The organism is Corynebacterium sp. HMSC072A02 (assembly GCF_001810085.1).
In the GTDB taxonomy this organism is placed as follows: Bacteria; Actinomycetota; Actinomycetes; order Mycobacteriales; family Mycobacteriaceae; genus Corynebacterium; species Corynebacterium hesseae.
Genome location: NZ_KV799843.1, coordinates 1 through 55,565, shown reverse-complemented (window position 1 = coordinate 55,565; position 55,565 = coordinate 1). Strand labels below are relative to the sequence as shown.

Genomic DNA, 55,565 nt, shown 5'->3' with positions numbered 1-55,565 from the left:
CCCGCGCCGAACGACTTCACGCGCCAGCGCTGAGACCTGTTCCGGAGTGCGCACGGGCGAGCGCCGCGGGCCGATGACCGCACCCGGCAAGTGGAGGGTGCAGTCAATATCGATGGCCACGCGCACGGAACCCTCGAGCAGGCTCAACAGCTCCACGCTATCCACCATGACGGTGATGGACTCGCGCGCCGTGTCATCTGTGGCGAGCTCACGCAGGGCCTTCCGATTAACACTCGGGTAGGCCACCACGATGTCGCGGAAACCCTCCCCGACCAGATGCAGCGCCTCCGGTACGGAATACGCGAGGATGCCTCGGTAGCCCTCATGTTCGAGGGCACGGCGTAGTGCCGCCACGCTGCGTATTGACTTCGAGGCCACGCGGATGGGCAGTCCCCCGGCGCGGGTGGGCATCTGTGCAGCGTTGTAGTCGAATGCATCGAGGTCAATGACGCCTACGGGCGCTGGGCTTTCTCCAGATCTGACGAGCGGCTCAACGGCCGAGCGCACCTGGGCCTGTGGAGTGGTCGCGATGATTGGCATAGCGTCATCCTAACCACAACTAATTTGGTTTGTGAGACAAATCTCGAAAAACTCATAGCACCATCCCATATTTTTGGGACAATAGACCGCATGAAAACCTTCACTCAGACACGCCTGCCCCAGCGAGTGCACAATTTCTTGGATACGGCCCCCGCCCGCGATGTCTGTGGCACGGGTGAGCAGCACCAGGCCCACGCGCCGTTTAGCGGTGACGAGCTCTTTAGCTTCCCCGTCGCCACCGCCGGGGACGTCGAGAAGGCAGTCATCTATGCGCGCGCCGGCGTCGGCCAAGGTGACCGCGCCGCCATTCTGCTGCGCCTACACGACCTCGTCCACGAGAACGAGGAGCTCATCCTCGACCTCATCCAGGCCGAGAATGGCAAATCCCGCTCCCACGCTTATGACGAGCTGATGGATCTGTATAACTGCGCGCGCTTCTATGCCATCAACATCCGCAAAGCTTTCGGAAACGACCGCCACCCCGGCGCGCTTCCCGTGCTGACTAAGACCCGCACCCAGTATTACCCGCTGGGCGTGGTGGGGCTCATCTCCCCGTGGAACTACCCACTGTCCCTGGGTGTGGGCGATGTTCTGGCAGCGCTCTCCGCCGGCAATGCCGTGGTGCACAAGCCGGACTCCCAGACCACGTTGACGGCAATTCTGCTTCGGCGCCTAGCCATTGAGGCGGGCCTTCCGGAGGCCACCTGGCAACTGGTTCCCGGCCGGGGTGCCGAGGTGGGTGACGCCCTGGTTCCTCTGGTGGATGGGCTCTCCTTTACCGGTTCCACCCAGGCTGGCAAGTCGATTGCCACTCAGGCCGCGGGGCACCTCATCCCCACCATGCTGGAGTTGGGCGGCAAGAACCCGATGCTCGTGCTTGACGACGCCCCCCTTAAACCCACCGCCCAAGGTGCCGTACGCACCGCCTTCTCCTCCTCCGGGCAGCTGTGTATGTCGGCTGAGCGCGCCTATGTCCACGAGAGCGTCTTTGAGGAGTTCCTCGCAGAACTCACAAACGCTCTGGACCAACAGGTGCTCGGGGCGGCCTTTTCCGATGCCGCCACCATCGGCTCGCTGACCTCGCAGCGCCAACTCGATGCAGTAGTTGCCCACGTCGAGGACGCCGTCTCCAAGGGCGCCACCGTGGTTTTTGGCGGAAAGGCTCGGCCGGATCTTGGGCCCTTCTTCTATGAGCCCACCGTGCTCACCGGCGTGACCCCAGAGATGGATCTCTATGCCACCGAGACTTTCGGCCCAGTGTTGGCGGTATACCCGGTGAGCTCCGATGCCGAGGCCATCCAGCGCGCCAATGACACCACCTACGGTCTTTCTGCCTCAGTATGGTCCGGTAATTCCCGCCGCGCGTGGAAGGTTGCCTCCCAGCTAGAGGCCGGCATGGTCAACATCAACGAAGGCTTCGCCGCCGCCTACGGTTCTATCGCCGCGCCAGGTGGAGGCGTCAAGGAATCTGGCCTGAACCACCGCCACGGTATTACCGGCATGCGCCTGTGGGCCAACGAGCGCACCGTGGCCGAGCAGCGCCTGCACCCGCTTGCGCCGTCGGAGTACGTCTCACCGGAACGCTTCCGCCAGCTGGTTTCGACGGGCATGCAGCTGATGAAGACCTTCCGGCTCTAATGTAGACAGCCATGAAGGAACTTAACCGCGACGAGCTTCTAGCCCGCCGGCTCATTGCTCAAGGCCTCGCCCCATCGGCCGCGAGGCCATCGCTCGCCTCGGCGCTGGACGTCGCTGAGCATCTCCTCGCTCTGCAGGGGCAGACCTACGATGCCGGCATCACAGCACTAGCCCTTCGCGCCGGCTGCACTGATCAAGAGGTGCTCGGTGAAGTTGGACACTATCGCGTGGTGCGCTGTTGGCCACAGCGCGGCACGCTGCACTTCATGCCGGCTGCCGACGTCCGCTGGATGTCCCGCTTGCTCTATCCGCGCGTGGCCTCCAGCCAGAAATCCCGGCGACCGAGCTTGGGGCTCAGCGAAGACATGATGGCAGCAGCTTCGGAAGCACTACATGGCGCAGCCACCGAGCCTCTCACTCGCACGGAGGTCTACGAGATTTTCGCTGAGGTTGGAGTGGACCCCACAGAAGGCAGGGGCTCCCACCTACTCCGCGCATTCGGCGGTGCCGGTGACTTGGTACAGGGCCCAAAAGCTGGCAACCAAGAGACCTTCCTCCATGTCGACGCGCTGCCTAGCGTCCAGCGCAAGCCAGAGAAGCCACTCTCAGAGCTAGCCCAGCGCTATGTCGAAGGCCACGGCCCCGTATCCGTAGCCGACCTCCAAACATGGTCCAAGCTCAGCAAATCCCAGGCTGCCAAGGCTCTTGCGAGCACGGAGGCCACGACCGTTAGCCATGATGGGCAGACACTGTGGATGGCGGGCTGGCAGGAGGATGTCACCGCGAGCGAAATCGACGGTGCCTTAAAAATCCGGCTCGAACTCCCCGCCTTCGACGAATACCTGCTGGGCTATGCCAACAAGGATTGGATCGTGCCCGATGAGATCCGAGCAAACGTCCTCACTCGAAATGGCCTCAGTTGGCCGTGGGTCATGGAAGGCGGGCGCGGCGTAGCCAGCCTACGGCATCCGTAGGATGCGGCGATGAACCGTTCCTTCGGGCTCGACATGGATAAACACTTCCGCACCGGGAAAAAGCTCATCGATGGCGTCTTCGATGCGGTCGGCGATTGTGTGCGAGTGCAGCACCGTCCACTCGCCGGGAACATCCATGGTGAGGTAAACAAGGCGCTGGCGCCCTGCCGCGACCGTGCGGCGTGAGGTGAAGGAAACATCGTGACGGCCCTCCAGCTCATTGAGCAAAGCATCCAACTTGGCGTGTTCCTCTTTGGGCAGGGACTCCGACAACAGGGAGCTCAAGGATTCCTTGAGCAGCTTATACCCAGTCCACAAGATGTTAATGCCCACTGCCAGCGCAATGACGGGGTCCAACCACAGCCAGCCAGTCAGTGCGACCGCACCAATGCCGAGGAGGACGCCGACGGACGTCCAGACGTCGGTAAGCAAGTGCTTTCCGTCCGCCTGCAAGGTAGCTGAGCGGTGTTGCTTGCCTGCACGCACGAGCAGGAGGCCCACACCCAAGTTCAGCAAGGAGGCGATGAGTGACAGTAAGAGGCCGAGCCCAGGTTGCTCCAGCGGCTGCGGAGCCAGAAATCGGCGGATGGCCGTGTAGATGATCATCGCGGCGGCCACGAAAATCATCGCGCCCTCTACCAACGCGGAAACATACTCGGCCTTGCCGTGGCCGAACTGGTGGTTTGCGTCTGCCGGCTTCGCCGCAATTTTGATAGCCACAAACCCCACGACGGCGGCCACGAGGTTCACACCGGATTCGAGGGCGTCGGAAAGAAAGCCCACCGACCCCGTCACCGCAGCAGCGATGACCTTGAGCGCGATCGTGGCCACTGCGGTGGCAATGGAGAGCTTCATGAAGCGTTCGAGCAGCAGTTGCTCGGTTGGAAGAGACATGTGTGTCCTTCTATATGTCCTTCGCTGAGGGAACTTTCTATTTACCGTGAGTCAGGGTACCAAAGGCGAGTGTGCACGTACTGTTCACGCATTGTTTACCGCGTGTGGTCGTAAAGTACATAAACCGTCGTTAGTTTGTACTTCATGTCCAAAGACATATCTCCCCCAGTTCTCCTCTTCGATTTCGACGGCACCGTTAGCCTGGGCCACGGGCCCGTGCTGGCCTATGCCCGCCACATCGGGGAGGCAACCGGAAACCACTCCATCCCCCACGCCGCCGAGCACATGCTCTCAACGAACGACGCCTCCCTAGTGCACTATCGCGACGGCTACGACCTCGTCCGCAGCCTCGCCGCGGATTGCGATGTCCCGGAGGACTCCTGCCAACAGGCCTACATGGCCTCCCGACTAAACCTTGCGGACACCGGAATCAAAGCGCCTGAAGGCCTCGCCGAGTTTCTAGGCTCGTATCCCGGCCGCGCGGTTCTCGCCACCAACTCCCCCGAAACTGGCCTCGCAGAGGCGCTAAAGGTTTTGGGGCTGAGCAACTCCTTCGACGCCATCTACACGAGGGTGGGCAAGCCCGACGGCTTGACTCGAATCCTCGAATCTGATTTCCCCGATAGCCCCATCATCGCTTTCGGCGATATCTGGGATTTCGATCTCGCTCCCGTGGCTGCCCGTGGCGGGCGCACCGTTTTATTGGAAACACCGTTCGTCACCCCCGCAGACGCCAACCCCACGTGGCGCGCTCAGCGCGTCACCGACATCTTTTCTGAACTATCTTCCACCTTCTAGCACTCCACCCCTCGACACAGAAAGACATTCTCATGCGCCGTTTCACCGTCCTCGCTGCCTCCGCCCTTGCACTGTCGCTCTCCCTGACCGCTTGCTCCTCTGATTCCTCCTCAACCGATGACTCGAACTCCCCCGACAAGCTCACCCTCGCGCTCATCCCGAACGAGAAGGTCAACGATCTCGTCACCACCGCAAAGCCGCTGACTGACTACCTTTCCGAGGAGCTCGGCATCGAGGTCGAGGGGGTCGTGACCAAGGACTACCAGGCCGCCGTCGAGGCCATCGGCTCCGGCCAGGCAGATATCGCCATCGCATCCGCCGCGCAGCTGGCCTCTGCAGAAGACATGTACGGCGCTCACGCCGTACTGCAGGACGAGCGCTTCGGCGCGGATTCCTACGCCGGCCAGTTCGTCACCAACAACCCCGACAAGTACTGCAAGGACGAGCCGGTGGCCTCCACCTATGCTGCCAGCGGTGCCGACTACCTGTACTGCAACGGCACCGCCACCCCGGAGGAGAACAAGGGCCAGGGTCCGAAGGGCCTCGAGGCGCTCAAGAAGATCGATGGGGAGACCACCGTCGCCATGCTGGGTGCTACCTCCCCCGCCGGATACCAGCTGCCGGTCATGGCCATGGAATCCCAGGGCATCGACGTCGACAGCCTCAAAAAGATGCCAGTGACCTCCAACGATGCCTCCATCATGGCGGTCTACAACGGCGATGCCGAGGTGGGCTTCAGCTTCTGGGATGCGCGCTCCACCATCGACGCATCGGAGGCGCCAGATCTGGCTGAGAAGCTCGTGGTCTTCGGCTACACCGACATGTACCCCAACGGTGGCGTCGTGATTTCTGATGAGGTGCCGGAGGATCTGCGCGGCCAGATCACCGACCTCATGGACGGCTTCTCCGAGGTTGACCCGGACACCATGTCCGCCATCTTCGACATCACCGACTGGGTTCCCGCCAAGCAGGAATCCATCGATATGGCGCGCAAGGTCAACGAGCGCTTCGCCCAGTAGCCTGACGCCCCTACTCAGAAAGGCTTCACCCATGACGGAGGAGAAAGCGTGGGGAATCCGCTTCGAGAATGTCTCGGTGCGCTACCCCAACGGAACGCTGGCGCTTGACGATGTCTCCGTGGACATCGCTCCCGGCGAATTCGTCGCCATCGTCGGCCTGTCCGGCTCTGGCAAATCCACGTTCATCCGCAGCATCAACGGCCTCGTGCAACCGACATCCGGCAAGATTTTCGTCGGCGACCACGAGATTTCCGCAGCGAAAGGAGCGCAGCTGCGGAAGCTACGCGGCCGCATCGGCATGATCTTCCAGGAGTTCAACCTAGCCGACCGCGCGAGCGTCTTCTCCAATGTCCTCGTCGGGCGCTTTTCTCACAATCCCAGCTGGCGCACACTGTTGGGAATCTCTACCGCCGAGGACAAAGCAATCATCGCCGAGGCCCTCGACTCCGTAGGGATCCTCGACAAGGCGTGGAATAAGGCCGGCGCCTTGTCGGGCGGCCAAAAGCAGCGCGTGGCCATCGCCCGCGCCCTGTCCCAGAAGCCGGCGATCATGCTGGCCGATGAACCCGTCGCCTCCCTCGACCCGCCCACTGCCCACTCCGTGATGAAGGATCTGCGCCGCATCAATACCGAGCGGGACCTGACCACCCTGGTGAACTTGCACCTGGTGGATCTGGCGCAAGACTACGCCACGCGCATCATCGGCATTCGCCACGGCAAGATAGTTTTCGATGGGCCCGCCGCAGGCTCCACCGTGGAGGATTTCGAAGCCATCTACGGCCGGCGCATCCGCGAGGAAGACCAGCTGGGAAGTCAGGAGAGCCGGGCATGACGGCGGTACTTCCCCCACGGCAGCGCAACTGGCCCGGCATCCTTGGCGGGCTGGCTGCTTTTCTCGCGCTCACCATCGCCACCTGCGTCCCCGCCTGGGGCGGAATCGAGATCGACTTTGGGCAGATCGCTCGCAACTGGCGCAACGGCGCCGACCGCTTGGCCCTAATGTTCAGCCCCGACTGGTCCATCCTCCCGCGCACGTGGGAGCCGATGCTTGAAACCCTCGCCATGGCTGTCGTCGGTGCCGCCATCTCCGCGGTCATCGCTCTGCCCTTATCCCTGTGGGCGGCGCGGCCCACCAACCCATCGACACCGTGGCGCTCGCTAGTGCGCGGCATCGTCAACGTTGTCCGCGCGGTGCCCGACTTGGTCTACGCCACCATCCTCGTGGCCATGCTCGGAGTCGGTGCCCTGCCCGGCATCATCACGCTGGTGCTTTTCGACGTCGGCATCGTGGTCAAGCTCGTCTCCGAAGCCATCGACTCCGCGGATGATTCTTACATGGAGGCCGGCCGCGCCGCCGGCGGCACGCAAACCCAGATCAACCGGGTTACTGCCCTGCCGCAGACCTGGCCGGTCTTTGCCAGCCAGGTGATCTACTCCCTCGAGCTCAACGTCCGCATCTCCGCGGTCCTCGGCCTCGTGGGCGCTGGTGGCATTGGCCTGCTGATCGACGAAGTCCGTGGCTTCTACCGCTATGACGCGCTCTCCGCCATCGTGCTCGAGCTGCTCGTCGTGGTCATCGCCCTGGAGATCGTGTCCGTCAACCTGCGAAAGAGGCTGCGATGAGCACTGCACATGTACTTCCCTCCCGCTCCCGCAGCTGGGGAGTCTTCGCTGCGTGGGCCGGAATCCTTATTATTTTGGCGCTGTCCTTTGGCTACATTCGCGTTGATCTGACGGCTCTTAAAGATTTGCCCTCGAACATCTGGCACTACCTCGTGCTCATGTTCTCCAACCCGGACTGGTCCAAGCTGGGTGAGGCCCTCCTGCAGACCTGGCGCTCCGTGGCCATGGCCTGGATCGGCGCGCTGCTCGGCGTGTTCCTCTCCACTATCCTCGGTGTCCTAGCTGCCAATACGGTCTCCCCGGGGTGGGTATGCCTACCACTGCGCGCGCTGTTTGCCATCATCCGCGCGGTACCGGAGATCATCATCGCCATCATTATCCTCACCGTCACCGGGTTAACCCCGTTTACGGGCGCGCTAGCTCTGGCCATCGGCGGCATCGGCACGCATGCGAAGTGGACCTATGAGGCCATTGAAACCGCGCCGACTGGCCCAGCCGAAGCGGTCAAGGCAGCCGGCGGCAGCCTGGCAGAAATGGTGCGCTGGGGAACCTGGCCCATTGTCCAACCCGAGCTGGCTTCGCTCGCGCTCTACCGTTTTGAGATCAACGTGCGCACCTCCGCGGTCCTCGGCCTCATCGGCGTGGGTGGCATCGGTGACATGCTCACCGGCTATACGCAGTACCGCCAGTGGGACGTCGTCGGCGTCCTGCTCATCGTGGTCATCGTCATCACCATGTCCATCGACGCCATCTCCGGCGCTATCCGCCGCCGCATCGTGGCCGCCAAATTCACCTGATAGTTACCCCTATGACTGATTCCGCCCCGCTCTCCGCGCACATCACCACGCGCATGCCGAGCCTGCAGCCCATCGAACAACGCGTGGCCCAGGCAATCCTCGAAGACATGGACTTCGTCCTGCACACCACTGCGGACCAGCTGGCGACCAAGGTAGGCACGTCCCGTACCTCCGTCATCCGCACCGCGAAGGCGCTGGGCTACGACGGGTACCAGCAGTTGCGTGTGGCGCTCACGCAGGAGATTGCGCAGCGCCCCACCCCGCCGGCGGGTGCCGATTCCACCCACGTCGGCCGCATGAGTGCCGAGATTGCCTCCTTCAGCAACTACCTGCATGGGCTTACTGCCCTGCTCAACGAGGATGAGCTAGCCGCGACAGTGGAGGCAGTAGCGCAGGCCAAGCGGGTTCTCCTCGTGGGCAATGGCCTCTCTGCTCCCTTGGCGCAGACCATGGCGCTGCGCCTCACAAGCATCGGGCGCCCAGCCGAGTTCGTGGCGGAGGCCATGGGCCAGCACATCGCGGCGACGCAACTAGACGCAGAGTGCGTGTGCCTCGTCGTTTCCGGTTCAGGGTCGACCACGCTCACGCTCAAAGCCGCGACCGCAGCCTTCGAGGCGGGCGCGAAGCTCATCGCGCTGACCTCGTTTACCTCCTCGCCCTTGGCGGAGCTCGCCTCCTACACGCTGGTCATCCCCTCCCCGGATGGGACATTTCGTGCAGAGCTGCAGGATGCCTCGCGCGTTGCTTTTCTGCTGGTGCTTGAAGCACTCGTGACGCTGGTGGATTCCCACCTCGATGATTCCGCGGCACGGCGCACGGTGCTCTCCGTGCTCCAATCGGCGATGGAAGATTAATTTCCCAGGTAGGCGTAGGCCGCGGCGATGAGCGCCTGCGTCGCGGTGCTGAGCGTCGGCTGCAACTCCGGAGCAAAACGCGGGTTGTGGTTAGGAATGGACGCGCCATCAGTACGCCCGCCAAAACCCCAGAAGCAATACGGAGTACCAAAGGCATCGGGGATCCTCGAGAAATCCTCCGATGCGGTCCACGGTTCCATGTCGAGGACGTTGTCGCTTCCGAGGACGTCGACAAGCTGCGCGCGCACCTTGTTCGTGACTTCCTCATCGTTGACAGTGAGCGGGTAATTATCGCTTTCGGTGATCTCCGGCTCACGTGGGGACATCGCTGCCTGGCACTCGGCGTTGACGATCCGGTGGATGGCCTCAACGATTTGCTCTCGAATCTCCTCGCTATAGGCGCGGACATTGATGCGCAGGGTGGCCGAATCCGGGATGATATTGGCCTTCGACCCCGCTTGCAGCGCGCCGACGGTCAGTACGGCGAACTGGTGAGGATCGACTTCGCGGGACACGACGGTCTGCAGCCGCAACACGATGGAGCTGGCCAAGACGACTGGATCGACGCTGAGGTGTGGCATCGAACCATGGGAACCGTGGCCATAGACGGTGACCGTGAGTGAGGTCGCTGTCGACAAGACCGGGCCGGGCGCAATCAGTACGGTGCCGGCCGGGGCGTTTTTATCAATAAAGATGTGTTGGCCAAAGGACACATCAGGCATGGGGACTTTATCGGTGAGGCCCGCGTCCACCATGGATTGCGCGCCCTCAGCGGTTTCCTCGCCCGGTTGAAAGAGCGCGATGAACGTGCCGGACCACGCGTCAGTGGCCTTCGCCATCACTTCCGTGGCGCCGAGCAAGGCGGTCACGTGGGTGTCGTGGCCGCAGGCGTGCATAACCTCGCCCGTGGCCGAGTAGTCCAAGCCAGTGTCTTCAGTGACCGGCAGGCCGTCGAAGTCAGCGCGCTCTAAGACCGTCGAACCCTCACCGTTGCGGAGGATGCCGACGACTCCCCCGCCGAGTTCAAGCACTTCAACCCCTGGAAACTCCCGGAGCTTGCCCGCGATGACGCCGCGGGTGCGCTCCTCTTCCATGCTGAGCTCAGGATGCTGGTGAAGGTCCTTGTACAGGGCTTCTTGCCACTGCGTGGCATGTGCTGCTCGGTCCAGGATGTGGGCGATACTCATGCCCACAGCCTACGCGCTATGAGCGCACGAGCTAGCCGCCGATCTTGAAATCGCAGACGTCGCCATCCTGCATGATGTATTCCTTACCCTCCTGGCGCACCTTGCCAGCGTTGCGGGCTTCCGCCATGGAGCCAGCAGCGTCTAGGTCGTCGAAGGAAACGATTTCTGCCTTGATGAACTTCTTCTCAAAGTCGGTGTGGATAACGCCAGCAGCCTGCGGTGCCGCAGAGCCCTGCCTGATGGTCCACGCGCGGGCTTCCTTCGGGCCAGCGGTCAGGTAGGTCTGCAGGCCGAGGGTGGCGAAGCCGGCCTTGGCCAACGTCGCCAAGCCTGGCTCTTCCTGGCCGACAGACTCCAGCAATTCCAGAGCCTCTGCCTCGTCGAGCTCAAGGAGCTCGGTTTCAGTCTGGGCATCGAGGAAGACGCACTCCGCCGGGGCGACAAGCTGGCGCAGCTCCTCCTTCTTGGCCTCATCGGTGAGGACGGCCTCGTCCGAGTTGAAGACATAAAGGAAAGGCTTCGCGGTCATGAGGTGCAGCTCGCGCAGCAAAGACAAATCAATCTCATTGTTCTTGGACGCCGCGAAGAGGGTACGGTCATCCTCCAAGATGGCCTGGGCCTTCTTGGTCTCCTCCACGGTTTCTGCCAGATCCTTGTTCTTGCGCGCTTCCTTTTCCAAGCGCGGCAAAGCCTTCTCGATGGTCTGGAGGTCCGCAAGGATGAGCTCGGTGTTGATGACCGAAATATCGTGCGCCGGGTTAACCTCGCCGTCGACGTGGATAACGTTCTCATCAGCGAAGGCACGCACCACCTGGCAGATGGCATCGGCTTCACGGATGTTGGCAAGGAAGGCGTTGCCCATTCCCTCACCCTTGGAAGCGCCCTCGACAATGCCGGCGATGTCCACGAAGGACACGGTGGCCGGAAGGATGCGCTCGGAGCTGAAGATTTCCGCGAGGCGGTTCAGGCGGGAATCGGGAAGCTCCACTAGTCCGACATTGGGCTCGATGGTGGCAAACGGATAGTTCGCTGCCAAGATATCGGAACGGGTCAGGGCATTAAACAAAGTGGACTTGCCCACATTGGGCAGGCCGACGATTCCAAGTGTAAGACTCACGGGGCCAATCCTAACGCACCCCGGATCTTTTAAGGCAAGATGGTGGGGTGAGTTCTGATCAGCCATCCCCCAATGCATCCTCGCCTGAGCTCGCCGCCGCTGAGGCAGCGCTTGGCGGACGCTTCGATGATTCCGTCGACGCCGCTTCGCTGAACGCAGTCTCGCCGCACCCGCCAGGCAACCAAGTGGATCGCTCCGTGGTGGTCGGCGAGGTCATCAAGTCCGCATCGCTGTGGGCACTGCGCCTGACCATTATTGGGCTATTCCTCTATGCCTCATTCCGCATGTTGGGCAACTTCTGGCGTGGCATTTTGCCGGTTCTCATTGCTCTCATCATCTGCACTGTGCTTGCCCCTGTTGCGAGCGCCATGCGGCGCAAGGGGTTGCCGTCGGCCCTGGCTGCGGCGGTAACCATCCTCGTGTCCTTTACCGCGGTGGGCTCGCTTTTCATGTTCATTGCTCCGGACTTTGCGCGGCAATCCCAAACGCTGTACCTGCAAACTGCGGAAGGCATTCAGCGCCTGCAGCTATGGGCACAAGGGCCGCCGCTCAACCTCGATCCGGATGAGATCGGCCAATACATCGATGAGATCGCCCTGTGGCTGCAGCGCCAGGCCGGCTCTATTGCGGGTTCCGTGTTCACGGGAATTGGCACGGCGACCTCCATCGTGGTCACGCTCTTCATCATCGTGGTGCTGACCTTCTTCTTCCTTAAAGATGGCCACAACTTCCTCCCCTGGTTGCGCCAGGCCACGGGCCGCCGGACCGGCTGGCACCTCACCGAGTTGCTCACCCGTGTGTGGACCACGCTGGGCGGTTTCGTGCGGGCGCAGGCGGTGGTCTCGCTTGTCGACGCCATCTTCATCGGCCTCGGCCTCGCACTCATCGGGGTGCCTTTGGCCATGGCGCTGGCCATCATCACCTTCATCGCCGGCTTTATCCCCTTTGTGGGCGCGATTGTAGCTGGTGCGCTATCCGTGACCATCGCGCTGGTCTCCTTGGGCTTTACCAAAGCACTGCTCGTTCTTGGCTTGGTCCTTTTAGTTCAGCAGCTTGAGGGCAACGTACTCTCCCCGTGGCTGCAATCGAAGGCCATGAACCTGCACCCGGTCATCGTGTTGATTTCTGTGACTGTAGGTTCCGCGCTCTTCGGCCTCGTCGGCGGCTTCCTCGCCGTTCCGGCGGCGGCGACCATCGCGGTGGTCTACCGCTACTTCCAAGACATGATGATGCTCCAATCCGGCGAGAGGACCGCCGAAGACTTGGAATTCTCAACGGTCGCCGGTTTCCTCATCGGGCGCTACACACAGCAGCAGGGCGACCGGAAGCGCGAGCAGTGGCTGTCCATCCCGGACCACGCCGCACCCGAAGGCGCTGCGGAAGATGTAGCCCACGACGGCACAAGCCCGCTGGACCAAAAGATCGATGTCGACGTTGACGCAGATTTCAGTGAGCGCGATAGCGGCGCCCGAGCGGGAATTAAGCGAGCGATTGGCGCTCTCGAACAGATTTTGCAATCAAAAGACAAGAGCTAAGCCTCCGTGTCCGGGGAGCGTGCCATGATGACAGGCATGACGTCTTCCCTTCCCGTAGTGCTCTTATTCCTCGGCCTCATCATCGGGGCCGCTCTGGGCTGGCTGGCCCGCGCCTATTCCGCACAGTCCGCCCAGCCATCAGAGGAACACCGTGCACTTCAAGAGTCTCAACGCCGCCAAGCAGAACTCGCCCCTCTAGAGAAGGCCATGGACCGTTTGGGCCTCCAGCTCCAAGAAATCGAGGAGGATCGGGCGACATCGCTCGCAGCACTCAGCAGCCAAGTACAAGCGGTGACCCGCACGTCGACACGCCTGTCTGACCGCACGGACAAGCTGGTCGGCGCACTGCGTTCCCCGAATGTTCGGGGACGCTGGGGCGAAGTGCAGCTCGAGCGCGTCGTCGAGCTCGGCGGTATGCGCAAACACGTGGATTTTGATTCACAGGTGAACGCCCGCATCAATGGCTCGCTCGTCCGCCCCGATCTTGTCGTTCACTTGGCCGGCGGGCGCAGCATTATCGTGGACGCCAAGGTACCGCTCAGCGCCTACCTCGATGCGATGGAGACTGAAGACCCGGAGGAGCGGGCTGGATACCTACGCCGCCATGCGCACCTCATGCGTTCCCACGTGCAGGCACTGGCGTCGAAGGACTATATCGAGGCCTTCTCCCCCACACCACAATTTGTGATCCTCTTTGTCCCCGCTGACACCTTCGTGGACGCGGCCTTGTCTATCGACGCTGAATTGCTCGAGTTCGCCTTCGAGCGCAACATCGTCATCGCTACCCCGAGCACCCTTTTCGCACTCTTACGTACCGTTGCGGTGAGCTGGCAGCACGAAGAGATCGAGGATAAAGCCCGCGAGGTCCAGCGCCTGGGCCGCGAGCTGTACACCCGGCTCAACACTCTTAATGAGCACTACGACAAGGTGGGCCGCGGGCTGGAGCGCGCGGTGGAGGCCTATAACGCAAGCCTGGCTAGTTTGGATTCGCGCGTTTCGGTCACTGCACGGCGGCTCAAAGAATTGGACGTCCCCGCCCGCGTCGACCGCCTGCCCGTGGAGCCGCGCCGTGTCGGTTCTTGGCCGCGGCGCGCCCAGAATGAATAACGGTTTGGCCAACATTCCCGGTAAGCTCTCTGGGCGTGTCAGTTGCCAAAAATCGTCGCCGCCCTCCCCGCCGCGGGATGCCGCTTACCCGAGCGCTTCTCCTCGCGCTCGTCGTAACGCTCGTGGCTTTGACGGTCTCAGGAGTGCTTGGCAGCGTGGGGCTGCCGTTCGCCCTGATTTTTGGACTGGGATCGCTCGCCGTCACCTGGCTGGTGGAAACCCGCGGGCTCTACATGCTGGTAATTTCATTGCCCCTGCTCTACGCGCTGGGAACCGTGGGCGGTGGCTTCATCAGTTCCACGTCAGCCTTGCCAGAAGGCGCGTCGCCGTTTTCTAAGACCGCGCTTCTCACCACGGCCTTCCCGCTGCTGCAGCACTTCCCCGTACTTATTGTCACAGTAATTGCCTGCGCGCTACTCGCAGTCCTGCGACTGTGGCGCAGCGACAATCGCGCGAAGAGCCGTGAGGCCAAAGCCCAGGAAAAGCGCCGCACCGACGCAGCTTCCGACCTTCGAAACCGCTCCGAGCGTCTTTCCGTAGCCGAGCTCCTTGCTCGTGAAGCCACAGGCTCCGGCCGAGTCCGGGAGCGCGACCGCGAAGAACGCCGCCGTATTCAGGCCGAGGAGCGCGAACAGCGCAAACAAGCCTCCCCCGACGCAGATGAGCGGGAGGAATTCCGCCGTGCCGCCGCTGAATCGGCAGAGAATGCGCGGCGCGCACGGGAGCGCTCCCAGCGGTCCTCCCAGCCGCTGGAAGAGAATCTCTACGACGAGGATTAACGCGCGGTGCGTGCCGGACGCAGATCGCGCGGCAAGGAGAACGTGATGGTCTCCGTGGAAGTCGTCACCTGCTCAACGTCGTGGTAGCCACGCTCGTCCAGGAATTCCAGTACCTCACGGACCAGCAGTTCAGGCACGGATGCGCCACACGTCACGCCGACGGTGTTCACGCCCTCCAGCCAAGCTTCTTCGATCTCCGAAGCGAAGTCTACGAGGTGCGAGGCCTTAGAGCCTGCTTCTAGGGCTACCTCGACGAGACGCTTGGAGTTGGAGGAATTCTGGGACCCGACGACGATCATGAGATCACACTTCGGGGCAATGGCCTTCACCGATTCCTGACGGTTCTGAGTGGCGTAGCAGATATCATCTGATGGCGGATTCTCCAGGTGTGGAAAGCGCTCACGCAGCTTATTGACGATCTGAATGGTTTCATCAACCGACAACGTGGTTTGCGACAACCAGATGAGTTTCTCATCGTGGAGGAAATCCGGCAGCTTGTCGACGCCGTCCAAGCCATCTACCAAGTGGGTAACCTCTGGGGCCTCACCGGCGGTGCCTTCGACCTCTTCGTGGCCCTCGTGGCCGACGAGCAAGATGTGATAGCCATCGCGCTCAAAGCGCTGTGCTTCCTTGTGCACCTTGGTCACCAGCGGGCACGTTGCGTCCAGCGTTAGCTGCTTGCGTTCCTCCGCTTCCTTGCGCACCGTCGGCGCAATGCCGTGTGCAGAAAATACAAGGTGAGCGCCTTCAGGGGCTTCGGAAGCCTCCTCCACAAAGATGACACCACGCTTAGCCAGGGATTCAACAACGAAGCGGTTGTGCACGATTTGCTTGCGCACGTAGATAGGGGCGCCGTATTTCTCCAACGCCTTTTCCACTGTCTCAACAGCACGGTCCACGCCGGCGCAATAGCCGCGGGGAGCCGCCAGGAGCACCTTCTTTGCAGTTTCAGTCATGGCTCCCAGAGTATCGAAAGTCGCGCGCATACTGTAGTTACAGCTTGCCAGGCTTGGCCGGTAGCACCAGATGTCCGGCACGCCTCTTACACTGGACGGAACATACCCGAGAGACTAGACCACTCAAGAGAAAGGACTGCGCGTGAACCAACCGGCCAATTCTGCGGAAACGCCGTGGCCCGTCGGCAAGGTCAATGACCAAGTCAAAGGCTGGATCGAGCGCCTCGGTTTCCTCTGGGTGGAGGGGCAGATCACCCAGCTGAACATGAAGCCAACATGGAAGCTCTCCTACATCACGTTGCGTGATGTCGAACAGGAAAAATCTGTTCAGTTGACATGTAACACCTCGCTCATCCGCAATGCCCCCTCACCGCTCAAGGATGGCGACCGCGTCGTGGTCTACGGCAAGCCCGCCTTCTACGCCGGACGCGGAAGTTTTTCCCTGTGGGTCACGGAGATCCGCCACGTCGGTATTGGTGACCTTCTTGCTCGGGTAGAGATGCTGCGCCAGCGGCTGCGTCAGGAGGGCCTGTGCGACGCTTCCCGTAAGCTGCCGCTTCCCTATCTACCGAAGAAGATTGGCCTCATCACCGGCCGCGGGTCCCATGCCGAGCGCGATGTGCTCTCCGTAGCGCAGGATCGTTGGCCAGCGGTTCAGTTCGAAGTCATTAACACTGCTGTCCAGGGAGCCACTGCCGTTACCCAGGTGATTGACGCGCTCCGGACTCTCGACGCGAACCCGGAAGTCGATGTCATCATCATCGCCCGCGGCGGTGGTTCAGTGGAAGATCTGCTTCCCTTCTCCGAGGAGGCGCTCCAGCGCGCTGTGGCAGACGCCCGCACTCCGGTTGTCTCCGCCATCGGACACGAACCGGACCACCCGGTGCTCGATGATGTCGCCGATCTGCGCGCCGCCACGCCCACCGATGCGGCCAAGCGCGTCGTTCCTTCCGCCGCCGAAGAGTATGCGCTGATCTCTGAAGCCCGCTCGCGCATGGCGGCAGCGCTGCGCGGCTGGGTGGACAGGGAACGCCGCGGCCTCGAGAGCATCCGCTCCCGCCCGGTCCTCGCCGATCCCATGGTGCCGATCAACGCGCGCCGCGAGGAACTTGAGCGCAACCTCGCGCTGATTCGCCGGGTAGTTACGCACCGGTTGGATCGCGAAAGTAACCAGGTAGCCTCGTTGCGTGCTCGCGTCTCAGCCTTGGGCCCCTCGGCCACACTTGAACGGGGCTACGCCATCGTTCAGGTGCTGCCTCGCGACGGTAGCGGACCAGAGGTTGTCACCAGCTATGCGCAGTCTCCCCCGGGATCGCAGCTGCGCATCCGCGTTGGCGATGGTTCGATTACCGCCGCCGCAATGGCCTCCCAGGCCGCAGATTAAAACGATTTATTAGAGCACAAGAGAAAAGGAATTGACCCCATGACTGACACAATTGGTGCCGGCCAACCCGGCCAGGACGCGTTCCCACCGGTAGAAGAACTGAGCTATGAACAAGCCCGCGATGAACTCATTGAGACCGTAAAGATCCTCGAGCTGGGCCAGATGGGCTTGGACGAGTCTCTTAAATACTGGGAGCGTGGCGAGGCCCTAGCAAAAGCTTGCGAGGCGCACCTCGACGGCGCATCGAAGCGCGTAGAGGAAGCCCTCCGCAAGAATACTGAGGGCACCGATAGCGCAGCCACCAATGCAGAAGCAGGAGAGGATTAAATGAAAATTTACGGCTACCCGGGAGATCGCGTCGATTTCGTCTCCAAGTCGGGCGGAGCGGGATCCATGGTCTTTGGGGATTCACGCCAGCTCGTCGAGGAGTTTTTCGGCCCGCCGCACACCGTGAGCGGAGAGGAAATCAGCTATTTCTCCGGCTCCATCGTCCTGCGTTTTAGCGCTGATAAACTCGTCGAAATTGCACTCTTCCCCGGCAAGTCCCAACACGAAAAGGTCGATGTCTACCTGGGCAAGACGCGCCTGAGTGGGCTCGACCCGGAGTCTCTCACCAGTGCCGCCGGCGATGCCGTCGAGGTGGAGTGGGATGAAACGCTGCAGAGCGTGACGTTCCGCTAACTATTTACTCGCTGACGACGCTGCCATCCTCAGCAATTTGGAGCGGCTCAGCTTCCGCGAAGGCGGTGAGGGCCGTCTCATAATCAGCGTCGGAGGCAGAGCCCGTAAGAACGAGGCGGGCATCGCCCAAGTCAGTAATCCACAGTGGACGCACATCTTTGTCGTCACTGCTCAGGATTTCCACGTCGTGGCCCGCCACCTCACGCCGCTCGGAGTTGCCACGATAGTTGGAGTCGTAGGCCGAGGGGACATCGCCAAGCGCCAACTGCGTCTGCGCCGATTCCACGTAGCCTTCCTCGGCGGTAAGCCAGCTCACCACGGCACCGGATTCGCCGCCCATCTCCTTACGCCGTGCGGCCGTAGGCTGCCAGCCCTCCGGCATGACGGGCTCCCTGATGACGGCCCCGGTGCCGCGCGCCTCCATTTCCAGAAACGTAGCGGCATCCACGTTCTGCACGGGCCCCGGCTTTTCCGGGTTGATCGAGCACAGTCCCGTTGCTCCAACCGCCAGGAACATCATGATGAGGATGACGCCCACCGTCAGGGTGATATCACGCGCGTCCTCAAAAATCTTAGGTTTATCTTCAGATGCCACCCGCCCAGTATGTCACGCCGCCTCCCGCGCTCGCGACAGCGACCTCCCACCTGCCCTTTTGGTGGCCAACTTGACTGAGACCCTCTTCTGGGGGAGGCATTCGGGCTTGGATACGAGGGAAAAGTGGAAGAATGGAATATGTATTCCGGGTTGTCCCCCACCCCGGGCCGAGCCACCTGAAAAGAAAGGGACTAATCACACATGTCTGATAACACGTCTTATATCCCCGATCGCAACCTAGCCATGGAGCTGGTGCGTGTCACTGAGGCAGCAGCACTCGCCTCGGGTCGCTGGGTTGGCCGTGGACAGAAGAATGAAGGTGACGGCGCCGCGGTGGATGCTATGCGCAAGCTCATCAACTCCGTAGAGATGAACGGCATCGTCGTCATCGGTGAGGGCGAAAAGGATGAAGCCCCCATGCTGTTCAACGGAGAAAAAGTCGGCACCGGCCAGGGTGCAGAGATGGACATCGCCGTCGACCCGGTTGACGGCACCCGTCTTATGGCAGAAGGCCGCCCGAACGCTATTTCCGTCATCGCTGCTGCTGAGCGCGGCACCATGTATGACCCATCCGCAGTGTTCTATATGAAGAAGATTGCTGTCGGCCCAGAGGCTGTTGGCTCAATCGATCTCAATGAGTCCGTGGAGTGGAACATCAAATCCGTGGCCAAGGCCAAGGGCATCAAGCCAGCTGACCTGACCGTCGTCGTACTCGACCGCCCGCGCCACGATGACCTTATCCGCCAGATCCGTGAGGCAGGCGCCAAGGTTCGCCTCATCATGGATGGTGACGTCGCCGGCGCCATCGCCACCTGCCAGGACACCAACTCCATCGATATGATGATGGGTATCGGTGGCACCCCAGAGGGCATCATCACCGCATGTGCCATGAAGTGTATGGGTGGTGAAATCCAAGGCAAGCTGTGGCCTAAAGATGAAGCAGAGGCAGAGAAGGCACGCAAGGCCGGACACGACCTTGATCGCGTCCTCACCACCAACGATCTGGTCTCTTCTGAAAACTGCTACTTCGCCGCAACCGGCGTTACCAATGGCGACATGCTCCGCGGCGTGTCCTACCGCCCCAACGGCGCCACGACCCGTTCTCTGGTCATGCGCTCCAAGTCCGGCACGATCCGCTACGTCGATTCCATCCATAAGCTGGCTAAGCTGCAGGAATACTCCGTGGTGGACTACACCAACCCCCACGATAAGGAAAGCTAATCCACTTTCCTGCGAAGAGTGCTACGGTGGCCATCAATGCCGTGCCACGGCACACATAAAGAACTCTACAATTCTCATCTCACAGAAAAGGTGACTTCATGACTGAATACCGCATCGAACACGACACTATGGGCGAAGTCAAGGTTCCGGTCGACGCCCTGTGGCGTGCCCAAACCCAGCGCGCTGTGGAAAACTTCCCCATTTCTGGCCGTGGCCTTGAAGCTGCCCAGATCCGCGCACTCGGTCTTCTCAAGGCCGCCTGCGCTCAGGTGAATAAGGATTCCGGCAAGCTGGATGCGGAGAAGGCCGACGCTATCATTGCGGCAGCCACCGAGATTGCAGAAGGCAAGCACAACGATGCCTTCCCGATCGATGTCTTCCAGACCGGCTCCGGTACCTCTTCCAACATGAACACGAACGAGGTCATCGCTTCCATCGCCCACAACAATGGCGTAGAGATTCACCCGAATGACCACGTGAACATGGGCCAGTCCTCCAACGACACCTTCCCCACCGCAACCCATGTTGCGGCGACCGAGGCTGCCGTCAACGACCTCATCCCGGGCCTCAAGGTCCTCCACGAATCCCTCGTGGCTAAGGCCAAGGAATTCGCCGACGTGGTCAAGTCCGGACGCACCCACCTGATGGACGCCACCCCGATCACCCTGGGCCAGGAGTTTGGCGGCTACGCTCGCCAGATCGAGCTCGGCATTGAGCGCATTGAGGCAACCTTGCCGCGCTTGGGCGAGCTGGCCATCGGCGGCACCGCAACCGGTACCGGCCTGAACACTTCCGCTGACTTCGGTGGCAAGGTTACCGAGGAGCTCAAGAAGCTCACCGGCGTCAAGGAGCTGTCTGAGGCTAAGAACCACTTTGAGGCCCAGGCCGCTCGCGACGCCTTGGTGGAATTCTCCGGCGCTATGCGCACCGTGGCTATCTCCCTCAACAAGATTGCCAACGACATCCGCCTCATGGGCTCCGGCCCGTTGACCGGTTTGTCCGAGATCCACTTGAAGGACCTGCAACCGGGCTCCTCCATCATGCCGGGCAAGGTCAACCCGGTTCTGTGTGAGGCCGCCACCATGGTCGCTGGCCAGGTTATCGGTAACGATGCAGCCGTTGCCTTCGGCGGCTCCAACGGCCACTTCGAGCTCAATGTCTACATCCCGATGATGGCTCGCAACGTTCTCGAGTCGGCCCGTCTGCTGGCCAACGTCTCCCGCGTTTTCGCTGAGAAGTGCGTTGACGGCATCGAGGCCAACGAGGAGCGCATGAAGAAGTTTGCGGAGTCCTCCACCTCCATCGTGACCCCGCTGAACTCCAAGATTGGCTACGAGAACGCAGCCAAGGCAGCTAAGCACGCACTGCACGAGAAGATCACTGTCCGCGAGGCAGTCATCGACCTCGGCTTCGTCGACGGAGAGAACCTCACTGAGGAGGAGCTCGATGAGCGCCTCAACGTTCTCACCATGACCAACCGCGACCGCGACAACTTCTAAGCTCGCTTTCGCGAACGCCGCCGCTCTCCTTCGGGAGGGCGGCCTTCGTCGTTTTCAACGCCCACGCTCAGCGTCATAGTAACCACCGTCATATTTTTAGATCTCCCTTTCAAAAATCACTCGAATTGCACTTGGTGCAAATTTGCACTGGGTGTACTGTTGCACTCTGTGCAAGAAGAAATGTCATTACGCGAGCAGAAGCGCCTCAAGACGCGCCTGCGAATCGAAGACGCCGCCACCCGTCTCGTGGATGAGCGTGGATTCGCCGACGTTACCGTCGAGGAAATCTGCGACGCAGCGGGGATTTCTCGGCGCACCTTTTTTAATTATTTTGATTCCAAAGACACTGCTGTGCTCGGTGCGCCGAGTCACGACTTCACAGAGGAACAGAAGAAGGCTTTCCTTAGCGCCCCTACGGATAGCGTTTTCAGGCTGGCGGTCGACCTAGTTAAAGGACACCTCGTTGGCCAGCATGTCAACGAGGTCATCGCTGAACGTCGCCGTCGGATCTCTGGGGACAGCGATGCCGCGGCGGCGGCACTCAGCCGTAAGCGGGCCAAGTCGAACGAGATCCTGGGGCTCATCACCGAGCGCCTTGACCAGGATCCCTCCTTGCGGCAGATGCCCGAGGTCACGGCTGAGACTGAGGCGATACTCATTGCCTTTGCTATCAGGGAAGCATTCTGGATAGCCACTGCGTCGCCAGATTTCAGCTGCGACATCCCCTTTGAGGCACGCTTCGAATCTGCGCTCACACTCATTAATAAATTTTCGAAAGGACTGACATGGTAGATACCGCGGCTAAGCCGGCCTCTCAGGCCGGCAGCGGCAAGCCGGATAACAACCTTGCCCTCGTATTCTCCGCCCTCGTGCTCACCATGCTGATGAGCTCTTTGGGCCAGATGATTTTTGCCACCGCTCTACCCACCATCGTCGGCGAGCTCGGCGGCGTGGACCACATGAGCTGGGTCATCTCCGCCTTCTTGGTCATGATGACAATCGCCATGCCTATCTCCGGCAAGCTCGGTGACATGATGGGCCGCAAGTGGCTCTACATTGGCGGCATCGGCGTCTTCGTCATCGGCTCCACGCTCGGCGGCTTCGCTGATTCGATGAACCTGCTCATCATTGGCCGCGCCGTGCAGGGTTTCGGCGCTGGTTTCATGATGATTTCCTCCCAATCCATCATCGCGGAGGTCACCACCTCCCGTGAGCGCGGCAAGTTCATGGGCATCATGGGCGGCGTCTTTGGACTCTCCTCCGTCCTCGGCCCAGTCCTCGGTGGCTGGTTCACTGACGGCCCGGGCTGGCGCTGGGGCATGTGGATGAACATCCCGCTGGGTCTGCTCGCTATCATCGTATGCACCCTGGTCCTCCACCTACGCGTCGGCGATACCGACCTGCGCAAGTTTGACCTCCTCGGCGCCATCTTCATCTCCATCACCACCGCCTCCCTGATCCTTATGACGACCTGGGGCGGAACCCAATACGAGTGGTCCGACCCGATCATCCTCGGCCTTGGTGTCACCGTCATCATCGGCGCCATCATTACTGTCTTTGTGGAATCCAAGGCTAAGGAGCCGCTCATCCCGGTACAGCTGTTCAAGAACCGCAACATGGTTCTCACGACCGCAGCCGGCATGGTGCTGGGCCTGGCGATGTTCGGAGTGCTGGGCTACATGCCAACCTACCTGCAGATGGTTCACACTTTGACCCCGACCAAGGCGGGTCTCATGATGATCCCGATGATGGTCGGCATGATCGGAACCTCCACAGCCGTCGGTTTCATCATCGCCCGCACCGGTCACTACAAGCGCTACCCCATCATCGGCCTAGCAATCACTGCTGGCGCGCTGTTCTGGATGTCCAAGCTGACTGCAGACACCTCTCTGACCCAGCTCGGTGCAGAATTCCTCGTCTTCGGCATCGGCCTTGGCTTCGTCATGCAGGTTCTGGTCCTCATTGTCCAGAACTCCTTCCCCATCGCCCTCGTCGGAACCGCGACTGCCGCAAATAACTTCTTCCGTCAGATCGGTTCCGCCATCGGCGCGTCCCTCGTCGGCTCCCTCTTCATCCACAACATGAAGGATGAAATGGCCGCCAACATGCCCGCTGCCATCAAGTCCATGGGTGAGGCAGGCAAGCCCTTCGCGGAGAAGTTTGCCAGCGCCAATGGTGGTTCCTCCAGCCTTACCCCGGCGCTGGTTGCTCAGCTGCCGGACCCCATCAAGGACGTTATCCTCAACGCTTACAACGACGGCCTAACCCCCGTCATCCTGCTGATGGTTCCTATGGCCATCATCGCGCTCCTCCTCATCCTCCCCGTCCGCGAGGAGCACCTCAAGGAGACGATTGATTAGAAGCCACTGCTTCGAGACAAGCTGGCGCTTGACGACGAGCAACGGTGGTCTGGGAGCTGGGATGTCCCCTCGGCGTAGAAACCGGGTGAAGTAAGAACGAATCCTCGCTACGAGCATTCACGTAGCGAGGATTTCTTATTGTCACGATGCTTAGCGCAAGATTCCCAACTGGCGTGCTACCTGGGCAGCCACGCCGATGAGCGCGAGCACGCCGGCGAGGATGCCCACGATGGCACCAATGTTCGTGCCGCCGGAGCTCAAGTCCCCGCCGAGGGACTTCTTGGTCACCTTCACGGTCTTGGTGATCTGGTTATCCGAGACCTTTGCCTGGCCATTGCGCAGAACATAGGTGTTAAAGGTGACGGTCGCGGTGCCCTCAGACTTTGCTGTGTAGGTTCCGTCCTCGTTGACTTCAAGGACCTCTGGGTCGCTACTGCTGGGCGCCGCCACCGGAACCCCCAGCTTCGCTCCCCAGAATCCATCGATGCGCAAACCCAGGCTTCCTTGGCTTCCGACCGAGGTGCCTCCCGTGGCCATCAGTTCAGCACGGTTTATAGCGCTTTCCGGCACGGCGATGGGGAATGCATGGCGACCGGCCGCCAACCGCGCCGGTTCGGACGGCTTATCATCGGCCGAATAGAGACCAGCTGTCACTTCTCCGATTTGAGCCTGCGCAAACTTCACGTATTCAGGATTAAGAATCGTGTACAGGTGGCCATTATTTGTTGACCATTGGCCGTTCTCTCGGACAAGGTAGTCCCACTCGCTGGGACCGCCGCTTCTGCTTGTAGACCACGATTCAACGGCATGTTCCATGTCCGTCGTGGTCAGGTTGTCCAACGTATTGTAATTGTCCAGGATTTCAGGAGTACGTGTGCCAACTGCGCGGCGATGATCAAACAAGAAGTTTCCCTCAGCAGCACGCTGCAAAACCGCGTGCTCGAGACCGCGATCCCAGGAGATTGAATTCACATATGCGTCGCGGGTGCGGTAGCCAGCGGCACTAGCGGCCTGCTGCAGGGTTCCGCCGTTGAAGGGCAGATTGGCGTCCCAGGCTTTGCCGCGCAACTCGCGAACTTGGCGGGTCACCAGGTCGATGTCGGACTGCATCACTGGCTCGGCAAAGACATAGGCCAGAGCGCCGTTAGGCTGATTAACGTCGAGCTCGGCCACGGGAACGGAACCAGCCGACGGATAGGTTGCTGCCGTGGCAACAGGTGCGGAAAAAGCACCCGCCGACACGGCTACGGCTGTAGTAAGGGCAAGGACAGAAGTGCGCAAGGACATGCTTCACCTTCTAAGCGAGGGGAAATGAGAACAGCTTTAATTCTATCCCCACTCATGCCCTTCCATTAGAAAAGCAGGATAATTACTTTCTCTTCTGGTTGGCTGCTGCCTTCTTCTCCTCGGGCTTCGGCAGAAGAAGCTCGTACACGTCCGTATCACGCCACTGGCCGGCGAGCTCACCGTAGGTCATCTTTGCCATGTGGGAGTACGTGCCTACCTTGACGAAGCCGCGGGACTTGTGGAGGCCGGCGGAACCTTCGTTCTCCGGGAAGATCCACGAGTGGATAGCCCACTTATGCAGGTCGCGGCAGACCTCGATGAGCTGATCCAGCAAAGCGCCACCGATGCCCCTTCCCTGGGCTTCCTTGCTCAGGTAGATGGAATCCTCGACGACGCCGTGGAACACGGTGCGGGTAGACGCCTGCGCGGCGCACACCCAACCGAGAACCTTTGAATCATCCTCCGCCTCAACAGCGACGAAGACTGACGCCATGATTTTGACGTTTTTGAACTCTTCAAAGGTCAACGAGCGGGTCTCGTAGGTAGCGTGGCCAGTGTTGAGGCCCTGCTCATAGATTTCTCGCATCTGCGGATAGTCCGCCGCGTTGAAGGGACGGATGCGGAAATCCTTCTTCTTGTCTTTCGCGTTGTCGCTCATGGAACAATTATTACTGAGCACACGGCGCTCATGCCAAGCTGAAGGCAGGGAGATCGCCACGCGCGAACGCGTTAGCTTTCGCCTTCCAGCAGATCGGTGACCAGCTCTGCAATGGCAGAGCGCTCAGAGCGTTGCAGCGTGACGTGTGCAAAGAGCTCACGCCCTTTAAGTTTTTCAATGACTGCCTGCACGCCGTCGTGGCGGCCAACGCGCAAGTTATCGCGCTGGGCAACATCATGCGTCAGTACAACTCGGGAGCCACGCCCCAAGCGCGACAAAACAGTCAACAGCACATTGCGCTCAAGCGATTGGGCCTCATCAACGATGACGAAAGAATCATGCAGGCTGCGGCCGCGAATATGGGTCAACGGGAGAACCTCCAGCAATCCGCGGTCCTGGACTTCGTCCATGACGTTTTCGGATACCAGACCTTCCAGAGTGTCATAGACGGCCTGCGCCCATGGATTCATCTTCTCGCTTTCAGAGCCCGGCAGATATCCCAGGGACTGCCCGCCCACCGCATACATGGGGCGAAACACCACGATGCGACGGTGTTCGCCGCGCTCCAGCACTGCCTCCAAGCCAGCACACAACGCCAGCGCGGACTTACCAGTGCCCGCCCTGCCTCCGATGGACATGATTCCAACAGAGGGATCCAAGAGAAGGTCCAGGGCAACGCGCTGCTCAGCAGAGCGGCCTTGCAGGCCAAAGACATTCGCATCGCCGCGCACCAAGCGAACGGTGCCCTCAGCCGTCATCCGGCCCAGAGCGGACTGCCCGCCCGCCTGCAGCGTAATGCCACAGTGCACCGGCAGGTCCTCGACGCGGGTGCCGGCGGTGGTCACGGATCCGTCGATAAGCACCTCGCCCTCCCCGTAGAGCTCATCGATGACCTCAGCGCTGGTGGGCACCGTAGCCATGCCGGTGTAACCGGTGAGCACGACGTCCTGCGCATGGTATTCATCCGCCTGCAGGCCTACAGCACCAGCCTTGACACGCAATGGGACGTCCTTAGTCACCAGGACGGTGTCCTTGCCCTCATGCTGGAGATTCAGCGCGCAGGCCAGAATCCGGTGATCTCCCTCCGGCCCGCGAAAGGCCGCTGGCAACAAGGATTGATCCTGGTGGTTGAGTTCCACGCGCAAAGTCCCGCCCGCTGCATTTACGGGCAGGGGCTGGTCCAACGCCTCATAGGTAGCGCGAAGGTCCTCCAAAAAGCGAAGAGCTTGGCGGGCGAACCAGCCAAGCTCCGGGTGATGACGTTTTCCTTCCAACTCAGAAATAACGACGATGGGCAGTACCACATCGTGTTCAGCGAACTTACGCAACGCCCAGGGATCTGAGAGAAGGACGGACGTATCGATGACATAGGTCTTGGTCAAAACAGAGGCCTCATGCGGCTGCTCGGTGAGGACGGAAGGATCGGTCATAGCGGCAGGGTTCTCCCTTGTTATGCCCGCCCCAACTCATCGACCTGGGACGGCATGGTGAAGCTGGTGGTTTTCGAACTGTCCGGAGCCTGTTCTTAGCTTCCGGACACCGTCCACGCTAGAGAGCAAAGGTTGAAATTACATGGGTGCAAGATGAACAGTATTAAAACGACAATCACCAGCGTCACACCATTCCCATCAGGCTCTACGAGCCTGTCGTCTCTCCCCCACTCCCCCAACACTGCAGCTACATTCTTCGGCCCTGCACTTTCACGCGTTGACCGTGAAAAACGAAGAAGCTCCGCACCGTGTTATCAGTGCGGAGCTTTGTCGCTTTAGCTCACAAGGCAGCGAGCCGTTTTATGAGCGCTTAGTTGATGGTGGCCTCGTACTCACCGGACTCACCCTGCATCCAGGAGATGGTGCCATTGGTGAACTCCTGTACCCAGCCGTTGCCCTCGGCCTGCTCCGGGCCAGTCGGCAGGCCAACCTTGCTCTCTAGGCCGCCTTCCTCGGTCCAGGTCTCTGCGATCTTGCCGATGATCGGCTGGGTGCCGTCACCCTCACCGAATGCCAGCAGCTTGTCCTTGGCAAAGGTAGCAACGCTTCCCTTGTCGGTGTTTTCAATGGATTCCGGATCGCCCCACTCAGCAGCCTTCTCCTTGATGGCCTGAGCGAAATCAGAAGGAACCTCTACGTCACCATTGGCGGTGGACACGCTCTCCTTGTCGCCCTCAGCGCCGGAACCATCCTTCGACTCGGCGGAGTCCGACTCAGAAGAATCGGCACCTTCGCTGCCTTCGGCTCCCTCAGAGCCCTCGGCCTCGGAAGAATCGGCGGACTCGGAGTCCTTCATGGAATCCTTTGCGTCCTTAGCGGCAGAACCGGCAGCATCGGTAGCGTCGGACGCAGCGGACTGAGCAGCGTCGCCAGCATCCTTAGCGGCATCCTCAGCATCGGAACAAGCAACGACACCCAGGGACAGGGTGGCGGCGGCGATACCTGCGGCGAAACGACGAGTCATCTTCTTCATATTCTTAAGCCTTTCTGTCTAGTTGAGCACTGTTCTAAGTACTTTTGTTGAGAACGATGCCCACCGTAGGCATGGCCAGCACTTCCTGCCACCACAGAACCTATGATTTGACAACAAAGACGTTGCTTTATCTCCGTTTCCGCTGTTGAGAACCCCTATATCTTTTTGATAACGGTTTGGAAGCCGAGCCTCTTTGAGGCTTTTCTTGGGACTTTCTGCGCGCTTGCTTAGCTTTTGCTTTGTCGCGTGCGCTGCGTTTCGGAGCGGCATTGCGGGATGAATTCCGCGTCCTTCCCTTTGCGACCCCGACGAAGTCTTGGATCTCATCGCCGTCATCAGCCCGGCGCCACACCAGTGCAATCACTGTGCGAGCCACAGTGGGGTCCTCCAAGCCCAGTGCCACGACCTGCTTCTTGCTCAGCACCTTCAACAAAGGCCGCGGCGCGATGGCTACGCCCACGTTGGCTGCCACGACCTGCAAAGCGGTGCGCAGCGCCGGAACATCGACGCTGCCGTCCTGCGCAATCCGGTAATTCACTATTTCTTCGGCAACATCCTCCTGCGTGACGTCCTCCCCAACCTCCGCGTAGACAGAATCTTTCGGAACGGCGATGCCGGGTGCTTCCTCGTAGAGCTGGACGACGTGGAAGCTGTCATCAACCCGCGAATCCGGCAAGCGGGTCAGCGCTAGATCTGCCTCATGAGCAAGAAGAACGTCCATCGCGTCATCGGCGTCGACGGTTACCAGGGACTCTGGTGGATGTGAATCACGGTAGCGACGAAACCATTTGCCGGGTTCTGTGCCAGTGGAAAAGACAAGGCGGAGCATGCACCTCATACTACGGTGCTGCTAGCGTTGTGAGCGTGACTGATACCCCGAATAGTGAAACCCCAGCCAACGAAACCCAGCAGCCTTCCGGCACCGCCATGCGTGCGCAAACCGCAGCGAAGAAGTTGGGCATCTACCTGCCGGCCGCCCCGGAGGAGTTTCAAGCCAACGCGGTAACCCATGCGCAGCTGCGCGACTTACAGGAGAACCCGCCGGAGTGGCTCGCTACCCTACGCCGCGAGGGCCCGCACCCGCGCCCGGTCGTGGCACAAAAGCTGGGAATCTCCGTGACCTCGCTGAAGAAGAACGAGATGGACCGCCCTCTCACCACCGCGGAAATTAAAGAGCTCCTCAGCGCGATGCCCGAGTGGCTCGAAGCCGCCCGGAAAGCCCACGCTGAAGAGCGCAAGGAAGCTTAGACCAGCTTCCAGTCCTCAAGGCCGTCGTAGAGCGGGAAGTCCGCGGCGACCTTCTCAACGCGGGCGCGCAGCTTGGCGACGTCCGCGTTCTTACCGTTTGCCAGTGCAGTACCGATAACGTCGGCAACCTCGGTGAAGGCCGCCGTGTCGAGGCCGCGGGTAGCCAGGGCCGGGGTACCAATGCGTAGGCCGGAGGTGACCATCGGCGGGCGCGGATCGTTCGGCACCGCATTGCGGTTCACGGTGATGCCAACCTCGTGGAGGAGGTCCTCCGCCTGCTGGCCATCGAGCTCGGAGTTGCGCAGGTCCGCTAGGACAAGATGCACGTCGGTGCCGCCAGTGAGGACGTCGACGCCCGCCTTGGTGCAATCCTCGGCAGTCAGACGCTCAGCCAGAATGCGAGCACCTTCCAGGGTTCGCTCCTGGCGCTCCTTGAATTCCTCGGTGGCCGCGATCTTCAGCGCGATAGCCTTCGCCGCGATGACGTGCATGAGCGGCCCGCCCTGCTGCCCCGGGAAGACGTTGGAGTTGATCTTCTTGGCAAAATCCTGCTTGGCCAGGATGAGACCGGAACGAGGGCCGCCCAGCGTCTTGTGCACGGTGGAAGACACGACATCGGAGTGCGGCACCGGGGAGGGGTGCAGCCCAGCTGCCACGAGGCCCGCGAAGTGCGCCATATCCGTCCACAGGTACGCACCGACCTCATCTGCGATGGAGCGGAAAGCCTCGAAATCAATGGTGCGCGGGTAAGCGGACCAACCAGCGATGATCACCTGGGGCTTTTCTGCCAGCGCCTGCTCGCGCACCTTATCCATGTCAAGGCGCATGGTCTCCGGGTCAACCTCGTACGCGGCAACGTCGTAAAGCTTGCCGGAGAAGTTCAGCTTCATGCCGTGGGTCAGGTGCCCACCATGAGCCAAGGACAGGCCCATGATCTTGTCACCCGGCTGGATCAGCGACGCCAGCACAGCAGCATTGGCCTGGGCGCCGGAGTGGGGCTGGACGTTGGCAAAATCAGCGCCGAAAAGCGCCTTGGCACGATCACGAGCCAGATCTTCTACGATGTCAACGTGCTCGCAGCCGCCGTAATAGCGGCGCCCCGGGTAGCCCTCGGCATACTTGTTGGTCAGAACAGAGCCCTGCGCCTGCAGAACCGCGCGGGGGACGAAGTTTTCCGACGCGATCATCTCGAGGGTATCGCGCTGACGAGCAATCTCACCGTTAATAGCAGCAAAGACCTCGGGGTCGAGATCGCGCATCTCCTGGTAGCGCACGTCTGAATTGTTCGTAGTGGTCATGAAAGCGTGATGTCCCTTCGTAGAGGTGGTCAATGAAGCCCGCGGCGCCCGCCCGCGGCACGACACCACCGGCTCTGCAATCGCGGAAGCTAGTTCTACATCCTAACGCCCGCATCCCCCGCGTGGGGGCCTCCTCGAATCTTTTCATTCGGGGCGATTGCCACAGGCGCTCTGTTGAGTGGAACAATAGTCGGCATGGCGCGAATGACCGATGCGAGCCCGTACCTCGATTTTGACCGCGATACGTGGCGTGCCCTGCGTAAATCCATGCCACAGGTGCTAACGGCGACCGAGGTGGAAAAACTTCGTGGCATCGGTGACCGCATCGACCTCACTGAGGTGGCTGAGGTCTATCTGCCGTTATCCCGTCTTATTCACATGCAGGTTGAGGCCCGCCAAAAACTCACCACCGCTACCGAGGCATTCTTAGGAAACCCACCCACGCACGTTCCTTTCGTCATCGGCGTTGCCGGCTCCGTCGCGGTGGGCAAGTCAACGACCGCGCGCTTGCTCCAAGTTCTTCTACAGCGCTGGGATTCCCACCCGAAGGTTGATCTGGTCACCACCGACGGGTTCCTCTACCCCACCGCGTATCTTAAAGAGCACGGGCTTATGCAGCGCAAGGGCTACCCGGAGTCTTATGACCGTCGCGCGCTCATGCGTTTTGTTACCGACGTTAAGTCCGGCAAGCCGCTGGTAACCGCACCGTTGTACTCGCATGTGTCTTATGACATTGTTCCTGGTGAGTTTCAGGAGGTTCGCCAGCCGGACATCCTCATTTTGGAAGGCCTCAACGTCTTACAAACCGGGCCGACCCTCATGGTTTCGGACCTGTTCGACTTCTCTGTTTACGTGGACGCCCGAGTCGACGACATCGAAAAGTGGTACATTGATCGCTTCCTCAAGCTCCGCCACACTGCCTTCCGCGAACCAGGGGCGCACTTCGCGTCCTTCGCGGACATGACGGACGAGGAGGCCTACGTGCAGGCCCGTGAAATCTGGCAGTCCATCAACCTGCCCAACCTCATCGAGAACATTTTGCCCACCCGGGTACGCGCCTCCCTGGTTCTGTGCAAGGGCTCGCACCACCTGGTTGACCGGGTGAGGATGCGTAAGCTCTAGCCCGATCGCCAGAGCTAGCGGCCGAAGCGGCGCGAGCGCTGTGAATAGTCACGCAAGGCGCGCAGGAAATCCACCCGGCGGAATGCGGGCCAATAGGTATCCGTGAACCAGATCTCCGAGTAAGCGGCCTGCCACAGCAGAAAGCCGGACAGCCTCTGCTCGCCGGAGGTACGAATGACGAGATCGGGGTCAGGCAAACCCTTGGTATAGAGGTTGCCCGTAATGGCCTCCGCCGTCACGTTGTCCGCAATTTCCTCAGCGCTCAACCCCTTGCGGGCTTCGCCACGAATGAAACTCTGCACGGCGTCCACAATCTCCTGGCGCCCACCATAACCGACCGCAATGTTGACGATGACGCCCTGGTGATCCTCCGTAGCCTCAGCCGCGCTTTGCATCTTGGCCGTGACCTGTTCAGGGAGCAGATCTAGGTGCCCAACGAGCCGGATCTGGCAATCCAAGTCCCCTTGGGAGAGGTGCGTGACGACATCCGAGATGATGTCGAAGAGCAGCTGCACCTCCTGCTCGCTGCGCTTCAGGTTCTCCGTCGAGAGCAGGTAGATAGTGACAACCTCGATGTCGGTGCCCTGGCACCAGGAGATCATCTCGCTGATCTTCCGCGCGCCCTGCCGGTGGCCGTGGCTGATATCCGTAAATCCAGCCTCGCGCGCCCAGCGGCGGTTGCCATCAGCCATGATTGCCACGTGGCGTGGTTGCGGCTTGTTCTTGATTTCACGTGTCAGACGCGCTTCGTACAGGGGGTACAGGAGCTGGCTTAGGAACTTCACGGTGGGAATCGTCCTCTACCTTAAAAGATGGACTTCTTGCTGTTATCGAGGATGCCGGCTTCCTTCATTGCTGAATCGATCGCCTCATCATTGAACGGATCGATGCCGTGATCCTGCGCAAACATGGTTCGACGACGGAAGCGCGAATAGCGGCGGTGAAAATTCCAGCCTGCAAAAAGGACAGCAACACCCATCAGTGCGAGGATGAGCAGACCAATAGGCGAAGCCTTACCAAACTCCGGTCCAACCGGCCCGCTTTGGCTTCCTTGGGCGAGCAGGGCGACGTCGTGCGCTGCGAGGTAGAAAGCGTTCATGCTTTAAGACTCCCCTACTTCTGGAATTCCCGCAAATAAATCATCTTCCGGCAGTGCAGTAGAAACGCGAGTTTTGGCCAACTCGAATTCCTCCGTGGGCCAGTGCTCCTGCTGTACGGACACGGGCGTGGCTAGGAAGGCACCGGCTGGATCAATTTGGGTTGCGTGCGCACGGAGCGCATCCTCACGATTCTGGAAGTAATCCGCGCATTCGACCTGTGTGGTTACCCGCGCCATGATGTCTCCGAACGTCGTATCCCAGCGCGCCAGCATCGGCTCATATGGACTGATCTTGCCTTCCTCCAGAAGAAGATCATGGAAGATCTTCATCCTTTGGTATACGAAGCCATGCGTGTAGTACAGCTTCTGCGGCTCCCACGGCTCACCCAATTCTGGGTGGTATGCCGCGTCACCCGCGTTTTCCCACGCCAGCATGGACGCGCGGTACACCATGAGGTGATCCGGGTGCGGATAGCCGCCGTTCTCGTCGTAGGTAATAATGACGTGGGGCCGGAACTCACGGATGATTTCAACCAGCTCTTGGGCTACGTCATCATCTTCCTTAAGCGCAAAGCAGCCCTCAGGTAGTAAGTCCTTGATATTGGGCGCGAGCGGGTTACCAGGAAGGCCCGAATCAATGTGCCCAAGCCAGCGATGTTGCACGCCCAAGGCGGCGGCTGCTTTCGCCATTTCCTCACGGCGAATGCTGCCCATATTCTCAAGGACACCGGGGCGATCCATGGCCGGGTTGATAATATCTCCCCTCTCGCCACCGGTGCAGGTCACGACGAGGACTTCCGCCCCCTCCGCGGCATATTTTGCTGTCGTCGCAGCACCCTTCGAGGACTCATCGTCAGGGTGCGCGTGGATAGCCAAAAGGCGCTTCGTGCTCACTGGGTGATACATCTCCCTACATCGTCCCTACTTCGCCTCATTAATACAGAGGCATTAAACAGAGGCCTAGTCTAGTGGATAGTTTCTTCGCGGCGACTGTTGGATAGAATCAGACTCATGTCTGACGCCCAACCTGCTTCTCAACCCGCACGCTCGCAGTCCCGCTACGGTTCTTCCTCTCAGTCCACTCGCACAAAAGGTTCATGGACCAACCGGGCACTGGTGCTGGTATTCCTGGCTATGTTGATTGCGGCCATTGTCTACGGCGTTCAGTATTTCCGCAGCCAGCAAAAGGTCAACGCAGATATCTCCTACGTCACCCACGAGATTCTGTCTGATGACACAGCGCGCGTGTGGGTAGACATCACCCGCAACCGCGTGGAAGAACCTGCATACTGCATTGTCCAGGCCTTCGACTACTCCAAGGCTGAGGTGGGGCGCCGCGAGGTCGCCGTGCCTGCTGGCGGTGAGTCCGCTCAACGCATCGCGGTGGATATCCCCACCAACCACAGAGCCGTCGCCGGTGGCGCCTACGGTTGCTCCGGAAGCATCCCGTCCTATTTGGACACCAGCACGATGGATACAGCGGGTGAGGCTACCGGCGAGTAAAAGCCCAGCTGTGCTAGTATGTTGAGCGTTCTGAATGGGCCGCGCCACCTGCGCTTTCTGGCCCATCCAATGAGAAGTAGACCCGTTCATTAGGAACCGTAAACGGAAGGTTGCACTATGGCTGAGCAGCAGAAGCAGTACATTACCCCGGAAACCAAGGCCAAGCTCGAGGCCGAGCTGCAGGCCCTCATCGACCACCGCCCGGTCGTCGCCGCGGAGATTAATGAGCGCCGCGAGGAAGGTGACCTCAAGGAGAACGCGGGTTACGACGCAGCCCGTGAGATGCAGGACCAGGAAGAGGCCCGCATCAAGCAGATCTCCGAGGTTCTGGCGAACTCCACCACCGAGCGCACCGCCGTCCAGGAGGGTGTTGCCCACATCGGTTCCGTTGTGCACGTGTACTACAACGGCGACGAGGAGGACCGCGAGACCTTCCTCATCGGTACCCGCGCCGCTGCTTCCGATAACAAGGACTTGGAGACCTACTCCGAGCAGTCCCCGCTGGGCGCTGCACTCCTGGGTGCTGCTGAGGGCGAGACCCGCGAGTACACGGCGCCGAATGGCAAGACCTTGTCGGTCACCGTGGTCTCTGCGGCACCTTATGATTCCGCAAAGGCTGCCACTCCGCGCAAGTCCTAATTTATACTGCTCTTAGGTCATCGTTTTTCCGAGAAAGAGTTTTAACCCATGAAGAAGTTCACTCGTTTCGCTGCCGCTGGTTTGGTTTTCTCCGCTGGCCTCACCCTCGCTGCCTGCCACCCTCCGAACCAACAGGATTCCTCTGAGAAGGTTGACACCGGCGCTTCCTTTGCCGGTGAGGCTCCCGGCGCAGGTGCAGCCGCCCCCTCCGAGGCTGCGGCTGAGTCCGAAGCAGCCACTGAGTCCGAAGCCGTTGCTGCAACCGAGGTTGCTCCGGCTGAATACACCACTGCTCCGGTTCAGCAGTAGGTTCAACGGCAACTGGCAAAGAAGCGGCGTCCCGATAGTTGGGGCGCCGCTTTTAGCTTTCTGGGGTCCGTCGTCTTTTTCTACTTTGCCTCCCGGACCCAATCCCCGATAACCCCTGGCAGTACTGCGGGTGCTTCGCCGAGTAGATCACGGCGGTTGGGGTCGCGTTCTACTTGAGTCGTGACGGACTTGACCCGCCTTTCGCCTTCGCCGCCGCGTGCCATGCCACCCATCATGGGCATCATGCGCATCCCCGCACCGCGGGCACTGCCGACGCCCTGCCTCGCACTACCCGCTCCGCCCGGGGCTCCCAGGACACCACCAGCGCCACCAGCGTTGCCGACGCCCCCGGAACCTCCCGTACTGATGGCACCACCTCCGACGAGGCCGCCTCCGCTTAGCGACGTCCGCCCTTCCCTCTGTTGTCCAGTTCCCGTTACGGCCCCAGGAAGGCCTCCTAATACCGGATGCGTTCCGGTCTGCGGCCCACCGAATGAAGCGCCCGCGCCTCCGAACCCCGCTGCGTTTGTCGTTGGATTCGCCGACATTTCCGGCAAGCGACCGCTGTGGCCTGCCACGCCTCCGGGAAGCTTGTTCCCACGGCCATCAGCAAGACCGATGGCTCCCAATCCCTGGCCTACAGCGCCGCTGCCTAGACCTCCGAGCCCGTTTACACCAGCTGGCATGTTTGCCGCTCCGCTGGTAGCTGCCAACGATCCTGGCGCTCCTCCCCGAACGGGATCAAGGGCGCTCAAGCCTGCGTTGGCAGCCGAGGTATTCACCTCGCCTGCATTGATCGGCGCTAATGCGTCTCCGAAACCAAGCTCGCTGAGGATGCTGCGCCCACGATTGTGTAGCTCATTGTGAAAGCGCGCGATATCGTCAGCCCCCATCCCCACGCTTTCCAGACCTTGGATGTGGCCATCCGCAACGCCAAAGGAGCCTGGGCCCATGGTGCCGTTTTCTATCGCTTCGGCTATTGGCTTCGGCCATGTGACTCCATCGGTGTTGTAGCGATTTCCGTCGCCCATGACTGCCCCAAAGTGGGTACTGGTGTCTCCGCCGCCGCTGGGCGGCGCTGCGTCCATAAGCGCATGCTGATACGGCATAGCGGAAATCACTTGCTGCTGAAGGACGCCCTGCATATAGACCAAGGCTGCTTGTTCAGCGGCTTGACGCGTAGCAGGCTCTGGGATTGCCGCCACCTCAAAGGCCAAGGCAATGGCTTCCGGCTGAACATTCATCAGCTGCGCTTGGAAGCCGAACAGCTTCTGTTGCATGACGCTCGCATTGGCAATGAAGTGTGTACCCGCCTGCGCAACTTCACGAATCTTCTGCGCTGCGCGTGTGGTGGCTTCACTGTCGTTCTCGGCTTCCAAAGACGCGGCCGAGTTTTCAAGACCCGCAACGATTTCTGCGACTTCCCCACTCAAAGCGCCCCACCGCGCATTCGCTTCCGACACATCCCAGAAGCGCGTGCTAAACAGATTCGATGCTAAGCCCATGATGGAAGCACCGGTGTCCACGATCGGGATGGTAAACCCAAACGGGCTGTATCCCGGGTCTGGTTGCGACACGATCGGCATCGATACCGCCCCGCCTCCCCCACCAGCGTCAGCGACATCCAACCCCCGACTCGTAAGCTCATCCTGCGATTCGAAGCTTGCTAGCTCAGTTTTGAGTGTCTCCCCGAGCCAAGAAACCTGTCCCCTAAACCCCTCTAAAGAATTTCGCGCCGACCCCGGATCCGTTGCCAGCACACGCTGGTGGATTGTGCCGACCTCACTTAGGCCGGTGATGGTGGAGAATCCACCATCGAGTGGACTGTGCGCGCCACTCGAGGCATGTTGAAGTCTCTTCCCAAGTTCAGATACACGCGATACTTCTTGCGATAGCGCATTTTGGTTAATGATCATTTCCCGAGCCCCTCTATTTAGACAAGTTCTAAAAGTAAGTTTCTTGATTGTTCACATTTTTCCTTCATTGAAACCTCGGCAGCTAGTTCCGTCCATGCAACTGAAACGACACCACGAATAGTTTCAACGTAAGACGTGCAACTCGTGCCCCTCACAAATGTGTCTTCTACGGTGTAGATATCTTCGTTCACTTCTTCCATAAATGGAAAAGCCTGAGGATAAAGCTCACGAATGCTATCCATTTTCTCATGCTGTGCTCCAAGGGCTACAGCAGCTTCTCTGCCATTACCCAAATCTTTTGAGAAATAGCAAGTTCGGTACCCACTCTCTCTTTCAGGAGTCGAAGTCATCTCTAAGCTCAACTCCGAGAATTTTTCATTGGGTATTTCTGAACAAGGATCAAACACCTGGAATCCAGGCACTGTCCGGTCAAATTCACCGAGCGGCGGAAGTAACCCACCGCCTGCACGAGACTGCTCACTTGGAGCTAAAGACTCTCGCGCCGTCGTGGCGGTGGCATCAGCGACCCCCGAGTCCACTGAGCCACCGCCGGCTTTCATGTCAGGAGAATTGCGAAAGTCCCCCGCGTTACTACCATCGCCACGAACACTGAGGCCGAGCGGTGACGCGCAGTTTGACAGCACCCCGATACAAACCGCCATCATCACAAGGCCCCCGATTCGCTTCATGGTGTCCCTTCAACTAACTTTCCTGACCGTTAGAAGCCCCTCCCTTGAGCTTTAAGCTCCGAGCGACTTCTGCGACCAGAATGCACGAGAAGGAACAAGAAGTCGCGCCAGTGCCAAATTAGTCATTTTCTATATACAAATTTATTGTAACTATTCGACCATTCTAATAGAATCATCCGTCAATAACAGCTGGTCGCAGCCTGTATAGAGCTTGAGTACGCACCGTGAACTACATGTGTCTTGGCTACCGATTATAACCAATTGGGGGTACCCGAATTACAACACTGTCAATTTTCGGGGTGTCGTTTTTCGTCGATTGAGCAAGAATCTTGCCCCTTTGTTGCACGCCCCTTAGAGCATCGCGCCTGTGGGAAACATGAGAAACCCAATCCGCCGGCATGATCACTGCAAGCTCAGAGCTAAGCGCAGAAACAGATGCTTACCGGTGTCGTTGCCGAGCTTCCGACGGACGGCGCCCATTTGCAGCAAGGCCAAGACTCACCCATCCAAGAATTCGAACATTTCACCCACAAGAACCGTACAGCACCCCATCTTTGCAACCATAGCTTCCTCCGCAGTCATCCACGTCACACGACTTTAGGAACTGGCCACCTGTACCGCAATTGGTACGCAAAATGGATATTTGCGAAGGGAAATCCTGTTCTCACTGTTGCAATCTGTATCAACTCGCACCAGTCGATGCCAAGATCCCGCTCGCACCTACCGTGCGCTACGCACCTTCCCCAAAAGACCCGACTTAGGTCATGGGTGGGTGAGCACCGACTCTCTTGAGACTGCTACCTGGTGTTGTTCGGCGGTGGGGCGGGATCGTTCCGCACTAAATCCGCCTAGGTCAGGAAGGCGTCCTGCACAAGGCATCTGGCAGAAGGCATCTTTGAGCCTGAAAACGCCATCTGCTCTGAGTAAAGGGCGTTTTTGGCCGTGAAAACGCCTTATGGCTGATGCCTTTTGTCAGACGCCCTTTGTCAGATGCCTCCAGCACGTCGATGGAGGCACGCCGACGTTGCGCGCTGCAAGGGGAGCAAGGAAGGTAATCCGTTTCGCGAAGAGACATGCAGTTCTCTACAGAAACGGTCGTTGTGTCCCGACTTAGGTCTTGGGTGGGTGCCGCAACGTCACTCTTAACATTGCTACCGGGCGTTTACGGCGGTGGGGTGGGGTTTCCGCACTAAAATGACCTAAGTCGGGCAAGATCCCGCCCGCACCTCACGGGCGCCCCCACTTCAAAAGATGTGCGCCACACGCACAAAGAAACCGGCGGCCAGCAACCACGAGGCTTGTGGTGCCAGCCGCCGGATTCGCAGAAGCGGTATGAGACTACTTAATCCCTGAAGTAGCTCAGCAGACGGAGAATCTCCGTGTACAGCCAGACCAAGGTCACGGCCAAACCAAGAGCGATACCCCAGGCATACTGCGCCGGAGCACCCTGGCGAATCAGGCGGTCTGCCTGGTCGAAGTCTGTCATAAAGGACAAGGACGCCAGAACAATGCAGACGAGGGAGAAGATGATGGAAAGCATGCCACCATCACGCAGCGGATTAAAGCCGAAGAAAATAGCGCCCAACATGTTACCCAGAGCCAACACGGCCACGCCGGCAATGAGGCCGAACATGATCTTGTTGAACTTCGGGGTGACCTTTACCGCACCGGTCTTGTAGACCATCAGCATGCCGATAAAGACGCCTACGGTACCCATGATTGCTTGGCCGATAACTGCCATGCCATCGGAATTGCCGAAAGATACGCCGGCAAACATAAGGGAGAATCCGCCCACAAAGAGGCCCTCAAACACGGCATAAATCAATGTGACGGCTGCAGAACCAAACTTCTTGCCAAACGTTGAGACAAGAACAGTAATGAAACCGCCGAGCGCACCGACCAAGGTAAGAATCATCGCGATGCCTGGGTTAATCAACTCGCCAACAGCAAAGTTGAGCACGGCCATGACGATGATGACGCCAAGAGTAATGCCAGTCTTGGTCACGACATCATCAACAGTCAGCGGCCGATCGGCGCTGCGATTCTCCTGGATAAATGGATTATCGCTCTGACCGTAGGGATTGCCGCCCTGGGTCTGATTTTGGCTGGACGAGAGGGAACTCATGACGGGGTTGCTAGAACGCACGCGAATCCCGATTCCTTTCACAGTCTTTCTCTAAAAAGCGGCCTCTAGGGCCGCCTTGTTTGTCGTTTCATAAAGATCAACGCGCCCCACTGCTAGGAAGTTCCCAAAAATCTCAAAATTCGCAAAATTGTCCACGCGTAACAGGAATGCGTCGACAAGCACTGTGATTGACCAGTACGTGTGGAAATAGTGAGCACTTACGGCTGTCGGTTTTGACATTCACCCCACGCGTACCGGTTGCAAAGGGCTACTATCCATACATCTGGCCATCCCTTCCTTGAAAGAGAGTAATCCGGATGAAGAAGCTTTGTTTTGTACTCACAGCGAGTGCGGTGTTCCTTGGCGGATGTGGCAATGACACTGAGCCCGCGCCCACCCCAACTAGAACCAACATCTCGAGCACCATCGAAAGTCCCTCGATTACTAGCGCCACAAGTGCCTATGAATCCACGAAGCCGTCGACTACATCCGAGGAGTTTCAACCTGAGCCAGTCCGACCTGAAACCGACGCCCCTATGGCCGACGAAGTGCCTGCAGAGCCCACCGTTCTCGAATGTCTTGAGGGGACCCCCGGACCAGCTCGATGGTCTGATGGCACCGTTGCCTACTCCCAGTGGTGCTTCGACACCCTTGGCGGCGAGGAATATCTCGAAGCCGAGCACAGCGCAGGGCTGATAGCGCCAGAACAACAGCAACCAAGACAACCGAGCCCGTGGGTGCAGGGCCAGATTGATTGGGCGAATTGTCTTGAGTCTGGTAAATCCGAAGAACAATGCCGACTAGAACTGAACTAGAAGGCGAATGATAAACACAAACGTGCAGCAAAGAAAACGAGACACCGACCGGAACGGTGTCTCGAGACTTCACATGGTGCCCCCAGTGGGACTCGAACCCACACTGAATCGATTTTAAGTCGACTGCCTCTGCCGATTGGGCTATGGGGGCCAAACCGTGCCCACTCATCTTAGGGCACGGGTAGGCATGGACTGAAAATAGGGTCGGCTTCTGCGCAACTCTTTTGGTTTGAGCTCGCTAGCTGGCGGCGAGGCCGCTAATGATGCCGTCGAGGATGTCCTTCTCGCTGATGAAGAAGGAACGGGCTTCACTGTTGCGCTCAATCATAGTCATGATGCCCTCGATGGCCACGCATCCGCCACCGATGACATCTGCGCGCCCAGGGTGGATGACGGGGTTGAGAGCGCGCACATCCGAAGGCAAACCAATCATCTGTCGGGTGAGCACCCGCAGCGCATCGAAGCGAAGCTCGGAACCGTGGATGGAGTCGGCATCGTAGCGCTCCATCCCCTGGGCAAGCGCCGAAAGAGTCGTAAACGTACCGGCACAGCCAACGAAGGTTAGGGCTTTGTCGATAGGAACGATCTTCTCCACTTCGGCCATGCGCTCAGCAACATAGTCGCTAGCAATCTCAATCTCGGCCTCCGTGGGAGGATCGGTGCGCATGATGCGCTCGGTAAGCCGCACGCACCCCATCTGAGCAGAGTGCGAGCCGAGGATCTCGCCGTCGATTGTCCCCACGACGAACTCTGTCGAACCACCGCCCAAATCGATGACGCAATACGGGCCCTCCTCAGAGTGCAGGTCCCCCACCGCACCGGTAAAGGACAGCAGTGCCTCTTCCTCACCGGAAATTACCTCCGCGCGAGCCCCCGGCTGGATTTCACCGAGAAGCTCTTCGGTCATGTTGAAAAACTCGCGGTGGTTCTTTGCATCACGAGTGGCCGAGGTGGCGACCATGCGCACGCGCTCGACCTTTTCAAACTTCATTTGTTTGACGTAGCCTTCGAGCGCTACGCGAGTCCGCGCAAGAGCTTCAGGATCAAACTCACCGGTAGCATCGACGCCCTGGCCAAGGCGAACGATCTCCATCGTGCGGGTGATATCCCGGATCTTGCCATCCTCCTGAACCTCGCTGATAAGCAGGCGAATGGAGTTGGTTCCGCAGTCGACAGCAGCGACGCGAGTCATAGGGTTAGCCTTTCTTTTAACCGGCGTTAGAAAAATCGAACTGGGTCATGTCGATGCCCAGGTCCCCCACGGTGGGCCAATCCTCAGGGATGGCGCTTCCCCGGAGTTTACCGTGCTCCGCAGCCATCGCGACGGCCTCGGTACCAAAGCGCACGCGGCCCGGCCCCTCAGCTAAGGCATAAGCGATGAGAACGTGGAGGCACTTCACGCGCTCTGGCATGCCGCCACCTGAAAACTCAGTGCCCAGGTCTTCCATGGCGTTACGGGTTTCCAGGTAGTGTTCGTGCGCTGCCTGGTAATCCTGCTGCAGGTCCTCTTCTTGGGCGAGGCGCTGCTCCATCCACTTCATGACATGGGCGACCTCAAGGCGCGATGCTTCGGCAGTCAGGCGCGGGTCGGTGAGGTAGTAAAGGGTGGGAAACGGGGTGCCGTCGGGAAGCTTGGGTGCGGTTTTAATCACCGCTGGGGCTCCGTCCGGGGTGCGGTAAGCAATGTCCACGACGCCGCGCGGGGCGCGACCCAACTGTTCGCGGACGACTTCAAGGTCAGCATCGGTCACGGTCATAGGAACCATTGTGACATGGAGATATGGATGAGTCCTATTCAGCAGGTGTTTCCGGTAGGTTTTCCGCATCTTCCGATACTGAATCCCACAGCACCGTGTACCACTCGCGGTCGTCGGCATCCTCACGACGCTCTGAGGTCACCGTGTCACCAGAGTCCATGCGCGGATCCATGATGCGAAAGGCCATCTCACCTTCATCCATGACACCGAAGCGGCGGCGCGCCTCCTCCTTGACGTATTCCTCGGATCGGTACTTGTCAATCTCCGTGAGGAGGTCATCCTTCTGTGCCTGCTTGGCGACGATTGAGCTTTCCAGCCGCGCAATCTCCGATTGGCCGTGGTAGTAATTTCGCAGCGGAACGGCAATGGATAGCAGTACTACGAGAACAACAGCGATGATCACGCCGATCCCGAGGATGTCTAGCCCCTTGGCCTGCACCGGTGCTTTCTTCCGTTTAGCTCGCTGCTCATCGCGGGCACGCGTGCGAACCGGAACGGTGTTCCGGCGTTTCGTGCGGGGAGAAGTAGTGCGTGCCATCGGAAAGCCATTGTATCCCGGACCGGCCCAGGTGCTGTGCGGCGCGCGACGTGTCCCAGAAATAACATGCGCCTCAGAAGTTTTGGGCTGGGCCTGTTCGGGGCCGGACAACAGGAAAGGTGCCACGATCAAAACGACTAAAAGGTGCCACAGTTTCTGTGGCACCTTTTGTTTCACCAGTAGTTCAGCGAGTGGTCTGTGCAGACCACTGCTAGAAACCGGAGTTGAGTCCTAGCCCTGGAAGCGCGGGAATGCGGAGCGGCCGGCGTAAACTGCGGCGTCACCCAGTTCCTGCTCAATGCGCAGCAGCTGGTTGTACTTGGCAACGCGCTCAGAACGGGCCGGAGCACCGGTCTTGATCTGGCCGCAGTTCAGAGCAACGGCGAGATCAGCAATGGTGGTGTCCTCGGTCTCACCGGAGCGGTGGGACATCATGGTGCGGTAGCCATTGCGGTGTGCCAGCTCAACGGCGTCGAAGGTCTCAGTCAGGGTACCGATCTGGTTAACCTTCACCAGCAGAGCGTTGGCGGCCTTCTTCTCAATGCCTTCCTTCAGGCGAGCCGGGTTGGTGACGAAGAAGTCATCGCCGACAATCTGCACCTTGTCACCGATAGCTGCGGTGAGCTTGGTGTAGCCCTCCCAGTCATCTTCCTGCAGCGGGTCCTCGATGGACACGATCGGGTAGTTGGCGATGAGGTCCTCGTAGACCTTGGCCATCTCCTCAGCGGTGTGCTCGCCGCCCTCGAAGTGATACTTGCCGTCCTTGTAGAACTCGGAGGATGCAACGTCGAGAGCCAGGGCGACATCCTTGCCCGGCTTAAAGCCGGCCTTCTCGATGGCCTCAACGATGAGGTCCAGAGCTGCCTTCGTGGACTCAGCCTCCGGAGCGAATCCGCCCTCGTCACCCAGACCGGTGGACAGGCCCTTGGACTTAATAACGGCCTTCAGTGCGTGGTAGACCTGTGCGCCCATGCGCAGGGCCTCGCTGAAGGACTCGGCACCGATCGGGGCGATCATGAACTCCTGAACGTCAACGCCGGAGTCAGCGTGGGCACCACCGTTGACGATGTTCATCATCGGAACGGGCAGGACATGAGCGTTCGGGCCGCCAATGTAGCGGTAGAGCGGAAGGCCAGCAGACTCGGCAGCGGCCTTGGCGGCTGCGATGGACACGCCCAGGATGGCGTTGGCGCCGAGGCGGGACTTGTTATCCGTGCCGTCCAGCTTGATCAGGGCCTGGTCGATGAGACGCTGGTCATCGGCCTCGAAGCCGGCAAGTTCATCAGCAATCTCTTCGTTGACGTTCTCAACAGCCTTCAGAACGCCCTTGCCCAAGTAGCGGTCACCACCGTCACGCAACTCGTGAGCCTCGTGAACACCGGTGGAAGCGCCAGACGGAACGCCGGCGACACCGCGTGCACCATCGTCGAGGAATACTTCAGCCTCAACGGTGGGGTTGCCGCGGGAATCAAGAATTTCGCGTGCCATTACGTGGATGATGTCAGCCATGCTGCTTTCACTCCTATAGAGCCAAATTGATCTTGGGTTCGTGTTCTGGGAGGGGATCCCAAACCACCTGGGGACAATTGTTCCAGAAAACTTCGGAACATGTCGGGCGGAAACGGACAACGTGACATAGATCTAGAAAGAGGCTAGGACACGGCAGGCTGTTCAATGGCGTAGGAATTTGCGGCTGCTGCGACTTTGCGCAGGTAATCCTCGGATTGGTTGTAATTGAGGACCGCCGAGCGCCATCCCTCTGGCGTGGAAAGATCCCTATCTCCGTGACACAGCAGTGCGGCAGCACCCAACGCGGCATCGTCGATTTGATTGGGATCAGCAACGCCATCGCCGTTGGCATCTCGGCCTAGATGCTCCCACGAAGAAGCGATGAATTGCATGGGGCCAACCGCCCGATCAAACTCGACATCGCCGTCAATGGCGCCGCCATCGCTATCAGGAACCAAAGTGGTGTTGTTAGTTCCGTCGAGAGGAATGCCCACAATGGGCGGGTCGGGATAACCATTCTCATCAAGGGAGGAACGGTCGAAGAGGCTTCCATTATAGGTCCCGTGACGAGTTTCTACCCAGCCGATACCGGCGAGGGTATTCCAGCGCAGATTACAGTTCGGCCAGGATTGCCGCGCGATCAGCTCGGCGTTGCCGTAGGCCCGCAATGCCTGGGCGGGGATACTGGTGGCGTCGGCAAGCTGGTCGGACCACCACGTCAGCTTGTCCGCCGTGCGCCCCGGCCCGTCGACATCAATAGCGGGCACCTCTGCCCCGCCCACGGGTGGAAGTTCCTCTGGGACGGGGGAAAGCTGCCGGAACGGGGATGGTTTATCCAGGAAGGAAAGACTCCAGGCCACCAAGGAAATGATCAGAATGATGGCCAAGACAATGCCGAGGCCACAGCCCCCGATCCTCCTAAGCCCCTGCGTCATAAAGGTGAATACTACAGCCCGTTGCAGGAAGGGGGTCGAGCGACACAGAGGGCGCCACGAGGCGACCGTATAGGCAAGACCTACGACAATCGCGGAACAAAAGTTATGTCCAAATGTTCCCATGCGTAACATTCTGCGCTACACTGCAGCGTTGAACAGAGAGCCGAGGCCCTGCTGGTGCTCCACGTTCTATCACTGTCCGTTCTAGAAACGTGCCTTTCTCTTAGCCAAGGAGTTCCATGTCCATCCGTCGTATCCTCGCTACTGCTTCCGCCGTTGTCGCCCTCGGCGCAATCACCCCCGCCACCGCTTCTGCCGCTTCCCTGACTGAGCTGGGCGGCTTCCTCTCCCAGGGCATCCAGTCCGCTGATTGCAACACCCTGCGTAGCACCCTGACGCTGATTGATCAGAGCACCGAGGGTGAGTTGCTTACTCCGAACACCACCCGCAACCAGCTGTCCAAGAACCTCACCGCACTGGGCAACTCTGAGGAACTCGGCCCGCTGGCCTTGGCCGCCGTGAAGTACTCCGGCCAGACCGCCGACCGCGCCCTCGAGTGCAAGATCGTCAAGGAAGACACTCTCGCAACCGGCGGTACCGGCCTATCCTCCACGATCGCTGACTACGCTCCCCTGCTGTCCTCGATGATTCAGAAGGGCTAGTTCTTTTCTCGGGCCTTACCCTCGGCCCACAGGCGCTCCTGCTCCTCTACCCCCACGACGTCCTCCGTGCCGTCGAAAAGGTAGGGCGCGCGGGAGCGCATTTTGTTGACGAAGGACATCGCAACATCGTCGAGAGTAAAAGCCCCACGGCGTGCCGCGATCTCGGCGTGAAAGAGGACCTGTAAGAAGACATCGCCCAATTCCTTAAGCAACTCGGAATCAGTGGCACGCTCCCGCACCGCCTGGGCGAATTCCGCCGACTCTTCTTCTAGATACGGCAGCAAAGTTTCGTGGGTTTGATCGCGCTCCCACTCCCCGATGCGCCGCGCACGCGACATCACCTCACGTGCCTTCCACATCGGTTCCTCAAGGGAGGGGGCGAGGATGAGGTCCGCATCAGCGTCGATAAGCGCGCGCACCTGCGGGTGTGATGGATCTGTGCTCACCACAACACCATGGCCTTCCGGATCCTCACCGCACAACAGTGAATCAAAGTCCCAGCGCACCTTCACCGGAACTTCATCAGTGAAAACAACAGGGCCCTGCAGTTTCCCAACGGCCTCCATAGGGATTAACGTGGGCCAGCGCGGATCTAACAACAGGACAGTCATAAGCAACGAGTATAGGTCCCCAGTTCTTTGAACTTTCGCTGCAGTTGCACAAACGCCCGCCTGAAGGGGTATTTTTAACCAATGACCACTTCCAATCTCACCGAATCGCCGCGCACGCACTCTGTGACGTTGTGGACGCTCATCGCGCTCATCATCGGTTCCACGGTGGGCGCCGGAATCTTCTCTCTTCCGCAGAACATCGCCTCCGTGGCCGGCCCTGGCGCCATGCTCATCGGCTGGCTCATCGCAGGCATCGGCATGCTCTCTGTAGCTTTCGTTTTCCAGATTCTTGCCCACCGCAAGCCGCACCTCGACTCCGGTGTGTACTCCTACGTCCGCGCCGGCTTAGGTGACTTTATTGGCTTTACGTCCGGCTGGGGCTACTGGCTAGGATCTGTGATGGCGCAGGTAGGCTACGCCACCCTGTTCTTCAACACCATTGGCCACTACGTGCCTTTCTTTGACGCCGACCACCGCTGGGTCTCCGCCATCGCCGTATCGGTGTTGTCCTGGGGAATCTTTGCTGTGCTGGCGCGCGGAATTAAGCAGGCGGCGATCATGAACATGGTGACGTCCATCGCCAAGATCGTCCCCATCCTCGCCTTCATCGTCATCCTCGCTTTCGTAGGCTTTAGCTGGGACAAATTCACTCTTGACTTCTGGGGCGAGGCCTCCGATAAGTCCCTCTTCGAGCAGATTCAGGGCATCATGCTCTTTACCGTGTGGGTCTTCATCGGCGTGGAGGGCGCATCCGTGTACTCCAAGCAGGCGCGCACGCGTGCCGACGTCGGCCGCGCTACCGTCATCGGCTTCATCAGCGTTCTGGCGTTGCTGGTATCCGTGTCCACGCTGAGCTTCGGCGTGCTTACCCAGGAAGAGCTCGCAGCGCTGCCGGATAACTCGATGGCGTCCGTGCTCACCGCGGCCGTAGGCGAATGGGGCGGCGCTCTCATTTCCCTCGGCCTGTGCCTCTCCGTGCTCGGCGCCTACGTGTCCTGGCAGATGCTGTGCGCGGAACCGATTGTCATGATGGCTGTCGATGGTCTTCTCCCCCGCAAGATCGGCACCGTGAACATCGCCGGTGCGCCGTGGGTAGCGCAGCTGATTTCTACGCTGACGATTCAGCTCTTCGTTATCGTCTTCTTCCTCAACGAAACTTCTTATAACGCCATGGTGCAGCTGGCCACCATCATGTACCTGCTGCCCTACATCTTCTCTTCCCTTTACCTGGTCCTCTTGGCCGTGCGCGGCAAGGGGCTGACTCACCCACATGCAGGGGTGCGCTTCGATATTTCAGGTCCGGAGGTGAGCCGCCGAGAGAATCGCCGCCACCTCTGCATCGGCCTCGTCGCCTTCATCTATTCCCTGTGGCTCATCTATGCCGCCGACCCGGTTTATGTTCTTCTCGGCGCGCTAGCCGTGGTCCCCAGCATGATTCCTTATGTGGCCACCCGCCTGTACAAGAAAGAGCGCGTGTTCAACACCTTCGAATGGTTCGTGGTAGCGCTGGTAGTTATCGGCGCGGTTGCCGCGGTGTGGGGCTTGAGCACGGGCCGCTTGGCGCTCTAGAAAACCTCGGGCGCCGTGCGGCGCGATAGCACCGCATAGGCGATGCAGCTTGCTATCCACAACACGTGGCCGATAGCGCTGATGACGAGGAAGATGCCTCCAGTAATCGAGGCCGCTTCCTCGTTGCCAAACCACCACGTCGGAACGGTGGCCGGACCGACGTCCCCAAAATCCGGCACGTTGGCATTGCCCACGATAAAGCCGATGAACACCAAGGCCATCGACACCCACGCCCACCCCAGCTTGCTTGTGTAATCACCGCGGATAAACAGCGGGAGCAAACCAAGCAGCACCCAAATGCCAACCAGGATTACTCCGAACATCATCAACATGAAGGTGAGCCAGCCACCGTTCTCACCGCTGAACTTAATCACCAGTGAGACGGGGATGCTGAGCAGCGAGGCAGCCATCCACACCGCCACTAAAACGATTCTGGGATTGGCCCGAGAAATCCCGGCGGCGGTGCTGGCGTCCATTATTTTTCTCCTACGCTAATGACATTCTTCTTAGTCTTAGCACCGCTGACGTCGACGCGCTCGAGTTCGAACATCGAAGCCAAGAAGTCCGCCACCCACTGCAGGAGTTCGATGTCACGCAACTTGGGGTCCGTGACGTTGCGTCCGGCCTTGGGGAAATTGAGCTGGATGGCCTTGGCCGCTGCACGGTAGTTGGAGCCCGGGAAGAGGCGCTTGAGGCGTACCTGCTTGGAATCCGCCAGCTCCACCGGATGGACCTTGATGCGCGTGCCCTGCACCGTGATATCGCTGACCCCGGCCCGGCGGGCCTGGTGGCGCAGGCGAGCCACGGCGAGCAGGCGCTCGACCGGCTCCGGAATGGGCCCGTAGCGGTCCTGCATTTCCTCCACCACATGAGCCAGGTCCGCGTTGTCTTTGGAGGCCGCCAGCTTGCGGTAGACCTCCAAACGCAAGCGCTCGGAGTTGATATAGGACTCCGGAATATGGGCATCCACCGGAAGATCGATGCGGATTTCCTTCGGGCCTTCGTCCGTGACCACGGGGGTCTCACCACGCGCGAGCGCCTTGAAGGTCTCCACTGCCTCACCGACAAGGCGCACGTAGAGGTCAAAGCCCACACCGGCGATGTGGCCCGATTGCTCAGCACCCAGCACGTTGCCAGCACCGCGCATCTCAAGGTCCTTCATGGCCACGGCCATACCGGCGCCCAGATCGTTGTTTTGGGCGATAGTGGCCAGGCGGTCATAGGAAGTTTCCGTCAGCGTGGCGCCCTTCGGGTACAGGAAGTAGGCATAGCCGCGCTCGCGGGAGCGGCCCACGCGCCCGCGCAGCTGGTGCAGCTGGGACAGGCCCATGTGGTGGGCGTTTTCCACGATGAGGGTATTCGCGTTCGCAATATCCAGGCCGGTTTCCACGATGGTGGTACACACCAGGACGTCGAATTCGCGGTCCCAGAATCCTTGGACGGTGCGCTCAAGGACGTCCTCGTTCATCTGGCCGTGTGCCACGACGATTCGCGCTTCTGGGACTAGGTCCCGCAGCTCGCGGGCCTTCTTTTCGATATCCGCAACCTTGTTGTGGATGAAGAAGACTTGGCCGTCGCGCAGCAGCTCGCGGCGGATGGCCGCGGCCACCTGCTTATCCTCATACGCGCCAACATAGGTCAGGACCGGGTGGCGGTCCTCCGGCGGGGTCAGGATGGTGGACATCTCGCGGATGCCCGCCATGGACATCTCCAAGGTGCGCGGAATCGGCGTCGCGGACATGGTGAGCACGTCCACGCTGGCCTTGAGCGCCTTGATGTGCTCCTTGTGCTCCACACCGAAACGCTGCTCCTCATCCACCACGATGAGGCCCAAGTTCTTCCACTGAACGCCAGTCTGCAACAAACGGTGGGTACCGATGACGATGTCTACGGAACCATCCGCCAAACCGGCGAGAATCTCCTTGGATTCCTTGGTCGAGGTAAAGCGCGAAAGCACCTCGATATCCACCGGGAAGCCCTGCATGCGCTCGCGGAAAGTATCGGTGTGCTGCTGGGCCAGCAAAGTGGTGGGCACGAGGACCGCGACTTGCTTGCCGTCCTGTACGGCCTTGAAGGCTGCGCGCACGGCCACCTCGGTTTTGCCATAACCCACATCGCCGACGACCACGCGGTCCATCGGCACCGTGGATTCCATATCCTGTTTGACGGCGTCGATGGCCAGCATTTGGTCCTCGGTCTCGACGAAGGGGAAATTATCCTCCATCTCGGCCTGCCACGGGGTATCGGGGCCAAACTGGTGACCGGGTGCGGCCTGGCGCTTGGCATAGAGTTCCACCAGCTCACCGGCGATCTCGCGCACCGCGGCGCGCGCCTTCTTCTTGGTGTTCTTCCAGTCCGAGCCGCCCATCTTGGACAACGTCGGCGTCTCGCCGCCGGTGTATTTGCTCAGCAGATCCAGCGAATCCATGGGGACCCACAGCTGATCAGCCGGCTGGCCGCGCTTGGAGGCGGCATACTCCAACACGATGTATTCGCGGCGGGAGGTCTCATCACCGGATTGGACGGTGCGCTCGGCCATCTTGAGGAACTTGCCGATGCCATGGGTCTCATGCACCACGTAGTCGCCCTGCTTCAGGGCGAGGGGATCCACGCGGTTGCGGCGCTTTGCTGGGCGACGCTTCGCCCCCGCAATATCGCCTACACGGTTACCCGTGAGATCCGTTTCCGTAATGACGACCAGCGGCAACGCCTCAGCGTCCTTGAGCTTGCGCACCTTCGGGAACACCAGACCAGCATGGGACAAGGCCTGGTAGAGGGTGACCTCACCGGGGCTCGGCTCCCACCCTGGCGTGGCGACCTTGGTGGGGATGCCCTTTTCCGCAAAGCGCTCCACCATGCGCTTGATAGCACCCTGCGCAGGCGCGATGAAGGCGGCACGCCCGCCGGCCGTGGTGTGCGCCAGAAGCTGTGCCATCATGGCATCGATCTCTGAGATATCACCGCGCGGAGTAGGTCCGGGCTCAAAGTCCAGCGGCAGAGTCTCCGATTCAGCCGCCGCAAACATCCCCGGCGGGGCAAAAGTCCACAACGGGGCCTCGATATTCCGGCACGTCGCTTCCAACGACTCATAGGAGCGATAACTCGACGCCGAAGTGTCCAAGCCCTCGGCCGCCAGCGGACCATCCGCGCCCATCGCGGCGGCCTCCCAGCCAGCAGCCAAGAACTCGGCATCGGTGGATTCCAAGTCTGCAATACGGGTGCGGATTTTCTCCGGCGCCACAAGCAGCACGTGCGTGCCTTCCGCAAGCAGTTCGGGGAGGGTGACGAAGGGGGCGTCGGCAAGCACGGCCAGCACAGCCTCCATACCTTCGGCCGGGATGTGCTCCCCTACCTTGGTCAACAGCTCCGCCAGTGCTGCGTTGCCCCCAAACTTCTGCGCCAGCTCGCGGGCGCGCGCGGCTACCTCATTGGTGATCGGCAGCTCGCGGGCGGGATAGATAGCGACCTCTCCCACCTCGATCTCGGGGATGGCACGCTGGTCAGCCACGGAGAACTGACGGATATCCGTAATCTCATCACCCCAGAACTCCACGCGCACCGGGTAATCCGACGTGGTGGGGAAAACATCAAGGATGCCGCCGCGCGTGGCGTACTCACCGCGCTTGGCCACCATGTCCACGTGCTTGTAAGCACGAAACTCTAGCTCCGACAGGATATGCGCGAGCTCGTGCTCGTCCTCTTCCTTCAGGAAAATGGGCGCGCGGCCCTCCACCTTGCTCAGGATGGGCTGGCAGTACCCGCGGGCGGAGGTCACCACGACCTGGGCTTTGCCCGCTCCCACGAGGTCGAGCACACGCGCGCGCTTGCCGACGATATCCGCGGCCGGCGACAACCGCTCATGCGGAAGCGTCTCCCATGCCGGGAAGTAAGCGACCTTATCCCCCAGCATGGCTGTCAGCTCCGCGGTAAGGTCCTCCGCCTCGCGCCCGGAGGCGGTCACCACCAGCACCGGTGCGTGGTGCGCCAAGGTACCGATGGCCCAGGGGCGGGCCTGGTCGATGCCAGTAATGTGCAATGAGGCTTCCCCCGCTTGGGAGGCGAGGCCTTTAAGTTTCGGATCTGAGGCGGCTACTTTTAAAAGCCCGCCCAGCATCGGCGTTGCCACCTACTTGGCTCCCTTCAACTTCGGTGCTGCTTCCATGCCGGAAAGACCATTCCAGCACAGATTAACGATGTGCGCGGCAACTGTCTCACGCGAAGGCTCACGCTCATCCAGCCACCACTGGGCTGTGGTGGCCACCATGCCGACGAGCGCCTGGCCGTAAAGCACCGCCAGCTCTGGGTCGAGCCCGCGGTGTTCAAAGGCCTCACCGAGGATGTGCGCGATCTGATTAACTGCTGCATTCAACAACGTGGAGAAACTACGCTCATCCCCTGGCTTGGAATCGCGCACGAGGATCAAGAAACCATCGGTTTCCTCTTCCACATAAGTCAGCAGCGCGACGACCCCCTGCTCGATGCGCTCGCGCCAAGAACCCGTCTGTAGCGATTCCGTCACGACCTTCTCCAAGGCGACAAGCTCGCGATCAATGACGACGGCGTAGAGGCCTTCCTTGCCGCCGAAATGCTCGTAGACCACTGGCTTAGACACACCGGCGCGTGCCGCAATGTCCTCCACGCTGGCGCCATCGAAACCGCGCTCTGCGAAGGCCGCACGGCCAATGGAGATCAACTGCTCACGGCGCTCACGCCCGGTCATCCTTTGTCGAACCATGTCTTCTACTGTATCTCCCTCACCGGACATGGCCCGCACCAGCTAAAAGTAAGCCGCAAGCAACGGGAACGCGAGTCTTGGCCACCGGTTTAGGTCTGATACGCACCCGTCGGGTAACATGTCCCCCAGCGCTCATAATGTGGGCGCGTTTCCCCATGGTGTAATCGGCAACACTACGGTTTTTGGTACCGTCATTCTAGGTTCGAGTCCTGGTGGGGAAGCAAAATAATGCACCGTTCTACCTGTATTGACACAGGAGAGCGGTGTTTCGTTTTGACTTTGACGGCAGTAAGAAGACTCGCTAGCGAGGCCCTAGCGAGACTCTTTCCGCGGGCATCATCACACAGGGGTATACGGATGTGACAGCAGAGAAAACGGCAGTTGCGTCCGGCTGCTCACTACAGCTCCAATCCCGCCTATTCCTCTCATTTATTGTGTAACTCAGGCAGACGAACCATAGAAAAGGTACGGTCTGAGTCATGACGATGTTCCACTCCACGGTGCGCGGGATGGACAAGATCACCTTCAGCCACTCGGGTCAGGTAGACAAGGCCCTGTCGGTCGCCCGTCGCAGCACTCAGACCCGACAGACCCGCGTATTCAACCAAATTGGGGGCAGGATCAGCCGCCAAATCAACCGGCAATCCCAGGGATCGACGGGCAATTAATTGAATATGGCCCCATTATCGGCCATACGTACGCCGGCCCCATTCCTCCACCCCACATCATCAATGGTTGCGAGAAAATTCAGCCAGGGCTTGGCGAGCGAATTCTGGACGACGCCCACGAAGACACAATTGCGGATCGGCTGAACACTCAGAAGGCGTTCGATCACGCCCTTTGGGAGGCCAAGGCTGGCTTTCGCGTCGCCGCGTTCATTACATTCGCTTCCATTGCCGGCATTTTCTGCTGTTTGCTCTTTCTGGAGCCACCGGAGTCTTTCGTCGGCGCTACGATCCTTGGCTTAGCATCCCTTACTCCTCTCGTGAGGACTTTCCTCAACCGAAACCAACAAAAGCCTGCGGCTAACGAACTTGCTGTAAATCCCGAGGAAAATAAACAGGTCTAATCAAAACCAAGAAATCAGCAACCAATAGGAGCTGTAGATAGGCCGAGGTCCGGCCGAGAACCTATTTACGTTTTCTACGGCCTCGCCGAAAGCCCCTAATTTCAGCTTTCCGTGCAATCGATGCCACCTGCGCCGCGGTGTAGTTCAAGGGAGCAATGCCAGCGCGCGGAAGCACCCATCCGCGCCAATACGCCATAACTGCTAGGCCAAAGCCCACGAAGGGCGAGATGACCATGCCGAGGGCAAACTTGTCAAAGTGCGCGAAGGATGCCATCACGATTCCTGTAAGCACCGCCGGCACGGCATAGAGTGGGCTGCCGCCAAAGACCGAGGGAATCTGGCCGGAAGCAACATCGCGTACCATTCCGCCACCCACTGCGGTCAAAACGCCCAAGAATACGCAGGCGATGAACGGCATTCCATGGGTCAGCGCCTTCACGCATCCAGTCGTGCACCATACGCCCAAGATGACAGCATCCGCGTGCTCGAGGAAGATTTCCCAGGCCTTGCCCTTCAGGTCCGTCAAGAAAGCAATGAGCGCGCCCACACACGCCAGCGTGAGATACAGCGGATCAGAGATAGCCGCAGCCGGACCGCTGGCGATCAGCATGTCACGGATCATGCCGCCAGCCAGCGCCGAAAAGAGCGCCAGAAAGACGAAGCCAATAATGTCGAATTCCCTACGGCGTGCAATCGTGCCACCGATAATGCCGTTGAGTACCACACCGATGAGATCAAAGACCTGGTACAGGGAATGGATGAGCGGGTCGACGTCCTGAATCACAGATACTGACCCTAGCGTACTGCGAAAGGAGAAGACCTAGTTTTCTCATGAAAAGAAAAACTACGAAATTAGGACAGTGTTGAAACTCCAGCGAAGAAAAGCGCGAAATTCTGCAACGGAGTGCACGCCATATCGAAAACAACAACGACTGGGAAACTCGCTCGACTCCACGTTGGACACAACGCTTCCAACGGTCTATACAAACTCATACCTGTTTACGTGGTGAGCGCTACCTAGGTTATCCCCACATGCGTGGGGCATACATGTTGCTTGACCCGAAGTCAGTGACCCGAGACGAGCTATCCCCACGTGCGTGGGGCGTACTCTCCGACAACTGCACGGACGCCGTCCCGACAGTAGATCCGACTATAGCAGACTGTAGTCGTCCTAGCGCTTCCGCGGTCAGGTGGGGAGCACTTAGCGAGTGGTGTGAGGGCGCGGGCCTAGTTGGGCTCATCCCCGCACACGCGGGGAGCACCGCAAATGTAGTAACCCCTACGTGCTGCGCAGCGGCTCATCCCCGCTCACGCGGGGAGCACGTTACCCGTGTACCTCGCAGACGCCCCCGAGTGGGGCTCATCCCCGCTCACGCGGGGAGCACCTGCTACATCAACGCCGCCGTGCAGTTCTTCGCGGCTCATCCCCGCTCACGCGGGGAGCACAAGGT

Annotated in this window: 54 protein-coding genes, 1 tRNA gene and 1 CRISPR repeat array (1 of these 56 running past the window's edge); of the genes, 26 read left to right on the top strand and 29 right to left on the bottom strand. The window is 60.0% G+C overall.

The genetic code is table 11. The annotated features are described in order from the left end of the window. A protein-coding gene (locus HMPREF2698_RS05070; RefSeq protein ID WP_070562590.1) for an alanine racemase crosses the window boundary here: on the bottom strand, window positions 1–540 show its 5' end (the start). It extends 633 nt beyond the left edge of the window; only the first 540 of its 1,173 coding nucleotides appear in the window; its start codon is at window positions 538–540; its stop codon lies beyond the left edge, outside the window. Between the two features lie 90 nt (window positions 541–630). Between HMPREF2698_RS05070 and HMPREF2698_RS05065 the strand changes: the two genes are divergently transcribed. Together HMPREF2698_RS05065 and HMPREF2698_RS05060 are read left to right on the top strand one after the other, a co-directional pair. Continuing rightward, on the top strand, window positions 631–2,178 hold the full coding sequence (locus HMPREF2698_RS05065) for a succinic semialdehyde dehydrogenase (RefSeq protein ID WP_070562587.1): 1,548 nt from the start codon (window positions 631–633) through the stop codon (window positions 2,176–2,178). An 11-nt stretch (window positions 2,179–2,189) separates the two neighbouring features. Then, window positions 2,190–3,152: a winged helix DNA-binding domain-containing protein gene (locus tag HMPREF2698_RS05060; protein WP_070562584.1), complete on the top strand. Its 963-nt coding sequence runs from the start codon at window positions 2,190–2,192 to the stop codon at window positions 3,150–3,152. Here the strand turns inward: HMPREF2698_RS05060 and HMPREF2698_RS05055 are convergent. Next, window positions 3,138–4,046, bottom strand: a complete 909-nt coding sequence (locus HMPREF2698_RS05055) for a cation diffusion facilitator family transporter (protein WP_070562581.1) — start codon at window positions 4,044–4,046, stop codon at window positions 3,138–3,140. The two genes, HMPREF2698_RS05060 and HMPREF2698_RS05055, sit on opposite strands and share 15 nt — an antisense overlap. Before the next feature lie 144 nt (window positions 4,047–4,190). On the opposite strand from HMPREF2698_RS05055, the gene HMPREF2698_RS05050 reads away from it, so the two are divergent. The 6 genes from HMPREF2698_RS05050 to HMPREF2698_RS05025 are packed head-to-tail and all read left to right on the top strand — an operon-like array spanning window position 4,191 to window position 9,137. Next, entirely contained in the window at window positions 4,191–4,844 is a 654-nt protein-coding gene (locus tag HMPREF2698_RS05050) for an HAD family hydrolase (protein ID WP_070562578.1), read from the top strand. A gap of 32 nt (window positions 4,845–4,876) precedes the next feature. Continuing rightward, a complete protein-coding gene (locus HMPREF2698_RS05045) occupies window positions 4,877–5,863 on the top strand; it encodes a phosphate/phosphite/phosphonate ABC transporter substrate-binding protein (protein ID WP_070562575.1) in 987 nt (328 codons plus the stop codon). A 31-nt stretch (window positions 5,864–5,894) separates the two neighbouring features. After that, window positions 5,895–6,695, top strand: coding sequence for a phosphonate ABC transporter ATP-binding protein (phnC, locus tag HMPREF2698_RS05040; RefSeq protein WP_049155476.1), 801 nt, complete (start codon window positions 5,895–5,897; stop codon window positions 6,693–6,695). Further along, window positions 6,692–7,486 (top strand): phosphonate ABC transporter, permease protein PhnE, encoded by a 795-nt coding sequence (gene phnE / locus HMPREF2698_RS05035; RefSeq protein ID WP_046649249.1) that lies wholly within the window; start codon window positions 6,692–6,694, stop codon window positions 7,484–7,486. The genes phnC and phnE (HMPREF2698_RS05035) overlap by 4 nt, the downstream gene beginning before the upstream one ends. Beyond that, window positions 7,483–8,283 carry a phosphonate ABC transporter, permease protein PhnE gene (phnE, locus tag HMPREF2698_RS05030; protein WP_070562572.1) on the top strand — a complete coding sequence of 267 codons (801 nt, stop codon included), beginning with the start codon at window positions 7,483–7,485 and terminating at the stop codon, window positions 8,281–8,283. Before phnE (HMPREF2698_RS05035) ends, phnE (HMPREF2698_RS05030) begins: the two co-directional genes overlap by 4 nt. An 11-nt stretch (window positions 8,284–8,294) precedes the next feature. Continuing rightward, window positions 8,295–9,137, top strand: coding sequence for a MurR/RpiR family transcriptional regulator (locus HMPREF2698_RS05025; protein WP_070562570.1), 843 nt, complete (start codon window positions 8,295–8,297; stop codon window positions 9,135–9,137). On the opposite strand, the gene HMPREF2698_RS05020 is transcribed toward HMPREF2698_RS05025, so the two are convergent. Further along, window positions 9,134–10,324 carry an amidohydrolase gene (locus tag HMPREF2698_RS05020; RefSeq protein ID WP_070562568.1) on the bottom strand — a complete coding sequence of 397 codons (1,191 nt, stop codon included), beginning with the start codon at window positions 10,322–10,324 and terminating at the stop codon, window positions 9,134–9,136. The genes HMPREF2698_RS05025 and HMPREF2698_RS05020 overlap by 4 nt on opposite strands. 31 nt (window positions 10,325–10,355) lie before the next feature. Then, window positions 10,356–11,441 (bottom strand): redox-regulated ATPase YchF, encoded by a 1,086-nt coding sequence (ychF, locus tag HMPREF2698_RS05015; RefSeq protein WP_070523989.1) that lies wholly within the window; start codon window positions 11,439–11,441, stop codon window positions 10,356–10,358. Between the two features lie 47 nt (window positions 11,442–11,488). Here ychF and HMPREF2698_RS05010 point away from each other — a divergent pair, with 47 nt between their 5' ends. From HMPREF2698_RS05010 to HMPREF2698_RS05000, 3 genes are read left to right on the top strand one after another with little or no spacing between them, the layout of a single operon-like run. Continuing rightward, window positions 11,489–12,976, top strand: a complete 1,488-nt coding sequence (locus tag HMPREF2698_RS05010) for an AI-2E family transporter (RefSeq protein ID WP_070523987.1) — start codon at window positions 11,489–11,491, stop codon at window positions 12,974–12,976. A gap of 36 nt (window positions 12,977–13,012) precedes the next feature. Next, complete coding sequence (locus HMPREF2698_RS05005) at window positions 13,013–14,083, top strand: DNA recombination protein RmuC (RefSeq protein WP_070562602.1); 1,071 nt, start codon at window positions 13,013–13,015, stop codon at window positions 14,081–14,083. A gap of 35 nt (window positions 14,084–14,118) precedes the next feature. Further along, entirely contained in the window at window positions 14,119–14,862 is a 744-nt protein-coding gene (locus HMPREF2698_RS05000; protein WP_232748431.1) for a DUF6542 domain-containing protein, read from the top strand. Here HMPREF2698_RS05000 and HMPREF2698_RS04995 read toward each other — a convergent pair. Beyond that, a complete protein-coding gene (locus HMPREF2698_RS04995; RefSeq protein WP_180952102.1) occupies window positions 14,859–15,818 on the bottom strand; it encodes a 4-hydroxy-3-methylbut-2-enyl diphosphate reductase in 960 nt (319 codons plus the stop codon). The genes HMPREF2698_RS05000 and HMPREF2698_RS04995 overlap by 4 nt on opposite strands. 142 nt (window positions 15,819–15,960) lie before the next feature. Between HMPREF2698_RS04995 and xseA the strand changes: the two genes are divergently transcribed. From xseA to HMPREF2698_RS04980, 3 genes are read left to right on the top strand one after another with little or no spacing between them, the layout of a single operon-like run. After that, complete coding sequence (gene xseA, locus HMPREF2698_RS04990) at window positions 15,961–17,202, top strand: exodeoxyribonuclease VII large subunit (RefSeq protein ID WP_070523981.1); 1,242 nt, start codon at window positions 15,961–15,963, stop codon at window positions 17,200–17,202. Window positions 17,203–17,241: 39 nt separating this feature from the next. Continuing rightward, window positions 17,242–17,529: an exodeoxyribonuclease VII small subunit gene (locus tag HMPREF2698_RS04985; RefSeq protein WP_070523979.1), complete on the top strand. Its 288-nt coding sequence runs from the start codon at window positions 17,242–17,244 to the stop codon at window positions 17,527–17,529. Next, window positions 17,530–17,883, top strand: coding sequence for a hypothetical protein (locus tag HMPREF2698_RS04980; protein WP_070523977.1), 354 nt, complete (start codon window positions 17,530–17,532; stop codon window positions 17,881–17,883). 4 nt (window positions 17,884–17,887) lie between these two features. On the opposite strand, the gene HMPREF2698_RS04975 is transcribed toward HMPREF2698_RS04980, so the two are convergent. Next, on the bottom strand, window positions 17,888–18,478 hold the full coding sequence (locus HMPREF2698_RS04975; RefSeq protein ID WP_070562565.1) for a DUF4245 domain-containing protein: 591 nt from the start codon (window positions 18,476–18,478) through the stop codon (window positions 17,888–17,890). A 201-nt stretch (window positions 18,479–18,679) separates the two neighbouring features. Between HMPREF2698_RS04975 and glpX the strand changes: the two genes are divergently transcribed. The 4 genes from glpX to HMPREF2698_RS04955 all read left to right on the top strand — a co-directional run bounded on the left by glpX (window position 18,680) and on the right by HMPREF2698_RS04955 (window position 23,558). Further along, entirely contained in the window at window positions 18,680–19,699 is a 1,020-nt protein-coding gene (gene glpX / locus HMPREF2698_RS04970; protein WP_070523973.1) for a class II fructose-bisphosphatase, read from the top strand. Window positions 19,700–19,797: 98 nt separating this feature from the next. Next, window positions 19,798–21,198, top strand: a complete 1,401-nt coding sequence (locus HMPREF2698_RS04965; protein ID WP_070562562.1) for a class II fumarate hydratase — start codon at window positions 19,798–19,800, stop codon at window positions 21,196–21,198. 180 nt (window positions 21,199–21,378) lie between these two features. After that, a complete protein-coding gene (locus tag HMPREF2698_RS04960) occupies window positions 21,379–21,990 on the top strand; it encodes a TetR/AcrR family transcriptional regulator (protein ID WP_185963397.1) in 612 nt (203 codons plus the stop codon). Then, on the top strand, window positions 21,984–23,558 hold the full coding sequence (locus HMPREF2698_RS04955) for an MDR family MFS transporter (RefSeq protein ID WP_070562557.1): 1,575 nt from the start codon (window positions 21,984–21,986) through the stop codon (window positions 23,556–23,558). Before HMPREF2698_RS04960 ends, HMPREF2698_RS04955 begins: the two co-directional genes overlap by 7 nt. 150 nt (window positions 23,559–23,708) lie before the next feature. Here HMPREF2698_RS04955 and HMPREF2698_RS04950 read toward each other — a convergent pair whose 3' ends face one another. The 5 genes from HMPREF2698_RS04950 to HMPREF2698_RS04930 all read right to left on the bottom strand — a co-directional run bounded on the left by HMPREF2698_RS04950 (window position 23,709) and on the right by HMPREF2698_RS04930 (window position 28,795). Next, window positions 23,709–24,845 (bottom strand): hypothetical protein, encoded by a 1,137-nt coding sequence (locus HMPREF2698_RS04950; RefSeq protein ID WP_070562554.1) that lies wholly within the window; start codon window positions 24,843–24,845, stop codon window positions 23,709–23,711. An 82-nt stretch (window positions 24,846–24,927) separates the two neighbouring features. Beyond that, window positions 24,928–25,503 (bottom strand): GNAT family N-acetyltransferase, encoded by a 576-nt coding sequence (locus tag HMPREF2698_RS04945; protein WP_070523963.1) that lies wholly within the window; start codon window positions 25,501–25,503, stop codon window positions 24,928–24,930. Between the two features lie 71 nt (window positions 25,504–25,574). Further along, window positions 25,575–26,933, bottom strand: a complete 1,359-nt coding sequence (locus HMPREF2698_RS04940; RefSeq protein ID WP_070562551.1) for a PhoH family protein — start codon at window positions 26,931–26,933, stop codon at window positions 25,575–25,577. A gap of 370 nt (window positions 26,934–27,303) precedes the next feature. Then, on the bottom strand, window positions 27,304–27,966 hold the full coding sequence (locus HMPREF2698_RS04935; RefSeq protein ID WP_070523959.1) for an LGFP repeat-containing protein: 663 nt from the start codon (window positions 27,964–27,966) through the stop codon (window positions 27,304–27,306). Window positions 27,967–28,093: 127 nt separating this feature from the next. Further along, window positions 28,094–28,795, bottom strand: coding sequence for a LysR family transcriptional regulator substrate-binding protein (locus tag HMPREF2698_RS04930; protein WP_070562548.1), 702 nt, complete (start codon window positions 28,793–28,795; stop codon window positions 28,094–28,096). 98 nt (window positions 28,796–28,893) lie between these two features. Between HMPREF2698_RS04930 and HMPREF2698_RS04925 the strand changes: the two genes are divergently transcribed. Beyond that, complete coding sequence (locus tag HMPREF2698_RS04925; RefSeq protein WP_083303792.1) at window positions 28,894–29,214, top strand: DUF5997 family protein; 321 nt, start codon at window positions 28,894–28,896, stop codon at window positions 29,212–29,214. Here the strand turns inward: HMPREF2698_RS04925 and glyA are convergent. Next, window positions 29,211–30,512: a serine hydroxymethyltransferase gene (glyA, locus tag HMPREF2698_RS04920; RefSeq protein WP_070523952.1), complete on the bottom strand. Its 1,302-nt coding sequence runs from the start codon at window positions 30,510–30,512 to the stop codon at window positions 29,211–29,213. The genes HMPREF2698_RS04925 and glyA overlap by 4 nt on opposite strands. Before the next feature lie 195 nt (window positions 30,513–30,707). Here glyA and coaA point away from each other — a divergent pair, with 195 nt between their 5' ends. Continuing rightward, window positions 30,708–31,634, top strand: coding sequence for a type I pantothenate kinase (gene coaA / locus HMPREF2698_RS04915; RefSeq protein ID WP_070523949.1), 927 nt, complete (start codon window positions 30,708–30,710; stop codon window positions 31,632–31,634). 14 nt (window positions 31,635–31,648) lie between these two features. Here the strand turns inward: coaA and HMPREF2698_RS04910 are convergent, their stop codons facing one another. From HMPREF2698_RS04910 to mca, 3 genes are read right to left on the bottom strand one after another with little or no spacing between them, the layout of a single operon-like run. Then, window positions 31,649–32,419 (bottom strand): isoprenyl transferase, encoded by a 771-nt coding sequence (locus HMPREF2698_RS04910; RefSeq protein ID WP_070523948.1) that lies wholly within the window; start codon window positions 32,417–32,419, stop codon window positions 31,649–31,651. Window positions 32,420–32,439: 20 nt separating this feature from the next. Continuing rightward, window positions 32,440–32,733 (bottom strand): hypothetical protein, encoded by a 294-nt coding sequence (locus HMPREF2698_RS04905; RefSeq protein WP_070523946.1) that lies wholly within the window; start codon window positions 32,731–32,733, stop codon window positions 32,440–32,442. A gap of 3 nt (window positions 32,734–32,736) precedes the next feature. Beyond that, window positions 32,737–33,627, bottom strand: coding sequence for a mycothiol conjugate amidase Mca (mca, locus tag HMPREF2698_RS04900; RefSeq protein WP_070524017.1), 891 nt, complete (start codon window positions 33,625–33,627; stop codon window positions 32,737–32,739). 117 nt (window positions 33,628–33,744) lie between these two features. Between mca and HMPREF2698_RS04895 the strand changes: the two genes are divergently transcribed. From HMPREF2698_RS04895 to HMPREF2698_RS04885, 3 genes are all read left to right on the top strand, one after another. Beyond that, window positions 33,745–34,236, top strand: a complete 492-nt coding sequence (locus HMPREF2698_RS04895) for a DUF4307 domain-containing protein (protein WP_070523944.1) — start codon at window positions 33,745–33,747, stop codon at window positions 34,234–34,236. Between the two features lie 117 nt (window positions 34,237–34,353). Further along, window positions 34,354–34,875, top strand: a complete 522-nt coding sequence (greA, locus tag HMPREF2698_RS04890; protein WP_010187368.1) for a transcription elongation factor GreA — start codon at window positions 34,354–34,356, stop codon at window positions 34,873–34,875. A gap of 48 nt (window positions 34,876–34,923) precedes the next feature. Beyond that, window positions 34,924–35,184: a hypothetical protein gene (locus HMPREF2698_RS04885; protein WP_070523942.1), complete on the top strand. Its 261-nt coding sequence runs from the start codon at window positions 34,924–34,926 to the stop codon at window positions 35,182–35,184. An 80-nt stretch (window positions 35,185–35,264) separates the two neighbouring features. Here the strand turns inward: HMPREF2698_RS04885 and HMPREF2698_RS04880 are convergent, their stop codons facing one another. From HMPREF2698_RS04880 to HMPREF2698_RS04840, 9 genes are all read right to left on the bottom strand, one after another. Beyond that, window positions 35,265–36,770 (bottom strand): hypothetical protein, encoded by a 1,506-nt coding sequence (locus tag HMPREF2698_RS04880; protein ID WP_070524015.1) that lies wholly within the window; start codon window positions 36,768–36,770, stop codon window positions 35,265–35,267. A 347-nt stretch (window positions 36,771–37,117) separates the two neighbouring features. Continuing rightward, window positions 37,118–37,789 carry a hypothetical protein gene (locus HMPREF2698_RS13220; RefSeq protein WP_141746443.1) on the bottom strand — a complete coding sequence of 224 codons (672 nt, stop codon included), beginning with the start codon at window positions 37,787–37,789 and terminating at the stop codon, window positions 37,118–37,120. 1,342 nt (window positions 37,790–39,131) lie between these two features. After that, complete coding sequence (locus tag HMPREF2698_RS04875; protein WP_070520914.1) at window positions 39,132–39,935, bottom strand: Bax inhibitor-1/YccA family protein; 804 nt, start codon at window positions 39,933–39,935, stop codon at window positions 39,132–39,134. An 868-nt stretch (window positions 39,936–40,803) separates the two neighbouring features. Next, a tRNA-Leu gene (locus HMPREF2698_RS04865) sits at window positions 40,804–40,880 on the bottom strand. A gap of 87 nt (window positions 40,881–40,967) precedes the next feature. Continuing rightward, the gene (locus tag HMPREF2698_RS04860) at window positions 40,968–41,921 is read right to left on the bottom strand and encodes a Ppx/GppA phosphatase family protein (protein ID WP_070562543.1); all 954 of its coding nucleotides are present in this window, start codon (window positions 41,919–41,921) and stop codon (window positions 40,968–40,970) included. A 16-nt stretch (window positions 41,922–41,937) separates the two neighbouring features. Continuing rightward, entirely contained in the window at window positions 41,938–42,486 is a 549-nt protein-coding gene (locus HMPREF2698_RS04855; RefSeq protein ID WP_070520905.1) for a DUF501 domain-containing protein, read from the bottom strand. Window positions 42,487–42,520: 34 nt separating this feature from the next. Beyond that, window positions 42,521–43,024, bottom strand: a complete 504-nt coding sequence (locus HMPREF2698_RS04850) for a septum formation initiator family protein (protein ID WP_070530555.1) — start codon at window positions 43,022–43,024, stop codon at window positions 42,521–42,523. Between the two features lie 231 nt (window positions 43,025–43,255). Beyond that, complete coding sequence (gene eno / locus HMPREF2698_RS04845) at window positions 43,256–44,533, bottom strand: phosphopyruvate hydratase (RefSeq protein ID WP_070520900.1); 1,278 nt, start codon at window positions 44,531–44,533, stop codon at window positions 43,256–43,258. Window positions 44,534–44,676: 143 nt separating this feature from the next. Then, window positions 44,677–45,468, bottom strand: coding sequence for a lysozyme family protein (locus HMPREF2698_RS04840; protein WP_070562540.1), 792 nt, complete (start codon window positions 45,466–45,468; stop codon window positions 44,677–44,679). Window positions 45,469–45,707: 239 nt separating this feature from the next. Here HMPREF2698_RS04840 and HMPREF2698_RS04835 point away from each other — a divergent pair, with 239 nt between their 5' ends. Further along, entirely contained in the window at window positions 45,708–46,130 is a 423-nt protein-coding gene (locus tag HMPREF2698_RS04835) for a hypothetical protein (RefSeq protein ID WP_070520896.1), read from the top strand. On the opposite strand, the gene HMPREF2698_RS04830 is transcribed toward HMPREF2698_RS04835, so the two are convergent. Continuing rightward, on the bottom strand, window positions 46,127–46,741 hold the full coding sequence (locus HMPREF2698_RS04830) for a MazG nucleotide pyrophosphohydrolase domain-containing protein (protein WP_070530561.1): 615 nt from the start codon (window positions 46,739–46,741) through the stop codon (window positions 46,127–46,129). The two genes, HMPREF2698_RS04835 and HMPREF2698_RS04830, sit on opposite strands and share 4 nt — an antisense overlap. A gap of 81 nt (window positions 46,742–46,822) precedes the next feature. Between HMPREF2698_RS04830 and HMPREF2698_RS04825 the strand changes: the two genes are divergently transcribed. Beyond that, a complete protein-coding gene (locus HMPREF2698_RS04825; protein ID WP_070562537.1) occupies window positions 46,823–48,310 on the top strand; it encodes an amino acid permease in 1,488 nt (495 codons plus the stop codon). Here the strand turns inward: HMPREF2698_RS04825 and HMPREF2698_RS04820 are convergent. Genes HMPREF2698_RS04820 through HMPREF2698_RS04810 form a run of 3 tightly spaced genes read right to left on the bottom strand, consistent with a single transcriptional unit; the run spans window position 48,307 to window position 53,045 of the window. Next, a complete protein-coding gene (locus HMPREF2698_RS04820; RefSeq protein ID WP_070530565.1) occupies window positions 48,307–48,786 on the bottom strand; it encodes a hypothetical protein in 480 nt (159 codons plus the stop codon). The two genes, HMPREF2698_RS04825 and HMPREF2698_RS04820, sit on opposite strands and share 4 nt — an antisense overlap. Further along, on the bottom strand, window positions 48,786–52,424 hold the full coding sequence (mfd, locus tag HMPREF2698_RS04815) for a transcription-repair coupling factor (protein ID WP_070562600.1): 3,639 nt from the start codon (window positions 52,422–52,424) through the stop codon (window positions 48,786–48,788). Before mfd ends, HMPREF2698_RS04820 begins: the two co-directional genes overlap by 1 nt. Window positions 52,425–52,436: 12 nt before the next feature. Further along, a complete protein-coding gene (locus HMPREF2698_RS04810; RefSeq protein ID WP_070520882.1) occupies window positions 52,437–53,045 on the bottom strand; it encodes a TetR/AcrR family transcriptional regulator in 609 nt (202 codons plus the stop codon). Between the two features lie 479 nt (window positions 53,046–53,524). Between HMPREF2698_RS04810 and HMPREF2698_RS04800 the strand changes: the two genes are divergently transcribed. Continuing rightward, entirely contained in the window at window positions 53,525–53,713 is a 189-nt protein-coding gene (locus HMPREF2698_RS04800; RefSeq protein ID WP_070562534.1) for a hypothetical protein, read from the top strand. A gap of 462 nt (window positions 53,714–54,175) precedes the next feature. Here the strand turns inward: HMPREF2698_RS04800 and HMPREF2698_RS04795 are convergent, their stop codons facing one another. Beyond that, entirely contained in the window at window positions 54,176–54,895 is a 720-nt protein-coding gene (locus HMPREF2698_RS04795) for a trimeric intracellular cation channel family protein (RefSeq protein ID WP_180952106.1), read from the bottom strand. Between the two features lie 392 nt (window positions 54,896–55,287). Next, window positions 55,288–55,560: a CRISPR direct-repeat array (repeat unit 28 nt; unit sequence GGCTCATCCCCGCTCACGCGGGGAGCAC). Window positions 55,561–55,565: the final 5 nt, after the last annotated feature.

What these genes read in the sequence shown, in the direction of transcription:
- HMPREF2698_RS05065 (WP_070562587.1), top strand. Translation starts at nt 631, where the DNA reads ATGAAAACCTTCACTCAGACACGCCTGCCCCAGCGAGTGCACAATTTC.
- HMPREF2698_RS05060 (WP_070562584.1), top strand. Translation starts at nt 2,190, where the DNA reads ATGAAGGAACTTAACCGCGACGAGCTTCTAGCCCGCCGGCTCATTGCT.
- HMPREF2698_RS05055 (WP_070562581.1), bottom strand. Translation starts at nt 4,046, where the DNA reads ATGTCTCTTCCAACCGAGCAACTGCTGCTCGAACGCTTCATGAAGCTC.
- HMPREF2698_RS05050 (WP_070562578.1), top strand. Translation starts at nt 4,191, where the DNA reads ATGTCCAAAGACATATCTCCCCCAGTTCTCCTCTTCGATTTCGACGGC.
- HMPREF2698_RS05045 (WP_070562575.1), top strand. Translation starts at nt 4,877, where the DNA reads ATGCGCCGTTTCACCGTCCTCGCTGCCTCCGCCCTTGCACTGTCGCTC.
- phnC (WP_049155476.1), top strand. Translation starts at nt 5,895, where the DNA reads ATGACGGAGGAGAAAGCGTGGGGAATCCGCTTCGAGAATGTCTCGGTG.
- phnE (WP_046649249.1), top strand. Translation starts at nt 6,692, where the DNA reads ATGACGGCGGTACTTCCCCCACGGCAGCGCAACTGGCCCGGCATCCTT.
- phnE (WP_070562572.1), top strand. Translation starts at nt 7,483, where the DNA reads ATGAGCACTGCACATGTACTTCCCTCCCGCTCCCGCAGCTGGGGAGTC.
- HMPREF2698_RS05025 (WP_070562570.1), top strand. Translation starts at nt 8,295, where the DNA reads ATGACTGATTCCGCCCCGCTCTCCGCGCACATCACCACGCGCATGCCG.
- HMPREF2698_RS05020 (WP_070562568.1), bottom strand. Translation starts at nt 10,324, where the DNA reads ATGAGTATCGCCCACATCCTGGACCGAGCAGCACATGCCACGCAGTGG.
- HMPREF2698_RS05005 (WP_070562602.1), top strand. Translation starts at nt 13,013, where the DNA reads ATGACGTCTTCCCTTCCCGTAGTGCTCTTATTCCTCGGCCTCATCATC.
- HMPREF2698_RS04995 (WP_180952102.1), bottom strand. Translation starts at nt 15,818, where the DNA reads ATGACTGAAACTGCAAAGAAGGTGCTCCTGGCGGCTCCCCGCGGCTAT.
- HMPREF2698_RS04985 (WP_070523979.1), top strand. Translation starts at nt 17,242, where the DNA reads ATGACTGACACAATTGGTGCCGGCCAACCCGGCCAGGACGCGTTCCCA.
- HMPREF2698_RS04980 (WP_070523977.1), top strand. Translation starts at nt 17,530, where the DNA reads ATGAAAATTTACGGCTACCCGGGAGATCGCGTCGATTTCGTCTCCAAG.
- glpX (WP_070523973.1), top strand. Translation starts at nt 18,680, where the DNA reads ATGTCTGATAACACGTCTTATATCCCCGATCGCAACCTAGCCATGGAG.
- HMPREF2698_RS04965 (WP_070562562.1), top strand. Translation starts at nt 19,798, where the DNA reads ATGACTGAATACCGCATCGAACACGACACTATGGGCGAAGTCAAGGTT.
- HMPREF2698_RS04960 (WP_185963397.1), top strand. Translation starts at nt 21,379, where the DNA reads ATGTCATTACGCGAGCAGAAGCGCCTCAAGACGCGCCTGCGAATCGAA.
- HMPREF2698_RS04955 (WP_070562557.1), top strand. Translation starts at nt 21,984, where the DNA reads ATGGTAGATACCGCGGCTAAGCCGGCCTCTCAGGCCGGCAGCGGCAAG.
- HMPREF2698_RS04950 (WP_070562554.1), bottom strand. Translation starts at nt 24,845, where the DNA reads ATGTCCTTGCGCACTTCTGTCCTTGCCCTTACTACAGCCGTAGCCGTG.
- HMPREF2698_RS04945 (WP_070523963.1), bottom strand. Translation starts at nt 25,503, where the DNA reads ATGAGCGACAACGCGAAAGACAAGAAGAAGGATTTCCGCATCCGTCCC.
- HMPREF2698_RS04940 (WP_070562551.1), bottom strand. Translation starts at nt 26,933, where the DNA reads ATGACCGATCCTTCCGTCCTCACCGAGCAGCCGCATGAGGCCTCTGTT.
- HMPREF2698_RS04935 (WP_070523959.1), bottom strand. Translation starts at nt 27,966, where the DNA reads ATGAAGAAGATGACTCGTCGTTTCGCCGCAGGTATCGCCGCCGCCACC.
- HMPREF2698_RS04930 (WP_070562548.1), bottom strand. Translation starts at nt 28,795, where the DNA reads ATGCTCCGCCTTGTCTTTTCCACTGGCACAGAACCCGGCAAATGGTTT.
- HMPREF2698_RS04925 (WP_083303792.1), top strand. Translation starts at nt 28,894, where the DNA reads ATGCGTGCGCAAACCGCAGCGAAGAAGTTGGGCATCTACCTGCCGGCC.
- glyA (WP_070523952.1), bottom strand. Translation starts at nt 30,512, where the DNA reads ATGACCACTACGAACAATTCAGACGTGCGCTACCAGGAGATGCGCGAT.
- coaA (WP_070523949.1), top strand. Translation starts at nt 30,708, where the DNA reads ATGGCGCGAATGACCGATGCGAGCCCGTACCTCGATTTTGACCGCGAT.
- HMPREF2698_RS04905 (WP_070523946.1), bottom strand. Translation starts at nt 32,733, where the DNA reads ATGAACGCTTTCTACCTCGCAGCGCACGACGTCGCCCTGCTCGCCCAA.
- HMPREF2698_RS04895 (WP_070523944.1), top strand. Translation starts at nt 33,745, where the DNA reads ATGTCTGACGCCCAACCTGCTTCTCAACCCGCACGCTCGCAGTCCCGC.
- greA (WP_010187368.1), top strand. Translation starts at nt 34,354, where the DNA reads ATGGCTGAGCAGCAGAAGCAGTACATTACCCCGGAAACCAAGGCCAAG.
- HMPREF2698_RS04885 (WP_070523942.1), top strand. Translation starts at nt 34,924, where the DNA reads ATGAAGAAGTTCACTCGTTTCGCTGCCGCTGGTTTGGTTTTCTCCGCT.
- HMPREF2698_RS04880 (WP_070524015.1), bottom strand. Translation starts at nt 36,770, where the DNA reads ATGCCGATCGTGTCGCAACCAGACCCGGGATACAGCCCGTTTGGGTTT.
- HMPREF2698_RS13220 (WP_141746443.1), bottom strand. Translation starts at nt 37,789, where the DNA reads ATGAAGCGAATCGGGGGCCTTGTGATGATGGCGGTTTGTATCGGGGTG.
- HMPREF2698_RS04860 (WP_070562543.1), bottom strand. Translation starts at nt 41,921, where the DNA reads ATGACTCGCGTCGCTGCTGTCGACTGCGGAACCAACTCCATTCGCCTG.
- HMPREF2698_RS04855 (WP_070520905.1), bottom strand. Translation starts at nt 42,486, where the DNA reads ATGACCGTGACCGATGCTGACCTTGAAGTCGTCCGCGAACAGTTGGGT.
- HMPREF2698_RS04850 (WP_070530555.1), bottom strand. Translation starts at nt 43,024, where the DNA reads ATGGCACGCACTACTTCTCCCCGCACGAAACGCCGGAACACCGTTCCG.
- eno (WP_070520900.1), bottom strand. Translation starts at nt 44,533, where the DNA reads ATGGCTGACATCATCCACGTAATGGCACGCGAAATTCTTGATTCCCGC.
- HMPREF2698_RS04840 (WP_070562540.1), bottom strand. Translation starts at nt 45,468, where the DNA reads ATGACGCAGGGGCTTAGGAGGATCGGGGGCTGTGGCCTCGGCATTGTC.
- HMPREF2698_RS04835 (WP_070520896.1), top strand. Translation starts at nt 45,708, where the DNA reads ATGTCCATCCGTCGTATCCTCGCTACTGCTTCCGCCGTTGTCGCCCTC.
- HMPREF2698_RS04830 (WP_070530561.1), bottom strand. Translation starts at nt 46,741, where the DNA reads ATGACTGTCCTGTTGTTAGATCCGCGCTGGCCCACGTTAATCCCTATG.
- HMPREF2698_RS04825 (WP_070562537.1), top strand. Translation starts at nt 46,823, where the DNA reads ATGACCACTTCCAATCTCACCGAATCGCCGCGCACGCACTCTGTGACG.
- HMPREF2698_RS04820 (WP_070530565.1), bottom strand. Translation starts at nt 48,786, where the DNA reads ATGGACGCCAGCACCGCCGCCGGGATTTCTCGGGCCAATCCCAGAATC.
- mfd (WP_070562600.1), bottom strand. Translation starts at nt 52,424, where the DNA reads ATGCTGGGCGGGCTTTTAAAAGTAGCCGCCTCAGATCCGAAACTTAAA.
- HMPREF2698_RS04810 (WP_070520882.1), bottom strand. Translation starts at nt 53,045, where the DNA reads ATGGTTCGACAAAGGATGACCGGGCGTGAGCGCCGTGAGCAGTTGATC.
- HMPREF2698_RS04800 (WP_070562534.1), top strand. Translation starts at nt 53,525, where the DNA reads ATGACGATGTTCCACTCCACGGTGCGCGGGATGGACAAGATCACCTTC.